The organism is Pseudomonas sp. FSL W5-0299 (genome assembly GCF_005930655.1).
Lineage (GTDB): Bacteria > Pseudomonadota > Gammaproteobacteria > Pseudomonadales > Pseudomonadaceae > Aquipseudomonas > Aquipseudomonas mandelii.
In genome coordinates, this window is the sequence record NZ_RXHX01000002.1 from 1 (window position 1) to 56,734 (window position 56,734).

The window sequence follows — 56,734 nt, forward strand, 5'->3', positions numbered from 1 at the left end:
GACCTGACCAACGTCATCACCTTGGCCAATACCGGCGTGGCCGACCTTGCCGGCAATACCGGCAGCGGCACCACCAACTCCGGCAATTACACGATCGACACCGTGCTGCCGACCGCCACCATCGTGGTCGCCGACAATGCGCTGAGAATCGGCGAAACATCCCTCGTGACCATCACCTTCTCCGAGGCGGTGACCGGTTTCAGCAACGCCGACCTGACGATTGCCAACGGCACGCTCAGCGCGGTGAGCAGCAGTGACGGCGGCATCACCTGGACGGCCACATTCACGCCGACCACCACCATCACCGATGCCACCAACCTGATCACGCTGGACAACAGCGGTGTGCAAAATGCCTCGGGCAACGTGGGCAGCGGCACCACTGATTCGAACAACTTCGCCATCGACACCGTGCGCCCGACGGCCACCATCGTGGTGGCGGACACCACGCTGGCGCTGGGCCAAACCTCGTTGGTCACCATCACGTTCAGCGAGGCGGTCAGCGGTTTCTCCAATGCCGACCTGACCATCGCCAACGGCACATTGAGTGCGGTGAGCAGCAGCGACGGCGGCATCACCTGGACGGCAACCTTCACGCCGACCGTCAGCGTCAACGATGCGACTAACCTCATCACGCTGGACAACACCGGCATCGTCGACCTGGCCGGTAACGCGGGCAGCGGCACCACCGACTCCAACAACTACGTGATCGACAGCCTGCGCCCGACCGCCACCATCGTCTTGAGTGATACGACTCTGAAACCGGGCGAAACCTCACTGGTGACCATCACCTTCAGCGAGGCGGTCAGCGGTTTCGACAACAGCGACTTGAGCATTGCCAACGGCACGTTGAGCGCCGTCAGCAGCAGCGATGGCGGGATCACCTGGACCGCGACTTTCACCCCGACCCTCGGCGTGACCGATGCGACCAACCTCATCACCCTGAACAACACCGGCATCGCAGACCAGGCCGGTAACGCCGGTACGGGCACCACCAACTCCGCCAACTACGTGGTGGAAACCCAAGTGCCGACCGCGACCATCGTGATCGCCGACAACGCCCTCAAGGCCGGCGAAACTTCAGGCGTGACCATCACCTTCAGCGAAGCGGTGAGTGGTTTCAGCAACGCTGACCTGACCATCGCCAACGGCACGCTGAGCAATGTCTCGTCCAGCGACGGCGGCGTCACCTGGACGGCGACCTTCACGCCAACGGTCGACGTGACGGACAGCAGCAACCTGATCAGCCTCGACAACAGCGGTGTGATCAATGCGTCAGGCAACAGCGGCGTGGGCGTGACCGATTCCAATAATTACGCCGTCGACACGGCGCGGCCGACCGCCACCATTGTGGTCGCGGACAATCGCCTCGGTATCGGCGAGACCACCACGGTGACCATCACCTTCAGCGAAGCGGTGTCCGGTTTCGACTTGTCGGACCTCAGCGTGGCCAACGGTGTGCTGTCCAACCTGGCCAGCAGCGACGGCGGCGTGACCTGGACCGCGACCCTGACGCCGACGGCGAACATCAACGACACCACCAACCTGATCCTGCTCGACACCGGCAACGTGGCTGACGCGGCAGGCAATGCCGGTGCCGCGATTGCCATTTCCAACAACTACGCCCTCGATGCCACGCGCCCGACCGCCACCATCGTGGTCGCCAATTCGCATTTGGGCATTGGCCAGACCACGCTCGTGACCTTCACCTTCAGTGAGGTGGTCAGCGACTTCGACTTGTCGGATTTGAGCGTGACCAACGGCGAGTTGAGCAACCTGGCCAGCAGTGACGGCGGCAAGACCTGGACCGCGACCTTCACGCCCACAGCAAATATGTCCGACCCGAGCAACTTCATCGCCCTCGACACCAGCAATGTCGCCGACCTGGCAGGCAACATCGGCAGCAGCTTCGCCGTGTCCAACAATTACGCCATCGACGGTGAACGGCCGACCGTCACCGTCGTGGTCGCCAACCCCAACATTGGCGTCGGACAGACGTCGCTGGTGACGATCACGTTCAACGAAGCAGTGAGCGGTTTCGACCTGTCCGACATCAATGTGGCCAACGGCACGTTGTCCGACCTGTCCAGCAGCGACGGCGGCACAACCTGGACCGCGATGCTGACGCCCACCAGCAATGTCAGCAACGGCAGCAACGTGATCAGCCTGAACATCGCGGGCGTCAGTGACGGTTCGGGCAATGCCGGCAGCGGCGCCAGCCAGTCGAATAACTTCGCGATCAACACCGTATCGACCCCAAGTGTGTTGGTGCCGGTCGATCCGGTGATCCCCGTCTCGCAACCCGTAACCGTTGCCGAGCAACCGAACGTGCCGCTGCAACCGATCATTTTCGCCGCGCCAACGGGCGCGCTGGGCTCGCCGCTGACCTTTACCCCGCTGTTCGAAGACCGGGTGATCGGCAACGGCATCCGGCCGCTGGGGGACATTTTCATCAACCGCGGCGCGCTGACCCGCAGCTTCATCGCCCAGGTATTCAGCAGCAGCGACAGTGGCGGCGATGGGTCAGGTCACGGTTTCCTTGGCTTTGGGGGTGGCGATGGCGGGGTATTCAGCACCAGTACGCTGTCGAGTCTGTTCAATCAGGACACCAGCAGTGAACGCGGCGAGCTGAACTCTTTCGGCAGTCATTCCATCAGTGGCGGGGATGTTTCCCAAGGACTGCGCGGCGTGTTTGGCGCGCTGACGCTGAACCAGCAATTGCAACAACTCAAAGACACCGAGCAACGGCAGGTCGACAGCCTGGCCGCAGCGTTGAAACAGGTCGGCATCAGCGAAATGCAGGCCTGAAATAACCATAAAACCAGTGCAGCACTCAGGGGCAGTCAAGGATGAATAGAAGTCACTCGTTGTTGTGCGCCAGCCTGCTGGCGCTTGCGATAAGCGGATGTGCCGTCAAAAGTGAACCGATCGAACGCAGCGTCAGCGAACAGCGCGCCAAGAGCGATCTGCAAAATATGTACACCGGCCAGGAGCCGTTCAGTGGTCCGCTGACCTTGCACCAGGCCATGGCCCGTGCGGTGAAATACAACCTTGAAGGCCGGCTCAAGATCATGGAAGAGGCATTGGCCAAGCGCCAACTCGACCTCGCCAGTTTCGACATGCTGCCGCGCATGGCCCTGGATGCAGGCTACGTCGGGCGTAGCAACGTTGGCGCCTCCAGCAGCCAGAGCGTACTGACCGGCACCCAGTCTTTGGAACCGTCGACCTCCCAGGACCGCGACCGCCGAGTGGCCGACCTGACCATGGTGTGGAATGTCCTCGACTTCGGCGTCAGCTACATCAGTGCCAAGCAACAAGGCGACCAGCGCCTGATTGTTCAGGAACGCCGGCGCAAGGTCATCAACACCATCGTCCAGGACGTGCGCTCGGCCTATTGGCGAGCGGTGGCCGCCGAACGTTTGCTCACGCAGATCGACAGCCTGATGGCGCGGGTCGATACGGCACGCGGCAACAGCCAAAGCATGAGCACCCAACGCATCGGCGATCCGATCCAGGCGCTGGGTTACCAGCGTTCGCTGATCGAGGCGACCCGCCAGTTGCAAGAGCAACGCCGGGCGCTGTCCCTGGCCAAAACCGAACTGGCGACCCTGATCAACCTGCCGATGGGCACCGATCTGAAATTGGCGACCCCGGACGACTACTCGATTCCGCAGTTGAAGGTCGGCATGGCCAGCCTGGAGCATGAAGCCCTGGCCAGCCGTCCGGAGCTGCGCGAACAGGATTACCAGACCCGCATCAGCACTGCCGAAACCCGTAAAGCCATGCTGCGGCTGTTGCCGGGGCTGGAGTTTTCGGCAGGTGGGCATTACGACAGCAACTCGTTTTTGGTCAACGACAAGTGGGCCGACTACGGGGTGAAATTGACCTGGAACCTGTTTAACGTGATTTCCGCACCGGCCGCGATCAACGTGGCCAAGGCCGGCGAAGAGGTCGCCAAGGCACGGCGCCAGGCCATGTCCATCGCGGTGCTGGCCCAGCTCTATGTGGCGAACGCCAACTACCAGGAAGCGCTGAATCAGTTCCAGACCAACCAGGAACTCTCGAGCATCGACGGGGAGATTCTGGGGCAATTGCGCAACCGTCATCAGGCGGCGGGACTTGGTGAACTGGACCTGATCCAGGGTGAACTGAACACGTTGCAGGCGGATTTGCGCCGGGACCTGTCCTATGCCGATCTGCGTAACGCCTACGGCCAGATCTTCGCCAGCGCCGGCCTCGACCCGATGCCGGACGAGGTGCAATCCACCGAAGTCCAATCCATCGCCACCGCCTTGGCCAACCGCGAAGCGGCGTGGGCGTCGGGCAATATCAGTGTGCCGGTGACCCATGCTCCGGTCCAATAACCTGCTGGCGCCGACCGCGAGCATCAATCGCGAACAACGGGAGACCCGCAATGGTCATCACGGCGCCGCGATCCTGCTGACCGGTTTGCCGGCGGCGGGTAAATCGACGCTGGCCCAGGCCCTGCACGCTGAGTTGTTCGAGCGCGGCGTGCAGAGCGTGGTGCTCGATGGCGACGGCTTGCGGGTCGGGCTCAATCGTGACCTGGGCTTTTCCGACAGCGATCGTCTGGAGAACATCCGCCGCGCCAGCGAACTCGCGGCGCTGTTGGTGGAGAACGGGCAGATCGTCATCCTCGCGATGATCGCGCCTCTGGTGGAGTTGCGTGAGGTGTTCGCTCGCCGTCTGGGTGAGGATTATCGCGAAGTCTGGTGCAGCGCTTCGTTGGCGGTGTGCGAGCAGCGTGATCCCAAAGGTCATTATGCGCGGGCGCGTCGTGGTGACCTGGCGGGGTTTACCGGGATTTCCGCGCCCTATGAACCGCCGCCGTCCGCCTCCCTGGTGCTCGACACCGGCGTGCAGTCGGTCGAAGCCTGCCTCGACCGCTTGCTGACCTGGCTCGGCGAGTGTGCGGTGCTGCCGAAACGATGAGCAGACCGGTATTTTCCCGCTTGCCGGTGGCGGTGGATTTACCGCTGTTGTTGCAGGCGCTGGCGGCGATTGGCGAGGACGCGTGGCATGCGCATTTCAACAGCGATTACTACGCCGGGGACTGGAGTGGTGTGGCGCTGGTGTCGGCGGCGGATGCCCTGACGGAACTGTCCCCGGGGCGTGGCGAACCGCTGTTGCGTGCGCCGTGGTTGCGGGATCCGCGATGGCAGCAGGGCTTGCGGGATCTGCCGGTGGAGGTCGTGTCGGCGCGCCTGTTGCGACTGGGGCCGGGCGGGCAGATTCATGAACATCGTGACTACGATCTTGGCGGACCAGCCGCCGATCTGCGTCTGCACATTCCGCTGCTCAGCCCGCCGAAAGTGGACTTCATGCTGGACGGTCAGCGCATGCCGATGACGGCGGGCGAGTGCTGGTTTCTCGACCTGTCGCGACCGCACCGTGTGGACAATCGGGATACTCAGGCGCGGGTTCATTTGGTGCTCGATTGCCGGCCGGGTGACTGGCTGGAGCAGTCGATTGTCGACGGTGTATCGACCACGCCGCAGCCGGGTTCGGGTGACGGCGCCTTGCTGCAATTCCAGCGTCTGGTGGCCAGTGATTTGCAGCTTTCGAAGACCTTGCAGGGCTTGCCGGACACCGAGGTGTTTATCACCCGCACCTTGGAGCTGGCGGCGGAGCGAGGCCTGGAATTTTCTCGGGAAGAACTGCGTGTCGCGATGCGTAGCGGTCGCCGCCGATGGAATGAACAATGGAGCGCCTGAATCTCGAAGGCTGGTTGCCGATTCGGATCTGGCAGCCGGCTGGCGAGTGGCAGGTCGATTGGTGCTGGTTCGGGGACACGCCGTTGCATCAGCCGTTTTTTCGCGATGCCGTGGAAGCTGCGCTGAGGTTACCGTTCAATCAGGCGTTTCGTCGGCAGACGCCGTTGGCTGTTCTCGGCGACTGGCAGGCGCAGAGTCCTGAGTTGGCGCCGAGTGCATTCATTTTTCACGCTTCGCGATGCGGCTCGACGCTTATCAGCCAGATGCTCGCGCAACTCACCAACCACATCGTCATCAGCGAACCGCCGCCGCTGGATGCGTTGTTGCGCAGTGGTTTGCCAGTCGTCGAACGGTGTGCCGCGATCAAAGGGTTGTTGTTCGCCTATGGTCAGCGTCGGCTCGGTACGGAGCAACGGCTGGTGATCAAGCTTGATGCCTGGAACATCACCGAATTGCCCCTGTTGCGCGAGTGCTTTCCCGACACGCCCTGGTTGTTTGTGTACCGCGATCCGCTGGAAATTGCTGTTTCCCATCTGCGTCGACCGGGCATGCACATGGTGCCGGGAATGATCGGGGCCAGTGGGCTGGATGACGAATGGCCGTTCGACAGTCGTGAGGATTTTATTGCGCGGCGGTTGGGGCGGTTGCTGGCATCGGGGTTGGCGCAATGCCAGGCGTTTGGTGGGTTGGCGGTGAATTACGGCGAGTTGCCGGGCGCAATGGCGGGGCGGTTGGCTGGATTTTTCGGGTTGGATGACGTGCAGAGGGAGCAAGTGTTTGCGGCGGTGGGGCGGCATGCCAAACAGCCTTCATCGGTGTTTGTCGGGGACTGTGATGACAAGCGGCGTGAGGCGTCGACGTTGTTGCGTGAGCGGGTGGAGCGTTGGGCGCGGGGGCCTTATGAGGCGCTGGTTGCCAAGTCATGCATTGACAGCACTGACGCCATCGCGAGCAGGCTCACTCCTACAGTTAATCTTCAGTGAACACAAATTATGTGTACGACGCAGATCCAATGTAGGAGCGAGCCTGCTCGCGATGGCGGCGGTCAATTCACCACTAATCTACCCGGCTAAACCTTGGCCTGAGCCTGCTGAATCTGCATCGCCTCCCAATGATCCATCGCCCGCTCTACGAGCAACTGCACGCCATCGGCCATGCGGCTGAGCGCCAAGGCAACCGAACGCCGCGTCCCGTCCACATCGTCCGCCAGATCGGCCGCAATGGCGCTGATGGACAGCAGGTCTTCGGAGGCATTGGCCAGCAGGGCTTCGGTATCGATGTCGGGGGAAACGGTGAAGAGATGGCCTTTGCGGCGTTTGGCTGGTTTTCCGTCAGTCGGGGGGAAGTAGTGGGCGAAGGCGCGGTCTGCGGCTTCCTTGAGTTTTTCGGCTTCGAGGGAATCGTCGGAATCGGTGCCAGGGTTACCTGGCGGATTCGGCGTAATTTTGTGCATATATAAAAATCCTAAACAGTAAGTAGGAGCCGTCACCGTTCGCTTGCACGCGAGTTGGGGTGGCGGCCGTGCGCAGGTGTGCAAGACCGGGACTGTTTAGGACACCCAGCAGATCCGAGGATCTCCTGCGCGCAGCCGCCATTAAGCAATGAGACATGGCAATTGCGACCTAAACAGTTTCGTCGGACTTGCACGTCCGTGTCACCGTTTATTCAGTGACAAACCCAGACTAGACCTGGGTTCAGGCCGGAACAAGTTCACCAACACCACTACAACTTGAAGGAAATCTCCGACGGAGTTACCAGACGTTGGTGTTTTCGCGGAAGGTCAGGATTTGGACGACAAATCCGCCATCCCCTTGAGCAATTCGATCGGCAGCGGGAAGACAATCGTCGCTGTCTTGTCCCCGGCAATCGAGCTCAGCGTCTGCATGTAGCGCAACTGCATGGCCCCCGGCTGACGCCCCAACATCTCGGCGGCTTGCATGAGTTTTTCCGAGGCCTGCAATTCGCCTTCGGCGTGAATCACCTTGGCCCGGCGTTCCCGCTCGGCTTCGGCCTGTTTGGCGATGGCGCGGACCATCGATTCGTTGAGGTCCACATGCTTGATCTCGACGTTCGCCACCTTGATACCCCAGGCATCGGTCTGGGCGTCGAGCACTTGCTGGATGTCGATGTTCAGCCGCTCCCGTTCGGCCAGCAGTTCATCGAGCTCATGTTTACCCAGCACTGCCCGCAACGTGGTTTGGGCCAGTTGGCTGGTGGCCATGAGGAAGTCTTCGACCTGGATGATGGCTTTCTGCGGGTCGAGCACGCGGAAATACAGCACGGCGTTGACCTTGACCGAGACATTGTCGCGGGTGATCACGTCTTGTGTCGGCACGTCGAGCACCACGGTGCGCAGGTCGACGCGAACCATTTGCTGGACCACCGGAATCAGCAGGATCAGGCCTGGCCCCTTGACTTGCCAGAAGCGCCCGAGCTGGAACACCACCCCGCGCTCGTATTCGCGCAGGATGCGGAAGGTCGACCCCGCCAGCGCGATCAGCAGTAACAGCAGCGCGGCAAAACCCAGTTGCAGGCCCATGGCTATTCTCCCTTCGACGCCGCGTCAGCCGCGGCCACTTTCAGCAGTAATCCCTTGCGTGCCACCACCCGGACCTTTTGCCCCGGTTGCAGCGGCGTGCTGCTGAGCACTTGCCACTGTTCGCCTTGCAGGTGCACCCAGCCGTTACAGGCGTTGTCGGCGTTCAACGAAATCACCGGCGTCACGCTGCCCACAAGTCCGGCATCGCCACTGACGTTGTGCCGCGGTCGGGTTTTCAGGGCGCGGATCAGCAGGAAGATCAACAAAAGCGCACTGATCAGTCCCAGGCCGATCATCAACGGCACCGGCACCTCGGTGTTGGTCAGAATCACCGCGCCGATGACGAACATCACAATGCCACCGAGCCCGATTACGCCGTAATTGGGCAGCGCCGCCTCGGCGATCAAAAAGGCGATGCCGAGCGTGATCAGCCAGATCCCCATGGGGTTGGGGGCCAGCAAGACAATGGTGTCCGACGCGAAGACCGATCCGCTCAAGGCCAACAGCAGCGCAACTGCACAGCAACGAATGTTCACGCGACCCTCCGGGAGAGTCATTGATGGTTCTTTATACAGTCTAGCTGAGCTGTGGGTTGTACGAATTTTGACCAGTTGTTGACCTTGGCCCGGCGGGCGGATTTCACTCCGGAATGCGCCAGCGGGCCTAGACTTTCAGTACGAAGAAAAGTGTTAACCATCGTCCGCCAAACAGTGTTTGCGGACACCGAGGTGCATCATGCGTATGGCAAGAACCCTGCAGAGCAGCCTGGACAAGGCGCACTGCGAATATGACATCGTGTCCCACCCGCACTCGGCCAGCAGCCTTGAAACCGCGCGACTCGCGGGCATTCCTGCCGAACGGGTGGCCAAGTCAGTTATCCTCGACGACCAACACGGGCATTTCCTGATGGCTGTGCTGCCCGCCAGCCGTCATCTGGACCTGAGCAAAGTTCGCAGCAGCGGCGAATGGCAGATCTCCCGGGAAAGCAACCTGCCGCACCTGTTCGATGATTGCGAACGCGGCGCTGTGCCCGCCCTGGGCGAAGCCTATGGCCTGGACGTGGTCATCGACCCGCTACTGACCCGGCAGAAAGACATCTATCTGGAAGCTGGCAACCACACCAATCTGTTGCGCATGGAAATGCCGCAGTTTCTGAAAATGGTGCCGCACGCCGAGGTGCGTGAATTGAGCCAATGAGTTTTGTGGAGTCAGTGACATCGCCTTCGCGGGCAAGCCTCGCTCCTACAGGATCACGCGGTCACCTGTAGGAGCGAGGCTTGCCCGCGAATGACTGCGCAGCAGTCACCCCATCATTTGCCATAAAAAGGAGCCCGACATGGAATCCCCAACCCACAACCTCCCCTCGCTGTTCAAGCAACTCGGCCTGCCGGACGACGCCGAAAGCATCGATAAATTCATCGCCACTCACTCACCGCTCAAGCCCGAATTGCATCTGGCCGATGCGTTTTTCTGGAACGAGAGCCAGGCTCAGTTATTGCGGGAGGAGATTCTGGATGATGCCGATTGGGCGGAGGTGGTGGATCAGCTGGATGTGCTGATGAGGAAGGGGCGGGGGGTGTAACCATCTGAGCGCAAGACCTTGTCACAGCTTTTCTGAAAGGTGTTACCTGAGCTGAAGTAGCTTTCATGGCGTTGAGTCCAGTCATGAGACCGAGTCATGCAGCGTGTTTTGGCAGAAAGAGTCATCAGCATCTCTGAACTCGCGAAAAACGCAGGAACTATAGTGCGTGAGGCGCAAGACAGGCCTGTGGCGGTGATTGAAAAAAATCAGATCAAGGCCTCTCTGGTTTCGGCAGAGCTTTTCGAAACGATGCTGGTGCGTCTGGGCGATTTCAACCAGGGGTCTGGTTGAATGTCGTAAAACGGTCCGTCCGGCTACAGAATTGTTTCAAAACTTGACCAACTTTCCCCTCCAATGCCATATTGATAGTTAGCAAACTAACAGTGTGCATTTCCCCTCGTGCCGAAAAACCTCGACGCTCTCCAGATGAACATCAGCAGCTCCATGGTGGTGGCCGCGCGGCATTGGCGGAAGATCTGCCAGACCACGCTGGTCAACTATGGGATTTCCGAAGCCTGCGCCGTCCCGTTGTTGATGATCGGGCGCCTGGGCGAGGGTGTGCGACAGGTTACGGTGGCGCAGGCGGCTGGGATGGAGAGTCCGTCGCTGGTGCGTCTGCTCGATCAGCTGTGTCACGCCGGTTACGTCTGTCGCACTGAGGACGTCCATGACCGCCGCGCCAAATGCCTGAGCCTCACCGAAACCGGTCGGGAGTTGGTGCAGGCTGTCGAAATCGAGCTGGTGCGTTTGCGCCATGAAGTGCTCGAAGGGATCGACCGCAGTGATCTGGAAGCGACGTTGCGGGTGCTGCGAGCCTTTGAAGCCGCGAACGCGCCATCGGTGGCCAACCCTTGAGCGGATTTTTCACCGGCGTTCCTCCGGCGCGGGACTGGTTCTACGGAGTGCGCACGTTCGCGGCGTCGATGATTGCGCTGTACATCGCCATGCTCATGCAAATGCCGCGTCCGTATTGGGCGATGGCCACGGTGTATATCGTTTCCAGCCCTTTTGTCGGCCCCACCAGTTCCAAGGCGTTGTACCGGGCGGTCGGCACCTTGCTCGGTGCGGCGGCCGCGGTTTTTTTCGTGCCGATGTTTGTCCAGAGCCCGTATGTGCTGGTGGTCGTGATCGCGCTGTGGACGGGGACGTTGCTGTTCCTGTCTTTGCATCTGCGCACGGCCAACAGTTATGCGCTGATGCTTGCCGGTTACACCCTGCCGCTGATCGCTCTGCCGGTTGTGGATAACCCGTTGGCGGTGTGGGATGTCGCGGAAGCGCGAACCGAAGAAATCTTTCTCGGCATCGCGGTGGCGGCCGTGGTCGGTGCCATGTTCTGGCCCCGGCGGCTGGCGCCGGTGTTCAACGATTCGGTGAACAAATGGTTCGCCGATGCCTCGACTTACAGCCTGCGTTTCCTCAGCCGCGACGTGCAACCTGATGAAGTCAGCGCCTTGCGCTCGGCGATGGTGGCGACGTTCAACAGCCTGGAATTGATGATCGGCCAGCTGCCCCACGAAGGCGCGCGGCCGCAGACGGTGCGTAATACCAAGGAACTGCGCGGCCGCATGATTCACCTGCTGCCCGTGATCGATGCCCTCGACGACGCGCTCTATGCCCTCGAACGCAGAACGCCCGAGCTTGTGGATAAGTTCGCGCCGCTGCTGACGGCGACCACCGAATGGCTGAATCACAAGGATGCCGACCTCGGCCGCTGGCAGGCGCTGAAAGATCAACTTGAGGCCTTGCAACCGTCCGCCGAAGCGCTGAATGACCGCAAGCAACTGCTGTTTTCCAACGCCCTGTATCGCCTCGGCGAGTGGATCGACTTGTGGCAAGACTGCCGCAGCCTGCAATACGCCATTCAATGCGAAAGCCAGGACAGCTGGCGCGCGGTGTATCGGCACTGGCGCCTGGGCCGCCTGTCGCCGTTTCTCGACCGGGGGCTGATGCTTTATTCGGCGGCGTCCACGGTGACCGCGATTATTGTCGCCTCGGTGCTATGGATCCTGCTCGGCTGGACCGATGGCGGCGCTGCGGTGATTCTGGCGGCGGTGGCGTGCAGCTTCTTCGCCTCGATGGACGACCCGGCGCCGCAGATTTTCCGGTTCTTTTTCTGGACCGCGATGTCGGTGTTGTTCGCCAGTCTTTATCTGTTCCTGGTCCTGCCTAACCTGCATGATTTTCCGATGCTGGTGCTGGCGTTTTCTGTGCCGTTCATTTGCATCGGCACCCTGACGGTCAAGCCGCAGTTTTACCTGGGCATGCTGCTGACGCTGGTCAACACCTCGTCGTTCATCAGCATTCAGGGCGCTTACGACGCGGATTTCCTCAGCTTCGCCAACTCCAACCTCGCCGGCCCCGTCGGCTTGCTGTTTGCCTTTGTCTGGACGCTGATCGCCCGGCCATTTGGTGCGGAACTGGCGGCCAAGCGCCTGACCCGTTTCAGCTGGCGCGACATCGTCAGCCTGACCGAGCCGGCCACGCTGGCCGAACACCGGCACTTGGGCGTGCAGATGCTCGATCGCCTGATGCAGCATCTGCCGCGCCTGGCCATGACCGGGCAAGACACCGGCATCGCGCTGCGGGAAGTGCGCGTAGCGCTGAACCTGCTCGACTTGCTGGCTTACACGCCGCGAGTGCTCGGCGCCCCGCAAGTGCTGCTGCATCAAGTGGTGGCCGAGGTTGGCGAGTATTTCAAGGCGTGCCTGAAGGCGGGCGAGCGATTGCCGGCACCGAGCCCGCTGCTGATGACCCTCGACCGCACCCGCCGCGCCCTCAACACCGAGTGCGATGACGGCGCGCGCCTGCACCTGTTGCATGCCCTGAGCGGCCTGCGCCTGTCGCTGCTGCCAGGGGTGGAATTCGTCGCCTTGGGCGAACTCGAAGAACCGCTTCCCCATGGCATCGATGGAGCGCCTTTATGATCGGTGATCTGGATATCAGCGGGGTCTTCCTGCCCACGTTGCTGGTGCTGATGGGCATTACGTATCTGTTGTTCCTGTTGGTGCACGGGCTGCTGACACGCCTGCACTTTTACCGTCTGGTCTGGCACCGGGCATTGTTTAACGTGGCTCTCTACGCCTTGCTGCTTGGCGCCGTGGACTCACTCAGTCGATACCTGATGACATGAAAAAACCTTTTTTGACCCTCGGTCGCGTGGTCCTGACCTTGCTGATCGTGACCTTCGCCGTCGTCGTGGTCTGGCGCATGGTGATGTATTACATGTTCGCGCCCTGGACCCGGGATGGGCACATCCGCGCCGACATCGTGCAGATCGCGCCGGACGTTTCCGGGCTGATCCAGCAAGTGCAGGTGCGTGACAACCAATTGGTGAAACGCGGCCAGGTGCTGTTCAGCATCGACCAGGACCGATTCAAACTGGCTTTGCGTCAGGCGAAAGCGGCGGTCGCCGACCGTCAGGAAACCCTGGCCCAGGCGCAACGGGAAGCCAAGCGTAATCGAGGCCTGGGCAATCTGGTGCCGGGCGAGCAACTGGAAGAAAGCCAGTCGCGGGTCGCTCGCGCCGAAGTGGCGTTGATGGAAGCCCAAGTGGCGGTGGACAGCGCCCAGCTCAACCTCGACCGCTCGACCATTCGCAGCCCGGTGGATGGCTATGTCAACGACCGCGCGCCGCGTGCGCAGGAATTCGTCACCGCCGGGCGTCCGGTGTTGTCGGTGGTGGACAGTAATTCGTTCCACATCGACGGTTATTTCGAAGAAACCAAACTCGACGGCATTCATGTCGGCCAGTCGGTCGACATCCGCGTGGTCGGCGACCGCGCGCGTTTGCGTGGCCACGTGGAAAGCATCGTCGCCGGCATCGAAGACCGCGACCGCAGCAGCGGCAGCAACCTGCTGCCCAACGTCAATCCGGCCTTCAGCTGGGTGCGCCTGGCCCAGCGGATTCCGGTGCGGATTGCCTTCGACGACGTGCCGGCGGATTTCCGCATGATCGCCGGGCGCACCGCCACGGTATCGATCATGGACGACCAGCCGCAGGAGCCCGCGAAATGAGCAGGGCCGCGGGTTTGGCTGTCGTCGGATTAGGCGTGTTGCTGTCGGCCTGTCAGGTGGTCGGGCCGGATTATCACCTGCCGGACGACGCGGCCATCCACCGTGAAGACTTGCAGGGTGAATTGGCGGTGAACGGTAAAAATGTCGTTTCGGCCCCGGTGCCCGCCGATTGGTGGCGCCTGTATCAGGATCCGCGCCTGGACCAATTGGTGCAGCAGGCTATGGTCACCAATACCGATTTGCGCGTGGCGGCGGCGAGCCTTTCCCGGGCCCGTGCTCAGGTTGACGAAGCGCAGGCGGCGGGCGGCTGGAGCGGCGGCGTGAAAATGGGCGCCCAGCGTTTGCAGGAGTCCGGCGAAGCCTTCTTGCTGGCGGATAAAGTGCCCGTGGCCAACGTTGGCGACATCGGCATTACGACCTCGTATCAGTTCGACCTGTTTGGCACCTTGCAGCGCGGCATCGAAGCGGCCAAGGCCAATGCCGACGCGACCCAGGCTGCCGCCGATACCGCACGCATCACCTTGGTGGCCGATGTGGTTCGGGCCTACACCCAAGTGTGTGCGGCCAATGAGGAGCAGGAAATCGCCCAGCATTCCCTCGACCTGCAAGCCCAAGGCACGACCCTGATCCAGCGTCTGCGCGACGCCGGGCGCGGCGATGAAACCCAGGTCACGCGCTCGCAAACCCAATTCAAATCCTTGCGCGCCGACATGCCGCGCTATGAAGCGGCGCGCCAGGCGGGTTTGTTCCGTTTGTCGATGCTATTGGCCAAACCGGTCGATCAGTTGCCGGCCGGGACCGCCACCTGCAACGAACTGCCGAAAATCACTCAATTATTGCCGGTCGGTGACGGCGCCACTTTGCTCAAGCGCCGGCCCGATGTGCGCCAGGCCGAGCGCCGATTGGCCGCCGCGACCGCTGGCATCGGCATCGCCACCGGCGAGTTGTACCCGGACATCAGCATCGGCGCGACCGTCGGCACCGTCGGCATCCTGGAAAACCTCGGCAAACCGGCGACCAACCGCTGGGGCTTTGGTCCGTTGTTGACCTGGACTGTGCCGTCCAATGGTTCCCGGGCGCGAATCCGTGAGGCAGAAGCGGCGACCCAAGGCACGCTTGCGCATTTCGACGGCGTGGTGCTCAACGCCATCCGCGAAACCCAGACCAGCCTGGCGCAATACTCCGCGCTGCTGCAACGCCGCGATGCGTTGGCCGATGCCGAACAATCGGCACAACTGGCCGCCGACCAGACCCACCGCTTCTTCCAGGCTGGCCGCGCATCGTTCCTGGCGGACCTGCAAGCCACCCGCACCTACACCGATGTACGGGCGCAATTGGCCTCCGCGAACACGCAAGTTGCCATGAGCCAGATCGATCTGTTCCTCGCGTTGGGCGGTGGCTGGGAAAGCGGACGAACGCAAGCGTCACAACCCGGCAAACCCTGAGGCCGTTGCTATGCTTTGATTTGATGACGTCGCGCGTCGATTTCATCGATCAAGGCTCGCGTTGGTCATGGGGATCTAATAATGAAAAACCCTTATGCTCCCGGCTTCTGGTGCGCTATTGCGGCATTGGTTCTGCTGTCGGCCACCTATTTCTACGGCATCATGCTGGCCCACCAGATCGACAAGGCTCTGGTGTTCCTCGACAGCGCAGCCGCGCTGATTGCCGTGATGGCAATCGTCGTAGTGGCCTGGGCCTCAGTCCAGGGCCAGCGCATCAAGAAAAGACAACTCGAACAAGGCAAGACCCGGGTGCTGATCTGGGACACCAAGGTGGCTTTGCGTCGGGTCGAAACGGTGTTTGACCGCTATTTCTGGGGCAGTTACTGGCAACCGGGGCGCACGTTCCAGGAAGTCATGGGCGAACTCACCGGCACGCCACTGGAAAAAAGCCTCGATACGTTGAAGAAACAATGCCTTGAACTGGACAAGCAAGTCTCCGAAGACGGCAGGCACTGGCTGAACAACGCCCGCGAACTCTCCGATGTCGCCGCCGCCATGGCCCGCGAACGCTATCAGCTGGACTTCTGCGATCCCCGTGCGGACGTGACGGGCGGGGCGGTAATCAATCGCGATTTTGAAGTGCTGGTGTATACGTGGACGGCGCGGCTCAAAAGCTTTGATCATCAGCTGGATGAGATGGAAGTTCAGTATTCCTGAATTGATGTTGTCGGTATTGACGCCTTCGCGGGCAAGCCTCGCTCCTACAAGGATCATGCGATACCTGTAGGAGCGAGGCTTGCCCGCGAATGCGATTTCATTACCGCCGAAACTCTCGGCCCGTGCACGCGGTCCATAGACACTCTTTAACCTTTAAACATTGGGCCACCCGGTGCGCCTGATGCTAATCTCCCTCGCACTTTCAGCGCAGTCGTGACCGCAACCCGTCAAGGGTTCAGGGAAGACGACCACATTTTCAACAACGGACATTGATCGGGTAATTCATGAATAAATCAGCAGGCGTGCTTCTTGGAATCGTCGTTGCCATCGGTGCAATCAGCGCCGGTGGTGCCTGGTACACCGGCACCAAAATCGAAGGCGTGCTGAATACCTCGATCGCTGACGCCAACAAAGAGCTGAAAGCCGCGCTGGTGGGTTCCAACGGCACGGCATCGCTGGAACTGGTCTCGCTGGAGCGCCACGTGTTCAGTAGCACCGCGCACTATCGCCTCAAGGGCGAAGGTGAAATGTTTGGCGAAGCGCCGGTCGAGTTGCTGTTCGTCGACCACATCGAACACGGACCGCTGCCGTTCTCGCGTCTGATGTCGCTGAAATGGCTGCCGGTCATGGCCACCAGTCACTACGAACTGGAAAGAACGCCAACCACCGAGAAATGGTTCGCCGCTGCCAAGGACCAGTCGCCTCTCAAGGGCCTGGTCAATATCGGGTACGACAATTCCACCAACGGTACGCTCGAATTTCTGCCGCTGGACGTGGCGCTGGACGCCACCTCCCACCTGAAGTTTTCCGGTCTGAACCTCGACGTCGCCGCCAGCGCCCAAGCCCAAAAGGTCAAGGCTGACGGCTACATGGACAGCCTGACGCTGACCACGGTGGCTGAAGACCAGACACCCGTGAAGGTCGAGCTGAACGGCCTGACCGTGGCCAGCAACCTGACCAAAAGCACCTACGGTTATTACGTCGGCGACAACACCCTGGAGGTGACCGACAGCAAAACCACCTTCGGCGCCAAACAGTCGGTACTGGGCTTCAAGAAATTTGAAATGAAAAACCACACCGAAGAGTCGGGCACCAGCGCTTCGGGGCGCGCCGATTACAAGGTGGGCGAGGTGTCGTTGAATGGCAAAACGTTCGGTTCTGCGCAGATGGCCATGAGCCTGAAAAACCTCGACATCCCGGCGACCATGTCGCTGATGCAGATCTACCAGACCAAATTGCAGCCCTACGAGAAGGCCGCCGCCGAAGCCGCTGCCGCCGGTGAACCGGCGCCAGAACTGGTGTTGACCCCGGAAGAAGAAGCACAGGTCAAAATCGGTCTGGAAAAACTGCTCGCGGCTGGCCCGCAGGTCGCCCTGGAGAATCTGTCGTTCAAATCCACCAACGGTGAAAGCCGCGCCAACCTGGTGCTCGACCTGACCAAACCGCAGTCCATGGACCTGCCGCCAGACCAGTTGACCCAACAACTGATTGCGCTGCTGGATTTCAATCTGAAAGTGTCCAAGCCAATGCTCGTTGACCTGTTCACTGTGCAATCGCAGATTGACGGTCAGACCGACGCCAAGCTCATCGCCGATCAGGCAACGGCGACTGCTGACATGTTCAGCAGCATGGCGGTCGGTACGCAACTGGCCAAGCTGGAGGGCAACGATGTCGTCGCCAAATTGCATTACGCCAACAATCAGGTGGAATTCAATGGCCAGAAAATGACCGTTGAACAATTTGTCGGCTTCGTGATGAGCAAACTCGGCGGCGTTGCACCGATTCAGTAATACCGCTCGCTTCATGGCAACGCCCGGTCTCTGCGAACGCAGGCACCGGGCGTTTTGCTGTCCGCTGGTTAAAACCTAATCCACATCCCGAATCAACAGCCACGCCTCATCCACCGGCAGCGGTTGCTTCATCCGCTCCGCGAGCATCGCCATCGCCCGCTCTTTGTCGCAGGCAACAGCCGCGGCCACCACGCCGTTCTTGCTGAACAGGCCGATAAAGGGTGGATGGTCAGGGTTGCCCTTGAATTCGACTTCGTCCCAGCTTTCAGCGTGGCCGAGGTAGTCGTAGTTTTTGCCGAAATGCCAGGTCCAGAAATACGGCACGTCGAGGTAGTGCTCGTCGCCGCCCAGCATGTTCGCCGCCGCGATCCGCGCCTGTTGCTGTGCCAGGCGCCAGTGCTCGATGCGCTGGGGCTGGCCGTTGAGCGGGAAGGTCGCGATATCACCCGCCGCCCAGAGCCCGTCGGCTACGCGCATGCCGCCGTCGACCTGCAGTGAACGGTCTTTTTCCTTTGTAAGGTCGGCAAACGGTTCCGTCGCCGGGCTGACGCCGATGCCGACGAGCACCAGATCGGCAGGCAAACGTTGACCGTTTTCCAGTTTCACCGCTTCGACCTTGCCCGTGCCTTCGATCTGCGCGGCTTCGCTGTCGCTATGAAACACAACGCCGTTGGCCACGTGCCGGGCACGAATCGCCTTGCCGACCGCTTCGCCAAACTGCTTGACGAACGGCACTGCGTGGCGCGCCAGTACGGTGACCTCCAGACCGTATTGGCGCAGGGCCGACGCGGACTCCAAGGCAATGAAGCTATCGCCGATGATCACCACCCGTTGGCCGGGTTTTGCCGCGTTCAGAATCCGCGTCGCCTGATCCTTGGAGCGCAGCAGGAAGACTTGTGGCAAGTCAGCACCTGGCAACGTGAGGGGGTTGGGTGTGCCGCCGGTCGCGAGCAGCGCAGCGTCATAGGTCAGTGACTGACCGTCGGCCAGTCGCAGTGTTTTGTTGGCCGTATCCAGGCTCGCCACTTCACCGTTTATTCGCTCGATGCGCTGCTCGCGGTAAAAGCGTTCATCCCGTAGCGGCGGGACTTCTTCGGGCGGCATTTCCCCGGCAATCACGAATTTGCTCAGCACTGTGCGGTCGTAACCGGCATCGGCTTCACGGTCGATCAGCACGACACGGCCACCAAAGCCTTTTTCGCGCAATGCCGCTGCTCCCGCCGTGCCGGCGGCTCCGGCTCCGATGATCACAAACGTGCGCTCATCATCGGCTGGCGGGGTGTGGGGATCCGATAGCGGCTGATCGTCGACCCAGACCTCGTCATCACGCATCTCCAGGGGATAGCGCTTGAGGCTGTCCAGAGACGGCGGATCACATAGCCCGCCATCCTCGATCCGATACGCGGCTTTGTGCCACGGACAGATCAGACGCCCATGGCACAGCGCACCCTCGGCCAGCGGCGCCCCGGCGTGGGGGCATTCACCTTGATAGGCGCGCAATTGATCGCCGACCCGTAGCAAAACTATCTTGGTGTCCGCGATCCGTACTTCCAGGCCTCGGTTTTCGGGCACATCGGCAAAACGGGCGACGCGGTGCAGGGCCATGATCATTCTCCAGGCGGGCGTTTCACTTAAGAGTTTGGCCTTAGTCCCGAGGTTCAGCCAATTCCCACTGCCACCGCACCAACGGTACGGCTATAGTTCGCAGGCCGACGAAGGCCCCATCCGCACAAGGTGCTCCGGAATGACCCGATTGACCTCTCTGAACCCTTGGCTGGCGGCCGTTGCAGTCGCCCTTTGCGTGCAGTTTCCGGCGCAGGCCCAGGAGCGTTTCACCGTCAGCATTCCCGGTGTTTCGGATAACCGCCTGTTCACCTCGGCGGCGGCCAGCGACGCCAGCGGCTGCGGCGGCAAGAATCAGTCCCCGGCCCTGAGCTGGAACGCCGGCCCCCAGGGCACCTTGAGCTACGCCATCGTCATGCACGACCCGGACGGCCAGAAAGGCCTTGGGGTCGATCACTGGATTCACTACGGCATCAAGGCCACGACCCGTCAGATCCCGGCCGGAGTGGGCGCCAAATCCGCGCTAGAAGGTATGGGCGGCAGCAACAGCAAAGGCACCACCGGCTACATCGGTCCTTGCCCACCCGTCGGCGACAGCTCCCACCACTACATTATCCAGCTCTACGCCCTGGACCTCGCTCCAGACGCCTTGCCCGCCGGCCTGACGCGTGCGCAGCTGCTGGAGAAAATCAAAGGCCATGTGCTGAAAAACAGCAGTGTGGTGCGGCGTTATCACCGCTGAGATTAATTTTTCAGCCGGCTTAACCCGAACCTGGACGGGGGCTCGTCTCAGAGGATGAATGGATCAATTTCCTCCTGAGGTCAGCCCCCATGTCCCTCCCTCTGCATTTCCTCCGCCCGGCCGCCCAGGGTTTCACCGTCGGGTTGCTGTTGGCCGTTGCCGGTTGCGGCGCTTCCTCTAAACCTGAGTCCGCCGCTGTGTCGCCACCGGCTCAAGGTGCACTGAAGACTGAGGCGCTGGTGCGCAGCGAGTCCGTTGCCGCAGATGCCTCGATGGCCAAACGCAGCGCCCGTCCAGCCCCCATGGCGAGCTTTGCGCCTGAGGTGGCTGCGCCGGGTTATCGGGATGAGCAGCGCGAGCAATATCAGGCATTGGCGGATAACCCGATTCACAGTGTGGCCGAGGCGCCGGTCTCGACCTTCAGCGCCGATGTCGATACCGGCGCTTACGCCAATGTCCGCCGCTTGCTGAATCAGGGGCGCCTGCCGCCCGAAGGCGCAGTGCGGCTGGAAGAACTGGTCAATTACTTTCCCTACGACTACGCGCTGCCCACGGACGGCTCGCCTTTTGGCGTGACCACTGAACTGGCGCCATCGCCATGGAATCCGCATACCCGTTTGCTGCGCATCGGTATCAAAGCCTCGGACCGCGCAGTCGCGGAACTGGCCCCGGCCAACCTGGTGTTTTTGGTGGACGTCTCCGGCTCGATGGACCGTCGCGAAGGTTTGCCACTGGTCAAAAGCACCCTGAAATTGCTGGTCGATCAACTGCGCGAGCAGGACCGGGTGTCTTTGGTGGTCTACGCCGGCGATTCGCGTGTGGTTCTAGAGCCGACTTCTGGACGGGAAAAAGCGAAGATTCGTACAGCGATTGATCAATTGACCGCCGGTGGCTCGACGGCGGGTGCCTCGGGCATCGAACTGGCCTATCAGATGGCGCAACAAGCCTTCATTCCCAAAGGCATCAACCGCATCCTGCTGGCCACGGACGGTGACTTCAACGTCGGCATCAGCGACTTCGACAGCCTCAAGCAAATGGCTGTGGATAAACGCAAGACGGGCGTTTCCCTGACCACCTTGGGTTTTGGTGTGGATAACTACAATGAACACCTGATGGAACAACTGGCCGACGCCGGCGATGGCAACTACGCCTACATCGACAACCTGCGCGAGGCGCGCAAAGTGCTGGTGGATCAACTCGGTTCAACCCTCGCGGTGGTGGCGAAAAACGTGAAGCTGCAAGTGGAGTTCAACCCGGCGCAGGTCAGCGAATATCGGCTGCTGGGGTATGAGAACCGGGCGTTGAAGCGTGAGGATTTCAGCAATGACAAAGTCGATGCCGGTGAAATCGGTGCAGGACACACGGTGACGGCGTTGTACGAAATCGTGCCCAAGGGCGAGAAGGGCTGGCTGGAGCCGTTGCGGTATGGCAAGGCTGAGCCGGTGGCTTCCGGTACAACTGGGGAGTTGGCGATGCTGCGTGTGCGATATCAGCTGCCGGAAGGTGGGAAAAGTCGCTTGATCGAACGGCCGATTGCGGGTGATTCGGTCGGCAAAGCCAGTGATGACCTGCGCTTTGCGTCGGCCGTGGCGGCCTTTTCCCAGCAGCTCAAGGACGGGCGTTACACCGGTGATTTCAACCTGAAGGACACCGAAGCCTTGGCGCGCGGTGCACGGGGCGACGACCCATTCGGTCTGCGCGCCGAGTTCGTGCAATTGGTTGAGTTGGCGCAGAGCCTGCGAACCACTACCACCGCCTCCAACACTGAGTCGCATAAAGGAGCTTATAACTGACATGTCCGCGCCTGAACCGAGCGACGAATCGCTACTGGCCCGGTACCGCACAGGCGACGGGCCAGCGTTCGAGATCTTGTACGCCCGTCATCGCCAGGGCCTCTACCGATTCCTCTTCGGTTTGAGCGGCAGGCCGGAACTGGCCGAAGAGGTTTACCAGGACACCTGGCTGAGCCTGATCCGCAGCACCAGTCAGCCACAAGGCCGGGCGAATTTTCGTACATGGCTCTATCAGATTGCCCGCAACCGATTGATCGATCACTGGCGCAAACATGGCATTCACAACCCTTTGCACGACAGCTACGACGAACAAACCCACGCCGTGATTGATGAGGCGACCGATCCCGAACAACTGCTGAGCCTGAGCCGCGACAGCCAACGCCTCGAAACCGCGTTGCACGACCTGCCCGCCGACCAGCGCGAAGTGTTCCTGCTCCGCGCCCACGGCGATCTCGACCTGCCGCAGATCGCCGCCCTCACCGAAACACCCCTGGAAACCGTCAAGAGTCGCTTGCGCTATGCCCAGCAAAAACTGCGTCGGCTGCTGGCCGAGGAGGTACTGACATGACTGACGCCCGTAAAACACCGGAAGACCAAGTGCTTCAGCATTACCGTGAACACGTGGCTGGCGAACCACCGGCTCATCTGGATGCATTCATCCTGGCTGCTGCACACCGTGAAACACCTGCGCACAAACCGAACCTGTGGCAACGCTGGGTCCAGGCTTGCCAGAAACCCCGATGGCAAGTCGCGTTCGCCAGCCTCGTTGGTGTGGCGCTGATGCTGGCGCTGGTGCAACGTACCCCTGAGCAAGTGCCAACTTTGGATTCCAGCCCTGCACCCAAAACCTCGTCTTTTGCGGTCAAGAAAGAAGCTGCAGAAGCGCCGGCATCGGTTGCCCGCTCAATGGCGGCCCCGGCCGGCGCGATGTCCGCGCCTGCGCCCGCAGCCGTAGCGCCAATGGCCGAGTTGGCTGCGCCGGCGCAGAGCGAATCGATCAGCGCTGACATGGTGGAAGAAGCAAAAGTGAGCAAACGCCCAGGGGAGGCTCCGGCGAAGTTTATCGACGACCAGTTACGTGAAGTGATTCGCTTGCAAAATGCCGGTCAGACCAAGGCGGCTGATGAGCTGATGGCGACCTTGCACAAACGCTTTCCCAAGGAAAATCTCGCGGCTCGGCTCAAGGAATTGCAGAAAAACTGAGCAGCAGGGCGGTCGTCCATTTGGCAACGAGCCCCGAAAGCGCGCACTATCGGCCTATAGCTGATGCGTTGGAGGATGCCGTGGCAAAAAAAATCGACCGCATCGCCCAAATGCTCAACTGCCCGGAAAAGGGTGAGGTATTGCGGCGCGCTGTGACGGAGAGTCGTAAGGAGTTTCTGCTGGCGAAGCAGGCAGAGGAAGCGCTGGAGGAAGACGTTCTTGACGATGAAGAGGTTGAGGACGAAGAGGATGATGAGTATGACGAGTTTGATTGGACGACGGAATGAAAGACCACATTATGCTCGTTTGTGAATCTGACACCTTGGTTGCTCAGCGCTCGTCCTACACGGAATCACAGCAGATGGCAGTTCGGTTACAAGCTAAGGCTATTGAAGCTAGCTGTAATGATCCGCGTCCAAATATCGCCGCCGAAACAGTGTTTGCGGAGCTTTATGTGCTCATTGATGACATTGAGGCTAAGCAAAGCAGGACGGGACACCGCCCACAAAAAAGCCCCAGTCCTTAAGGCCTGAGGCTTTCTCGTTTCTACTAGTATGGTGCACCAGGCGGGATTCGAACCCACGACCCCTGCCTTCGGAGGGCAGTACTCTATCCAGCTGAGCTACTGGTGCAAGCGGGCGCCATGATACTCATATGCACTGCGGGCGTCCATGCTGCTGAATCGACTGCGGTTTTCGCAAGCGTAACAACCGTTTGCTACGTTGATCAGAAAAAGTAGGCAAATGCGGCGTTTTCGTTCTTTTTTTCGAACAGACTATTGTCCTTTACCCCCTTTGATCCTAGGATTCGTTTGAGATTTCAAACGCTCTTGTCTGGGTGCTGAACCGCACGAGTTTCGAACAGTGCGCTATTTATGTGCTTCAGCCCGGTGAATGATTTCCCTGACGGCAGCCTACAAGGCGCCTTTCTACAATCATAATTCGCTCCGCGCTGGTCGCGGTGCTGTTAAGGAAAGCCGACATGCAGCTTAAAGACACCCAGTTGTTCCGCCAGCAAGCCTTTATCGATGGCGCTTGGGTTGATGCGGACAATGGTCTGACGATCAAGGTCAACAACCCGGCAACGGGCGAAATTCTGGGCACTGTGCCGAAAATGGGCGCTGCCGAAACCCGCCGTGCGATCGAAGCCGCTGACAAGGCGCTGCCGGCCTGGCGTGCACTGACCGCCAAGGACCGCGCGAACAAGCTGCGTCGCTGGTTCGAACTGATCATCGAAAACCAGGACGACCTGGCTCGACTGATGACCCTGGAACAGGGCAAGCCATTGGCTGAAGCCAAGGGCGAAATCGTTTACGCCGCTTCCTTTATCGAGTGGTTCGCCGAAGAAGCCAAGCGCATCTACGGTGACGTGATTCCGGGCCACCAGCCAGACAAGCGCCTGATCGTGATCAAGCAGCCGATCGGCGTGACCGCAGCCATCACCCCGTGGAACTTCCCGGCCGCGATGATCACCCGTAAAGCCGGCCCGGCCCTGGCCGCCGGTTGCACCATGGTGCTCAAGCCTGCTTCGCAAACCCCTTTCTCCGCATTCGCGTTGGCTGAACTGGCCCAGCGTGCCGGCATCCCTGCCGGTGTGTTTAGCGTGGTCACCGGCAGTGCCGGCGACATCGGCAGCGAGCTGACCAGCAACCCGATCGTGCGTAAATTGTCCTTCACTGGCTCGACCGAAATCGGTCGTCAGTTGATGGCTGAATGCGCCAAGGACATCAAGAAAGTGTCCCTGGAACTGGGCGGCAACGCGCCGTTCATCGTGTTCGACGACGCGGACCTGGATAAGGCCGTCGAAGGCGCAATCATTTCCAAGTACCGCAACAACGGCCAGACCTGCGTCTGCGCCAACCGTCTGTACATTCAGGATTCGGTCTACGACGCGTTTGCCGAGAAGCTGAAAGTGGCCGTGGCCAAACTCAAGATCGGCAACGGTCTGGAAGAAGGCACCACCACTGGCCCGCTGATCGACGAAAAAGCCGTGGCCAAGGTTCAAGAGCACATTGCTGACGCAATCAGCAAAGGCGCAACCGTTCTGGCGGGTGGCAAGGTCATGGAAGGCAACTTCTTCGAGCCGACTATCCTGACCAACGTGCCGAAAAACGCTGCCGTGGCCAAGGAAGAAACCTTCGGTCCATTGGCGCCACTGTTCCGCTTTAAAGACGAAGCCGAAGTGATCGCGATGTCCAACGACACCGAGTTCGGCCTGGCCTCGTATTTCTATGCTCGCGACCTGGGTCGTGTGTTCCGTGTGGCCGAAGCCCTGGAATACGGCATGGTCGGCGTCAACACCGGGTTGATCTCCAACGAAGTCGCGCCGTTCGGCGGCATCAAGGCGTCGGGCCTGGGCCGTGAAGGCTCCAAGTACGGCATCGAAGATTACCTGGAAATCAAATACCTCTGCCTGGGCATCTAAGCTCGGCAGACGGGAATGCAACAAGCGGAAAGGGCACGAGAGCGCTGTCCCTTTCTGCGCTTCAAACGGAATTTTCTCTGTGGCCGGGAAAGCTGTGGCAGTCGATCATCGCATGCTGCCGTAGTTGCCTCCCCGCCGCATTTTCCTTGAACCACGCCGCCCGATGAGCGGTGAATGAGGACTTTATGAGCAAGACTAACGCATCCCTGATGAAACGCCGCGAAGCCGCTGTACCGCGCGGTGTTGGCCAGATTCACCCGATCTTCGCCGACCACGCGAAGAACGCCACCGTGACCGACGTTGAAGGTCGCGAGTTCATCGACTTCGCCGGCGGTATCGCCGTGCTGAACACCGGTCACGTGCACCCGAAAATCATCGCCGCGGTGACCGAGCAGCTGAACAAGCTGACCCACACCTGCTTCCAGGTGCTGGCCTACGAACCGTACGTAGAGCTGTGCGAAAAAATCAACGCCAAGGTGCCAGGTGATTTCGCCAAGAAAACCCTGCTGGTCACCACCGGTTCCGAAGCCGTTGAAAACGCCGTGAAGATCGCCCGTGCCGCCACTGGCCGTGCCGGCGTGATCGCGTTCACCGGCGCTTACCACGGTCGCACCATGATGACCCTGGGCCTGACCGGTAAAGTCGTGCCTTACTCGGCCGGCATGGGCCTGATGCCAGGCGGCATCTTCCGCGCGCTGTACCCGAACGAACTGCACGGTGTGAGCGTCGACGACTCGATCGCCAGCATCGAACGCATCTTCAAGAACGACGCAGAGCCGCGTGACATCGCTGCCATCATCATTGAGCCGGTTCAGGGCGAAGGCGGTTTCTACGTCGCGCCTAAAGAGTTCATGAAGCGTCTGCGTGCCCTGTGCGACCAGCACGGTATCCTGCTGATCGCTGACGAAGTACAGACCGGCGCTGGCCGTACTGGTACGTTCTTCGCCATGGAACAGATGGGCGTTGCTGCCGATCTGACCACCTTCGCCAAATCCATCGCTGGCGGCTTCCCGTTGGCCGGTGTGTGCGGCAAGGCCGAGTACATGGACGCCATTGCTCCAGGCGGCCTGGGCGGTACTTACGCCGGTAGCCCGATTGCTTGCGCTGCGGCCCTGGCCGTGATGGAAGTGTTCGAAGAAGAGCACCTGCTGGATCGCTGCAAGGCAGTCGGCGAGCGTCTGGTCACTGGCCTGAAAGCCATCCAGGCCAAATACCCGGTCATCGGCGAAGTCCGTGCCTTGGGCGCGATGATCGCGGTCGAGCTGTTTGTCGACGGTGACAGCCACAAGCCGAACGCTGCCGCGGTGGCATCGGTGGTGGCCAAGGCTCGCGACAAAGGGCTGATCCTGCTGTCCTGCGGCACTTACGGCAACGTTCTGCGCGTCCTGGTTCCGCTGACCGCGCCGGATGAGCAATTGGACAAAGGTCTGGCAATTATCGAAGAGTGCTTCTCGGAACTCTGATCTAAAATGTTCATATGAATGTGTGAGCTGATCGACAAAAAACCCGCTTCGGCGGGTTTTTTTGTCCCCGGGACAAACTGCACCGTCCATGATCAGCATTGACTAAGGTACAAGCATCGCAAAGGGAGCGTGCAGATGACCGCTGTGGTTTTACCGGCTGTACCGCGTGTGTTGGTTGCCGAGGCTGACCCTTGGTCTCGTGACCTGATCAAACAAGTGCTGTTGAGCGTGCGCTGCGACGCACGGCTGGATCTGTGTGCCGATGGTCAGGAAGCGTTGCGGCTGTTGGCGGAAAATCCGTATGACCTGGTGATCGTCGACGGGGAGCTGCCCGGCGTCGACGGTCTGAATGTCTTGCGCAACGTCCGTCAGCGCAAACGCAATCCGCCACTGCCTTTCATCCTGATGAGCAGCCGCAACGACAGCGCCAGTGTGCGCGAAGCCTTGCCCCTGGCGCCTACGGCGTACCTGACCAAGCCCCTGAACATGGAAAGCCTGACCCAGCGTCTGCAGGATCTGCTGCTGAACGCCGGTGAAGAGGTTTTCTGTGAAATGCCGACACTGGCGGCCGGCATGACCTTGTCGGTGTATCTGCAGCGCCGTCGCGAACTGGCGGAGGGTGCGCCATTGATGGCCGATGTGCAGATGGCGGTCAACGCCAGCCTGAACACCCGCGGTCTTGACCTGGTGCGGCTGGAAGAGGAAATCCGCACCGACCCGCACATCACCGCCGTGCTCATCGCGGCGGCTAACAGCGCGGCGCTGCACGTTGGCGATGCGGTCCAGACCTTGTCTCAGGCGCTGCACCGCTTGGGCTCCGCGCAAAGCATGAACCTGATCCTCGGGTTGGCACTCAAGCACAGTGCCCGGCTCAGCGATCCGTTCCTGGCGGACTATGCCGAGCGTTTCTGGGACTTGTCTCTGCACACTGCCGAATACGCCCGCACGCTGGCGCGGTTGCTGGATCTGGATCAAGAGCGTTGTTATTGCGCAGGCATTCTGCATTGCCTCGGCGACCTTGCGTTGCTGAGGTGTTTGCAGGAATGGAAGCAGGCCGGTGGCGAGCTGGATGAACGGGAGGAGGTCGGCAATGCCTTGGCCGAGTTCGGCGCAGCCTACGGTTCGTCGCTGCGGACTCGCTGGCGGCTGCCGCTGGAGTTGCGGGAGTTGATTGCAGCGGCCTATCAGCTCGGTGGCGGCGTTTATTCTCGCGAAGCGTTGGTGATGAACATGGCCGCGCAACTGGCGCGCCTGACCGAGCATGAGGGCATTGAGGCCTTGGCGAAGAGCCGGACTGCGCGGTTGCTCAAGATCGGCTTGCCGGAGTTGATGCGGCTGCGCAAAAAGTAAACTTCACACAAAAACCTGTGGGAGCGAGCCTGCTCGCTCCCACAGGAGTTGTGTTGGATTTTGGATGGGTGTCACCCTGAAATGATGCGGTTTTTTCCCTGGCGCTTGGCTTCATACATGGCGGCATCCGCGCGGGCGAACACGCTGTCGAGGGAGTCGTCCTCCGGCGTCAGGCTGGTCAAGCCCTGGCTGACGGTGATGCCGAACGTCTGGTCATCATGGCTGAAGCTCAGTTGCTGAATCTGCCATTGCAGGCGCTCGGCGACTTGCATGGCCATGTCGGGTGCACAGCCGGGAAACACCGCTGCGAATTCCTCGCCTCCGATCCGCCCGAATACATCTCCCCGGCGTAATGCGGCTCGACCGCTCTCGGCGATTCGTTGCAGTACGTTGTCGCCCGCTTGATGACCGTAAGTGTCGTTGACCCCTTTGAAGTCATCGATGTCCAGCAACAGGAACGCCATCGGTGCGCCTTGCTTGCGCGCCTGAGCAAACTCGCGTTGGGCGCATTCGAAGAAGTGTCGGCGATTGCTGCTTTGCGTCAGCACATCGGTGGTCGCCAGGCGCTGCAACTCGGCTTCCATCCGTTTCTTTTCGGTGATGTCTTCGGCAATGCCGACGATGATCACCGGTTGGCCCGGCTCGGCCTGGCGGTTGATGAAGCATTTGTCGCTGAGCCAGCGCACCTGGCCGTCGGCGGCGATGATGCGGTATTCGCGGTCTTCAACGGCGCCTTTGACCAGCACTTCGGCGAGGCTGCGCTCGGCGTAGTCGAGGTCATCGGGGTAAATGCTGTCGCGCCATTCGTTGTAGTCGGACAGCAAGCTGCCAGCCGATCGGCCAAAAATCCGTTCATACGCCGGACTGACGTAGAGCACCTGACGGGTTTCCCAGTTGAAGGCCCAAAGCACCGCGTTGACGCTCACCAGCAGGGAGCTGAACAGCTGTTCGCGTTCGCTCAGGCGCGCGACTTCGCTCTGGGCGTGCATTAGCGCCATCAGGGTTTGAGCAGTGTCGGGCGATTGAGCGAAGGATGCGTCTTGCAGGTTTTTTGGGACCATTGGGACAACTCTCAAAGGGCGTGCGCCGCTTGAGGTTCGAAAGCAGCAACAACGAAGCCCGCCGGGGTATGGCGAAGTGTCTTTGAGATAGGGGATTTGGAGATTGGTTCCCGCACTACGTGGCGAGGAGGCTTGCTCCCGCCGGGCGGTATCTGAGGCGCGTTTTTTCAGTTAAAACGCGTCGTCAGATTTTGCGGCGACGTCGTCGCCGCACGGGGGCAAGCCCCCTCGCCACAGGGAAGAGCTTCGGCAGGGTCAGACAGCGGCAGGGCGCAGGGAGTAGGTTTTCAGCTGGTCGGCGAAGTCGCGCAGGGATTGAATCCCGCTGGCTTCCGCTTCGTGTACCCAATCCTTGATGGCAGCCAGCATGTCGTGACCATTTGAGCTGGTCTTGACCCAGATCTGCTGCAAGGCCAGGCGTTTCTCGTAAATTACCTTCAGCGCCTGGCTGTGCTCGAGCATGGTCTGGATGCGCAGGTGGTGCTTATCGTCCAGCAGACTGGTTTCCCGCGAAAGCAGACGCTTGGCCCGGTGGAACTGGTGACGGACCGAGTGATCGACCTTTTCCAGCTCTTGCTTGACCAGCGGCGCGATGACCAATTTGCGGTATTGGGCCATGATCTGGAAGCGGTTGTTGAGGATCGCCATGGCGGTGTCCATGTCCAGGCTGCCTTTGCCTTCGACGCGGTGGGCGATCGGTGCAACCCGCTGGACCTTGGCCAGGCGGAAGAAACTGAAGACCTGGATCCAGGCCCAACCGAGGTCGAACTCCCACTTCTTCACCGACAGTTTTGCCGAGTTAGGGTAGGTGTGATGGTTGTTGTGCAGTTCTTCGCCGCCGATCAGGATGCCCCAAGGCACCAGGTTGGTCGCCGCGTCGCGGCATTCGAAGTTGCGGTAGCCGATGGCATGGCCCAGGCCATTGACCACGCCGGCGGCCCACACCGGGATCCACATCATCTGGATCGCCCAGATGGTGATGCCGATGGTGCCAAACAGCAGCAGGTCGATGACGCCCATGATCGCCACACCCAGCAGCGGGAAACGGCTGTAGAGGTTGCGCTCGATCCAGTCTTCAGGGCAGTTCTTGCCGTAGATGCGCAGGGTCTCCGGGTTCTCCGCTTCGGCGCGGTACAGCTCGGCACCTTTGCGCAGAACGGTGGACAGGCCCTTGATGACCGGGCTGTGCGGGTCATCGACGGTTTCGCATTTGGCGTGATGCTTGCGGTGGATAGCGGTCCACTCGCGGGTGTTCTGCGCCGTGGTCAGCCACAGCCAGAAACGGAAGAAATGTTTCAGGCCAGCATTGAGCTCAAGCGAGCGATGGGCTGAATAACGGTGCAGATAGACCGTGACGCCGATGATCGTCACGTGGGTCATCAGCAGGGTGACTGCCACCAGTGACCAGGGCGACAAGCCGAGAAAACCTTCGTACCACATAGGCTATAGGGCCCTCGATAAAGAAAAAAACAGCCGTTGCATTATCACTAAGCCCACAGATAAAACCAGTCACCCTTTCAGATAAGAGTGGCTGGATGTTTCTTTAACCTATAATCCCATCCTTTTCGCAGGGACAAGGACGGCTAATGTCTGCCACCTATCGCGACGCGTCGCGAGCAGCGCTGCTCTATCTATTGATTTCCATCGTCTGGTTGCAGCTCAGCGGCTATTTATTGAACAGTTTCTTCGATGGCTCCGACGAGCTGGTACGTTGGCAACTGATCAACGGTTATGCCTGGATCCTGCTGAGCACCGGCCTGATCTTCGTTGCCAGAGCGCGATTGCTCCGTTGCCTGGGGATCGGCAACACATTGAGTGAGCGTCATGAAGAGCGCGAGCGTTTGCGCCAGGCGGCTGCGGTGTTCGATTGCACGCGTGAAGGTGTGCTGGTCACCGATAGCAACGGGCTGATCGTCCACGTTAACCGGGCGTTCATGGAAATCACCGGCTACTCGCAGGCGGAAGTGCTGGGTCAGCGACCGAGCCTGTTCAAATCGGGCCATCACCCCGCGGATTTTTACCAGACGATGTTCGTGACACTCAAGAGCCTCGGCGAGTGGAGCGGGGAGATCTGGAACCGCCGCAAAAGCGGTGAGATCTACCCGCAATGGCAGACGATCCGCGTCATTCGCGACGATCAGGGCCAGCTCAGCCATTACGTCGCGGTGTTTTCCGACATTAGCGCAATCAAGAATTCCGAACATGAGCTCAAGCATCTGGCTCATCACGATCCGCTGACGGATCTGCCTAACCGTTTGCTGTTCACCGACCGTACCGAGCAGGCGCTGACGTCAGCGCAACTGCACAAGCGTGGCTGTGCATTACTGATGATCGACCTGGATCATTTCAAAATGATCAACGACAGCCTTGGGCACACCATCGGTGACGAACTGCTCAAGGCCGTGGCCGAGCGATTGCAGGCCATGCTCGGGCCGGAGCTCACGCTGGCACGGCTCGGTGGCGATGAGTTCGCGGTGCTCGCCGAAAGCTGTCCGCAGTTGATGCAGGCGGCGGCGCTCGCGCAACGGATCATTGATGCTCTCAAAGAGCCGTTCCAGATCGGCGGGCATCAACTGTTCATCAATACCAGCATCGGTATCAGTCTGTTCCCCGGCGATGCCTTGAGCGCCGAACAATTATTGCGTAACGCTGACTCGGCGCTGTTCAAGGCCAAAAGCGCCGGTCGCGATGGCTACGCCTTGTACACCGAAGAGCTGACCGCCCATGCCCAGAATCGGGTCGAGACGGCTGTTGAACTGCGCCGAGCGCTGGAGCACCAGGAGCTGCGCGTTTATTACCAGCCGGTTCACGACCTCAGGACCCGTCGCCTGGTGGGCGCCGAGGCGCTGGTGCGCTGGGAGCATCCGCAACGAGGGCTGGTGCCGCCGGCAGAATTCATTCCCATCGCCGAACGCACCGGGTTGATCGCGGAGATCGATGCGTGGGTGATGCGCCAGGCTTGTCAGCAAATGTGCTCGTGGCAGCAGGCCGGTGTGGCGTTGTCGTTTATCGCGGTAAACGTCTCGTCTCGACTGTTCGCTCGCCGTGAGCTCTTTCAGCAAGTGGCGAAAGTACTTCACGAAACCGGGCTCGACCCAGCGTTTCTGGAACTGGAAGTCACCGAGAGCGCGGTCATGGAAGACCCGGAAGTGGCCTTGGAGCAGATGCATCGACTGCGCGAGTTGGGTGTGCGGCTGGCCATCGATGATTTCGGCACCGGCTATTCGTCGCTGCTGCGGCTCAAGCGTTTGCCGGTGCAGAAGCTCAAGATCGATCAGGGCTTCGTCGCAGGATTGCCGTGGGATGAGGACGACGTGGCGATCGTGCGGGTGATTATCGCGCTGGCGCAAAGCATGGGGATGCAGGTGCACGCCGAAGGGATCGAGCAGGTCGAGCAGGCGCGTTTCCTGCTCGAACACGATTGCGATCTGGGCCAGGGCTACTGGTTTGGGCGACCGGTTCCGGCCGAGCAGCTCGATTGGGCGCATGCGCCGGAAATTCGCTAAGCGCAAGGTCCCCCTTAATCCGTGACGCAAAGCGTCACCGGATACTTCCCCTCTTCGCGCATAGCGCCGAAGCGATCTGCTTTCTGGTTATATAAACATTCTTAAATAGTCTTTTTAAGAATATCTACGCGTCTCTAGTATTGCTCTCACGCCGCAAGCAGTGCCGCCACTGCCAGGCAATCTCTCAGTTGAAGGAGCAGCACCATGAGCGCATCCCTACGTAGCGTTGAGGGTCAAGACGAAGCCACCATCTTGCGTGAGATCCAGAGCGCACTGCGCGACCTGCGTTTTGGCGCAGTCGAGATCACCGTGCACAACGCCCAGGTGGTCCAGATCGAACGCAAAGAAAAATTCCGTCTGCAAAGCCCGAGCAACAAACCGAGCTGAAAAAAACCGGCAGCCCGCGCTTCCAGCACTCCATAAAAAAAGCCAACACATCCAAGAATTCCAGGAGCTTTCACCATGTCGTCGATTCGTCATTTCGCTTTGGCCGCCCTGGCCAGTGCATTTTTTGCTGGTTCTGCGGTTGCCAAGGATTACGAGTTGCTCAACGTGTCGTATGACCCGACTCGCGAGCTGTATCAGGATTACAACGCCGAGTTCGTCAACTTCTGGAAGAAGGACCACGCTGGCGATAACGTGAAAATCCAGCAGTCCCACGGTGGTTCCGGCAAACAAGGCCGTGCCGTGATCGATGGTCTGCGCGCCGACGTGGTGACCCTGGCCCTGGCTGGGGACATCGACGAGATCGCCAAGCTCGGCAAGACCCTGCCGGCCGACTGGCAGAAGCGTCTTCCCGAGGCGAGCACGCCTTACACCTCGACCATTGTGTTCCTGGTACGCAAGGGCAACCCTAAAGGCATCAAGGACTGGGGCGACCTGGTCAAAAACGACGTGTCGGTCATCACTCCTAATCCGAAAACCTCCGGCGGTGCGCGCTGGAACTTCCTCGCGGCCTGGGCCTACGGCCTGAAAGCCAACGGAGGTGACGAAGCCAAGGCCAAGGAATACGTGCAGACCCTGTTCAAGCATGTGCCGGTCTTGGACACGGGCGCTCGCGGTTCGACCATTACCTTCGTCAACAACGGTCAGGGTGATGTGTTGCTTGCCTGGGAAAACGAAGCGTTCCTGGCTTTGAAAGAAGACGGCGGCGCGGACAAGTTCGAAATCGTTGTGCCTTCGCTGTCGATCCTCGCCGAACCACCGGTGGCTGTGGTCGACAAGAACGCTGAGAAAAAAGGCAACGCCGAGATCGCCGAGGCGTACCTCAAGCACCTGTACAGCCCTGCCGGCCAGGAAATTGCGGCGAAAAACTTCTATCGTCCACGTGACAAGGATGTGGCCGCCAAGTACAGCAAGCAGTTCCCGACCCTGGATCTGGTGACCATCGACAAGGATTTCGGCGGCTGGAAAAGCGCTCAGCCGAAATTTTTCAATGATGGCGGTGTGTTCGACCAGATCTACCAGGCGCAGTAGTTTTAAATAGCCATCAACGAGCCCCGGATTTAAGTTCGGGGCTTTGCGCGTTCTCAACCAAGGACTTTTATGTCGCGTCGTATCTCCCCCGTCATACCCGGCTTCGGGCTGACGCTGGGCTACACCTTGGTGTACCTCAGCCTGATTGTGCTCATTCCACTGGCGGCGATGTTCGTGCATGCCGCTCAACTCACCTGGGATCAGTTCTGGGCGATTATCTCGGCGCCACGGGTGCTGGCGGCGTTGAAGCTGAGCTTCGGCACCGCGCTCTATGCCGCGATCATCAACGGCATCATCGGCACACTGCTGGCCTGGGTGCTGGTGCGCTATACCTTCCCAGGACGCAAAGTCATCGATGCGATGATCGACTTACCCTTCGCTTTGCCCACCGCCGTGGCCGGTATCGCGCTGACTGCGCTATACGCGCCCAATGGTTGGGTGGGTCAGTTTGCAGCGGACCTGGGTTTCAAGATCGCGTATACCCCCCTCGGCATCACCCTCGCCCTCACTTTTGTGACACTTCCATTCGTAGTACGTACCGTACAGCCAGTATTGGCTGATATCCCGCGTGAAGTGGAAGAAGCGGCAGCGTGCCTGGGTGCAAAACCGCTACAGGTTTTCCGCCATATTCTGGTGCCCGCGCTGCTGCCAGCCTGGCTGACCGGTTTCGCGTTGGCCTTTGCCCGCGGGGTCGGCGAGTACGGTTCGGTGATTTTCATCGCCGGCAATATGCCGATGAAAACCGAGATCCTGCCGCTGCTGATCATGGTCAAACTCGACCAGTACGATTACACCGGCGCCACGTCCATTGGTGTACTGATGCTGGTGGTTTCCTTCGTCCTGTTGCTGCTGATTAACTTGCTGCAGCGGCGCATCGAAACCCCATAAGGAGGCGCAGAAATGTCCCAATCGTCTATTGCTGCTGCTTCCTCGAACGCTGCCCGTCGTGGCAGCGCTTCGTCGCGGCGAATCCTCATCGGCCTTGGCTGGCTGGTGTTCGTCCTGTTCCTGTTGCTGCCGCTGGTGATCGTGGTGTCTCAGGGCCTGAAGCTCGGAATTGGTGCGTTCTTCACCGCGATCTTCGAACCCGACGCGCTGTCGGCCCTGAAACTCACGGTGATCGCCGTGCTGATATCAGTGCCGCTGAACCTGGTGTTCGGTGTCAGCGCTGCATGGTGCGTGAGCAAATACTCGTTCCGTGGCAAAAGTATGCTGGTCACGCTGATCGACCTGCCGTTCTCTGTATCGCCGGTTATCGCCGGTCTGGTCTACGTGCTGATGTTTGGCGCCCAGGGCCTGTTCGGGCCGTGGTTGCAGGATCACGACATCCAGATCGTCTTCGCCTTGCCGGGCATCGTGCTGGCGACGATTTTCGTCACCGTGCCGTTCGTGGCGCGTGAACTGATCCCGCTGATGCAGGAACAAGGCACCCAGGAAGAAGAGGCTGCGCGCTTGCTCGGGGCCAATGGCTGGCAGATGTTCTGGCACGTCACCGTTCCCAATATCAAATGGGGCCTGATCTACGGCGTGGTGTTGTGTACCGCGCGGGCCATGGGTGAATTCGGTGCGGTGTCGGTGGTTTCCGGGCACATTCGCGGGGTGACCAACACCCTGCCGCTGCACGTCGAGATCCTCTACAACGAATACAACCACGTGGCCGCGTTCGCTGTGGCGAGCCTGTTGCTGATCCTGGCGCTCTGCATCCTGCTGCTCAAGCAGTGGAGCGAAAACCGTATTAACCGCCTGCGCGCCAGCGCCGCGGAGGAATAAGTCATGTCGATCGAAGTGCGTAACGTCAGCAAGAATTTCAATGCGTTCAAGGCGCTGGACAACATCAGCCTGGACATCCAAAGCGGCGAACTCGTGGCCCTGCTCGGCCCTTCGGGTTGCGGCAAGACCACGCTGCTGCGGATCATCGCCGGCCTGGAAACCCCGGATCAGGGCAACATTGTGTTCCACGGTGAAGACGTCTCCGGCCACGACGTGCGTGATCGCAATGTCGGCTTCGTGTTCCAGCACTACGCGCTGTTCCGTCACATGACGGTGTTCGACAACGTCGCGTTCGGCCTGCGCATGAAACCGAAAAACCAGCGCCCAAGCGAAAGCCAGATCGCGGTGAAGGTTCATGAACTGCTGAACATGGTGCAACTGGATTGGCTGTCGGATCGCTACCCGGAGCAACTCTCCGGCGGGCAGCGTCAGCGTATCGCGTTGGCCCGTGCCTTGGCGGTGGAGCCGAAAGTCCTGCTCCTCGATGAACCGTTCGGGGCGCTCGACGCCAAGGTCCGCAAGGAGCTGCGTCGCTGGCTCGCACGGCTGCACGAAGACATCAACCTGACCTCGGTGTTCGTGACCCACGACCAGGAAGAGGCCATGGAAGTCGCCGACCGTATCGTGGTGATGAACAAAGGCGTGATCGAACAGATCGGCTCACCGGGCGACGTCTACGAAAACCCGGCCAGCGATTTCGTTTATCACTTCCTCGGTGATTCGAACCGCCTGCATCTGGGCGAAGACAACCATGTGCTGTTCCGCCCGCATGAAGTGTCGCTGTCGCGGCATGAGCTGGAAGACCATCACGCGGCGCAAGTGCGGGATATCCGTCCGCTGGGCGCGACCACTCGGGTGACGTTGAAGGTCGAAGGCCAGAGCGAGTTGATCGAAGCTGAAGTGGTGAAGGATCACGACAGCCTGATCGACCTGGCGAAGGGCGATACGCTGTTCTTCAAGCCCAAGGTCTGGCAGAAACTCGCCAACATCTAAGGCAAAAGCTTCGCGGGCAAGCCTCGCTCCTACAGGGGATCTATGGCGTACATAGATCCCCTTTAGGAGCGAGGCTTGCCCGCGAAAGCAATCTACGCAGCAGCGCGCTTCGGATTGACCCGCACCCCACCCACCCGCGCCTCGATCTGCTCTTTCAAATCCCGCCGCATCCCTAGCAAAAACGCCAGTTCAACCACCACAAACAGTGGCCCGACAATCAACCCCGTCACATCATCGACAAACGCCGGTTTGCGTCCTTCATAGTGATGACCGACAAACTGAATCGCCCAGCCCACCACAAACATCCCGATCCCGCTCGAGAGCCACACCAGCGTACTTTGCTGCGCGAGAACCTGACCCGCCCAGACGCACAGCCCCAGCAGCACCGTCATCAACACCCCGAGGCGTACCTCCAGGCGCAGGTAAAACCACGCCGAGGCCAGTGCCAGCAGCACCGCCGGCGACACCCAGCCTCCAACCCATTGCGGCCGCGACAGCAGCACCGCCACCGCCACCACAATCAGCGGAATCCCGATAAAGTGGCTGGCGATATTGCGCGGGTCACGGTGGTAAGCGGCGTATTGACTGAGATGGTCAACGAGGCTTTTCATTGTTATTCCTCCTGTAGGGTGATTGATCATGCCTCGGGTTCACCTTTCGCTCTGTCAGGCAGGCGACAATCTCCAGGAGTTTTCATGAGCATGCAGGTTTGGCGTTCGCGCCTGGAGTCGGGGCAGTGGTTCAGTCATTTACCGGTTCCCTTACAGGATAGTCTGCTGGCTGCGGCCCGGGTGCGACGGTTGTCGACCGGGCAGCTGTTGTTCAAACGCGGTGATCCGCCGTGCGGGTTGTATGCGGTGATCGAAGGCGCGGTACGCATCGGCGCGGTCAGCGAGCAGGGCAAGGAAGCGCTGCTGAGCCTGGTGGAGTCGCCCCATTGGTTCGGCGAAATCTGCCTGTTCGACGGCCAGCCACGCACCCACGATGCGTTCGGCGTGGGCCAGTGCACCCTGTTGCACATCCCGCAGGCGGCATTGCTGGCGTTGCTCGACGAACAGCCGGTGTATTGGCGGCAGCTGGCATTGCTGATGAGCCACAAACTGCGCCTGACCTTCATCAACCTCGAACAGCTGAGCCTGATGCCCGCCCCGGCACGCCTGGCTCACCGCCTGCTGATGATCGCTGAGGGCTACGGCGAATACGATCCGCCGCGCCGCGTGCTGCAACTGCCGCAGGAGCAACTGGCGTCAATGCTGTCGCTGTCGCGCCAGACCACCAACCAGATCCTCAAGGACTTGCAGGGGCAGGGCATTCTGAATTTGAAGTATGGCGAGATCGAAATCCTCAACGCCGAGGGCTTGCGGGCATTGGCGATTTTCTGAAACTCAGCGTTTTTGATGGGCTTTGCCCGCGAACGCGCCTAGCCTGTGATGACGACAATCGAGGTGTGCCATGCGTGTGCTGCTAGTAGAAGACGAATCGGAGATCGCCAAACGCCTGGCCAACGGCCTGAACGAGGCGAGTTATTCAGTCGATGTGGCGCTCAACGGTATGGACGGGCGTCGCTTTATCGAGTCCGGCGAATACGATCTGATCATCCTCGACGTGATGCTGCCGGGGCTCAACGGCTGGCAGTTGCTGCAACAGATCCGCAAGCTCGGCGACACGCCGGTGCTGTTGCTGACCACCAAGGACGGCATCGAAGATCGCCTGCGTGGGTTGGAGCTGCATGAAGATGATTACCTGCTCAAGCCGTTTGCCGTGAGCGAACTGGTGACGCGGGTGCGCAAGTTGTTGCGGCGGGATCGGGGGCGTTAGGGCGTTAGGGCGTTACTGCGGTGTCTGGCCTGGCCCCTTCGCGGGCAAGACTTGCTCCTACAGGTTTTTCGATTTGCCGCGATATTGTGGTCCATATGGAACCACTGTAGGAGCGAGGCTTGCCCGCGAAGAGGCCGGTTCTGGCAAACCATCTTTCCGATGTTTCACCGCAACCCATCCCGAAACTGCCCCGGTGTCATCCCGGTCCAGCGCTTGAACGCGCGGCTGAAGCTGCTGGTATCGGCGAACCCCAGCATATAACTGACTTCACTCAACGAGCATTGCGGGTCACGCAGGTGCAGCAGCGCAAGGTTTTCGCGGCTTTCATTGAGCAACGCGTCGAATCGACAACCTTCGTCCGCCAGATGCCGTTGCAGGCTGCGCAAGCTCAGGTGCAGGGCCTTGGCGATGTGTTCGGCGCTCGGTTCGCCTTCGGGCAATTGTTCTTCAATGGCATCGCGGACCTTGCGTTCCCATGTCAGCGGCTTGAGTTGCGCCAAAGTACGCTTGAGCACCGCTTCGTTGTGTTCGGCCAGTTCCGGGTTGGCATCGTCCAGGTGACTGTCGAAGTCCACGAGGGCAAACTCCAGTCGGTCCTCGTCGGCGGCGAAGTGCACCGGCGAACGAAAGACTTTGTGCCATTGATGCGGGTCGGCCGGTTCCGGGCGGCGCAGATACACCGCCAGCGGGGCATATTCGCGGCCCAGGCGATTGCGGCAGGTGCGCACGTAAATCGCGGCAAACGCGTCGATGGCCTCCAGCGCCGGTGCGGGATTGCCTTGCGGAATTTTCAGACGGAAGCGGTAGCGATCTTCAGCGCGGGTCAGTTCCAGTTCCAGCGCATCGCTGACCACCTGGTGATAACGCACGATGCGCTCGAACACTTCGCGCAGACTGCCGCTGGCCACCAGCGCATAACCGAGCGCATGGAACGTGGTCGGGCTGACAAAGCGCGACACCCGCAAGCCAATCGCCGGGTCGCCGCTGACCTGCACCGCGATTTCCCACAGGCGCGTGGTGCCCGACAACGGGTAACGGGCGTTCGGGTCGTCCATCAACTGCGGGTCGAGCCCCGCCTGCTGGCACAGAGCGGTGCTGTCGAGGCCCAGCGCATCGAGTTGCTTGCGCAGGGCGCGGGTCCAGCTGGCGAGGGAGGTCGGTTCAGTCATGCTGATTGGCGCTTCCGGTCAACAGGTTGGCGTTCACGGCTACCACGGTGTGAGGGTTCACAAGGCAGGATGCGAACATCAATAACCAGAGGATGGAAGCATGGACGGTACTTCTGCAAGTCCCCAGCGACTGAATGCAGCCCAACGATCAGCGCATATTCGCGAAGTGGTGCTGGCCAGAGGGGTCGAACTGCGCAAACGCTACCCGATTCTCAACCATCAGGACGCCTTGGGCGCGGGCATTCTGGCCTTCGCGCTGGCCGGAATGATCGGTTCAGCGGCGCTCTACCTGACCGGGCACCTGGCCTGGTGGGCGTGCCTGTTGCTCAACGCGTTTTTCGCCTCGTTGACTCACGAGCTGGAACACGACCTGATTCATAGCATGTACTTCCGCAAGCAGCGCGTGCTGCACAACCTGATGATGGGCCTGGTGTGGCTGGCGCGCCCGAGCACGATCAATCCATGGATTCGCCGGCATCTGCACCTCAATCACCACAAGGTGTCCGGTACGGAAGCCGACATGGAAGAGCGCGCGATCACCAACGGCGAGCCCTGGGGAATCGCGCGGCTTTTGATGGTCGGCGACAACGTGATGTCGGCGTTCATTCGCATGCTGCGCGCCAAGACCTGGGCGCATAAATTCAGCATCATCAAACGCACGTTGAAGGTCTACGCGCCGCTGGCGCTGGTGCATTGGGGCGCCTGGTACATGTTCCTCGGTTTCCATGCGGCGAATGGCATTGCCTACCTGATGGGGTCACCCATCGAATGGTCGGCGACCACGCTGTCGGTGATGACGGTCATCGACATCGCGGCGGTGGTGATCATCGGCCCGAACGTGTTGCGCACGTTTTGCCTGCATTTTGTCAGCTCCAACATGCATTACTACGGGGATGTGGAGCCGGGGAATGTGATTCAGCAAACCCAAGTGCTGAACCCTTGGTGGATGTGGCCGATGCAAGCGTTCTGCTTCAACTTCGGCAGTAGCCACGGGATTCATCACTTCGTGGTGAAGGAACCGTTTTACATCCGCCAGATGACCGTGCCGGTAGCGCATAAGGTAATGCGCGAGATGGGCGTGCGGTTCAATGATTTCGGGACGTTTGGGCGGGCGAACCGGTTTGTGCGCGAGGAAACAGCAGAGGCGCAGGAGGTGCGTGCCGCTCAGGCTTGATCGATGCTCTCGGAAACTCAACACGGCAAAAGCGCCCGTCATCAATCTGACCCAAAGGGGCGGTACGTTATGACCCAAACAGGATGACTTGGTAGTTGCTGTATCGCGATCCACTTATGCGTTTCGAATCTATTAAAGTAATTAAATATTCCTTTATTGGATAAGTATTTAAGTTAATCATCGCATCCAGTGATGTTGATTAGCGCTGGCAGATTTTGAGTTTCCGGGGCCGTCTCCTTGGCAGGGTGCGGTCCCTTTTTTTGTCTTTTCAAAACCACCGCATATTCCTTATAGGTCTTAATAAATAGCTTCTTATTCCTTAACGAACATAGCTCTCCTCCCTATACTCGACCGGGAACAGACACGCAGCAGGAGAGCTCCCCCATGCGCAACGAATCAATTCGCTACCTGATTGTGCCGGGCTGGCAAGGATCGCCGGAAGATCATTGGCAAAGTCACTGGCAGAACAGCCTGCCCAATAGCGCTCGGGTGGAGCAGGCCGACTGGCTGACGCCGCGTCGTGAAGACTGGGTTGCCGCGCTGGCAGAAGCGATTGCTGCCGACAGCACGCCGGTGATCTTGATTGCGCACAGTCTGGGTTGCATTACGGTCGCCCATTGGGCGGCCACGGCATCGCTGCATTTTTTGCGACAGGTTCGCGGTGCCTTGCTGGTCGCGCCGGCGGACGTTGAACGTCCGGCATGTGCTCCGGCCTTGCGCAACTTCGCACCGATTCCCACAACCCTTTTGCCCTTCCCGAGCCAGGTCGTCAGCTCCGACAACGACAGCGCCGTGAGTGCACCGCGAGCCCTGGAGCTGGCTCGCAACTGGGGCGCCGAGGCGGGGATTCTGCCGGGTGCCGGACACATCAACGTGAAGTCCGGTCACCAGCGCTGGGAGCAGGGATTTGCCTATCTCTACCGCCTGCAAAATCGAATGGAACACCACGCCCTGCGACGTGCTTGAACCTTTTTCTTTTTTAGAACGCCAACCCGTCTCCCGGCGGTTTAGGGCGGGAGTCTGCCATGAGTTTCGAAGCCTTCGGTCAGCCACTGCTGACCTTTCCCGACGCAGAAAAAAGTCCCCTGAGTATTCGCGCCAAGGCGCTGGTGTTTGTCGATCCACGTTCCCGGCAGTTGCGCCAGGAGCTGGAACAACTGGCGCCGCGCTCGGTCTCGGTGTTGATCCGTGGTGAAACCGGCAGCGGCAAGGAATTGCTTGCGCGGCACATCCATCGTGCCAGTGATCGCGGCGGGTTATTCGTCTCGGTCAACTGCGGCGCCATCAGCCCGACCTATGCTGACGCCGAACTGTTCGGCTATGCCGCCGGCAGTTACAGCGGATCGGCCAGCAGCCGCGCGGGGTGGTTCGGTTCGGCCAATGGCGGCACGCTCTACCTGGATGAGATCGGCGACTTGCCGCTGCCGATCCAGATCAAATTGCTCGCCGCCCTGGAAAACCACGAAGTCACCCGCGTTGGCGCTCAGCAACCGAGCCCGGTGGACGTGCGCCTGGTGGCGGCCACCAGTATCGATCTGGCTCAGGCGGTGGCGGCCGGGAAATTCCATGAGCGGCTTTATCACTACCTCAGCGAAGGTCAACTCGAACTGCCGGCATTGCGTGACAGGGTCGGGGATATTTTGTCACTGTCAGAATATTTCCTCGGCATCTACAGTCAGCGCCTCGACCTGCCGGTGCCGCTGATCAGTGAGGCCGCGCAGTTGGTGCTGGAGCGGCACAGTTGGCCGGGCAATACCCGGGAGCTGGAGAATGTCATTCACTTTGCGCTGCTGGTCAGTACCGGCGACGAGATTTTGCCGGAGCATTTGAATTTGCCTGAAGTGCCTGTGTCGTTGGTGCAGATTGAGCAGCAGATCGCGCAAGTGAGCAAAAACGGCACGGCTGACGAGCGTTCGGCGCTAAAGGATCTGCTCGAAAGCTTTAGCCGAATGCTTTAACCCGTGTGGGTTAGAGCTGTATGAACAAAATGGAATATGAGAGTGAATAAAAGATATTGTTCGGGAATAAAAAATCCCGGTATTGTCCGTTTCACGCCAGCGATAGCACTTCACTGGCACACGTACTATTTAGCCGTCGTCACTGACGACCGTGATTTTCGATAAGGACACTGCATGAAAAAGGTTCTGTTGTTCACCGCACTGGCGGCTGCCCTGACCGCGGGCCTGGCCCAGGCTGGCGAGAAACTGGTGGTGGCGGCGACCCCGGTTCCACACGCCGAGATTCTGGAACTGATCAAGCCAACCCTCGCCAAAGAAGGCGTGGACCTGGAAATCAAAGTGTTCACCGACTACGTTCAGCCGAACGTACAGGTCGATCAGAAGCGTCTGGACGCCAACTACTTCCAGACCCTGCCGTACCTGAAAAGCTTCAACGAAGGCAAAGGCACTAATCTGGTAACCGTGATCGGCGTGCACGTCGAACCATTCGGCGGCTACTCGAAGAAAGTCAAAACCCTGGCTGAGCTGAAAGACGGCGCGACCATCGCCATCCCGAACGAAGGCAGCAACAGCGGCCGTGCCCTGATCCTGCTGCAGAAGGCTGGCCTGATCGAGTTGAAAGACCCGAAAAACGCTCTGGCTACGCCGAAAGACATCGCCAAGAACCCGCACAACTTCAAGTTCAAGGAACTGGAATCGGCCATGCTGCCGCGTGTGCTGGATCAGGTCGACCTGGACATGATCAACACCAACTACGCGCTGGAAGCAGGTCTGAACCCGGCTAAAGATGCGCTGGTGATCGAAGGTGCCGATTCGCCTTACGTGAACTTCCTGGTGGCTCGTCCGGACAACAAGGACAGCGTTGCCATCCAGAAACTGGCCAAAGCCCTGACCAGCCCGGAAGTGAAAGCATTCATCGAGAAGAAGTACAGCGGCGCGGTACTGCCGGCGTTCTGATTCTCGAGGTAAACCCCTTCAAGGTTTCGAACGCCGACGGCTGGTAAAGCGTCGGCGTTTTTTTTGCCTGCGAGAAACCTGTGGCGAGGGAGCTTGCTCCCGCTGGGTTGCGACCCTAAATCCTGCACATGCGCTTCTTCAGGCACACCGTTTCGACTGATTTTGCGACTGCTGCGCAGTCGAGCGGGACGGTGCGGCGGTCCGACAAGCTCCCTCGCCACAAAAGCGCCCGCGCATTCAGGCTACCCTGGCCTCCAGCGCCCGGCGCAACGCCACCAATAACTTCACGATTTCTTGCGGATCCAACCGCTGTGGCACTTTCATCTCAGCCATTTTTCTCTTCCTTGTGAGGGTTCAGCCAGGGAGTCTGGCCAAAAGCTGTGCGTCCTTGGAGGGGCTTTTTGAAAAAAAGATCCCTCCTACAGCTGCAAGGAAAATAGTCGTCTTCTTTCGCCGCGACAAATCCGCGGGATAGTTTTTTGCGTGATGCGACAAGGTCGACGTGAAGCTGGCCAACACGACCGTCATCCGAACCTCAGGCTGGCTCTCAGTGGGCTCCGCCGCGTGCTACAAGATTTGTGACTTGATGGCTTTATTTGAGGGCGTCAGGTGCACCCATGGAACCCTGTTCTAAGCTCACAGTCGTATCGCCATTGGCACGTCCGTACAACGCAAAGGAGTCTGCATGGCTGGTCCCGGATTGAAAATAGCGGTTGGTCTGAGCCTCCTTGCACTACTGACCGCGTGTGGCGATAAAAAACCGGTCGAGAAGGACCGTCCACGGGTCTTCGTCCAGGAGGTCAAACCCTTGGATTACGCCGCGTCGGTGACGCTCACCGGCGATGTTCAGGCCCGGGTCCAGACTGAGTTGTCGTTCCGCGTGGGCGGCAAGATCATTCAGCGCATGGTCGATGTCGGTGACCGAGTGTCGGCCAAACAAGTGCTGGCCAGACTCGATCCCAAAGACCTGCAGACCAGCGTCGATTCGGCCCAGGCCCAAGTCACCGCCGAGCAGGCCCGGGTCAAACAGACCGCCGCCGCGTTTGTCCGCCAGCAAAAACTCCTGCCCAAGGGCTACACCAGCCAAAGCGAATACGATTCCGCACAAGCTGCCTTGCGCAGCAGTCAGAGTGCGTTGGCCGCTGCCCAGGCGCAATTTGCCAACGCCCGTGAACAACTCGGCTACACCGCGCTGATTGCCGAGGCGCCAGGCGTGATAACGGCGCGTCAGGCCGAGGTCGGCCAGGTGGTGCAGGCGACGGTGCCGATTTTCAGCCTGGCGCGCGATGGTGAGCGTGACGCGGTGTTCAACGTCTACGAATCGCTGCTGGCCGAGGCGCCGGAGGATAAAACCATCGTGGTCAGCCTGCTCGACAACCCGTCGATCAAAACCACTGGCACCGTGCGGGAGATCACCCCGGCGGTGTCCGCGCAGACCGGCACCGTGCAAGTCAAAGTCACCCTCGACAGCCTGCCCGAGGGCATGCAACTGGGCTCGGTGGTAAGCGCCACGGCCAAGACACCGGGCAAGTCCGCCGTGGAATTGCCGTGGTCGGCCCTGACCAAAAACCTCAGCGATCCGGCGGTATGGCTGGTGGATGGCGAGGGCAAGGCGCAACTGCACAATGTCACGGTCGGTCGTTACTTGACCGGCAAAGTGATCATCAGCGCCGGCCTGCAGAGCGGCGAAAAAGTCGTCATCGCGGGCGGTCAGTTGCTGCACCCCGGCGTGAAAGTTGAAATCGCCGAAAACACCTACAAGGATCTTGCTGTGGAAGCCCAGCCATGAAGCGTCTGTTACTGGTGTGCACGGCGATGATGCTGGCGGCTTGCTCGAAAGAGGAACCGCCGCCGGAGCCGATACGTCCGGTGCTGTCGGTCAAGGTCGAATCGCTGGACGAGGAACATCTCGGCCGCTTCGCCGGCAGCATCCAGGCCCGCTATGAAAGCAATGTCGGGTTCCGCGTGCCGGGGCGCATTGCCAGCCGTAACGTCGATGTCGGTGCCGAAGTGGAAAAGGGCGCGCTGCTCGCCACCCTGGACCCTACCGATCAGCAGAATCAGCTGCGTTCCGCCCAGGGCGATCTGGCCAGCGTCCAGGCGCAATACATCAACGCCCAGGCCAGCGCCCGGCGGCAGCAGGAACTGTTCGATCGCGGCGTCGGCGCCCAGGCGCAACTCGATGTCGCGCAGACCGACCTGAAGACCACCCAGGCCTCTCTCGATCAAGCGAAGGCGGCGGTCGATCAGGCCAAGGATCAGCTCAACTATGTCGAATTGCGCTCGGACCACAAAGCCATCGTCACCGCGTGGAATGCCGAAGCCGGGCAAGTCGTCACCGCCGGCCAGCAAGTGGTGACCCTGGCGCAGCCGGACATCAAGGAAGCGGTGATCGACCTGCCGGACACCCTGGTCGACCAACTCCCGAGCGACGTCGTCTTTCAAGTCGCGGCGCAACTGGACCCGAGTATCAACACGACGGCCACTGTTCGTGAAATCGAGCCCCAGGCCCAGAGTGCGACCCGTACCCGTCGAGCCCGCCTGACCCTGACAGACACACCGCCCGGTTTTCGCCTGGGCACCGCGATCAGCGTCACCCTCAGCTCCGCGATCAAACCCCGCATCGAACTGCCCTTGAGTGCGCTACAGGAGGTCGGTGGGCAATCGCGCATCTGGGTCGTCGATACGCAGACCCAGACCGTTGCCCCACGGGACGTCAACCTTCTCAGCCGCACCGATTCGACCATGGTCCTGGCCAACGGTGTGAAGTCGGGTGAGCGGGTGGTCAGCGCGGGTGTGAACAGCCTGAAACCCGGACAGAAAGTGAAAATCGACGAGGACAGCCCCCAATGAAAGGGAGTTTCAACTTATCCGAATGGGCTCTCAAGCATCAGTCGTTTGTCTGGTATTTGATGTTCGTCGCGCTGCTGATGGGCGTGTTCTCGTACATGAACCTGGGGCGCGAGGAAGACCCGTCGTTCACCATCAAAACCATGGTCATCCAGACCCGCTGGCCGGGCGCGACCCAGGAAGAAACCCTCAAGCAGGTCACGGATCGCATCGAGAAAAAACTCGAAGAGCTCGACTCCCTCGATTACGTCAAAAGCTATACCCGGCCCGGCGAGTCCACGGTGTTCGTCAACCTGCGCGACACCACCAGTGCCAAGGACATCCCGGAAATCTGGTACCAGGTGCGCAAGAAGATCAACGACATTCGCGGTGACTTCCCCCAAGGCCTGCAAGGGCCGGGATTTAACGACGAATTCGGTGATGTGTTCGGTTCGGTCTACGCCTTTACCGCCGACGGCTTGTCGATGCGCCAGTTGCGCGATTACGTGGAACAGGTTCGCGCTGAAATTCGTGAAGTGCCGGGGCTGGGCAAGGTCGAGATGGTCGGTGAGCAGGACGAAGTCCTCTACCTGAATTTCTCTACCCGTAAACTGGCGGCGCTGGGTATCGATCAACGCCAGGTGGTGCAAAGCCTGCAAACCCAGAACTCGGTGACCCCGGCCGGTGTGATCGAGTCCGGCCCGGAGCGCATCTCGGTGCGCACCTCCGGGCAGTTCGCTTCCGAGAAAGACCTGGCCAACGTCAACCTGCGGCTCAATGACCGCTTCTACCGCCTGGCCGACATCGCCGACATCAGCCGTGGCTACGTTGACCCGGCGACCCCGGAGTTCCGTTTCAACGGTCACCCGGCCATCGGCCTTGCCATCGCCATGAAGAAGGGCGGCAACATCCAGGAGTTCGGCAAGGCGTTGCACCAGCGCATGACTGACCTGACCGCAGACTTGCCGGTGGGCGTTGGTGTGCACACTGTGTCCGATCAGGCCGAAGTGGTGGAAAAAGCCGTCGGCGGCTTCACCAGTGCCTTGTTCGAAGCGGTGGTGATCGTGCTGATCGTCAGCTTCGTCAGCCTCGGTGTGCGCGCCGGGCTGGTGGTGGCGTGCTCGATCCCGCTGGTGCTGGCCATGGTGTTCATCTTCATGGAATACAGCGGCATCACCATGCAGCGGATTTCCCTCGGCGCATTGATCATCGCCCTCGGCTTGCTGGTGGACGACGCAATGATCACGGTCGAAATGATGGTCACACGCCTGGAAATGGGCGAGACCAAGGAGCAGGCGGCGACGTTTGCCTACACCTCCACGGCGTTCCCGATGCTCACCGGTACGTTGGTGACTGTCGCCGGTTTCGTGCCCATCGGGTTGAACGCCAGCTCGGCGGGCGAGTACACCTTCACCCTGTTTGCCGTTATCGCGGTGGCGATGCTGGTGTCGTGGATTGTCGCTGTGTTGTTTGCCCCGGTGATCGGCGTGCACATTCTCAGCGCCAAGGTGAAACCCCATGACGCCGAGCCCGGGCGCATCGGCCGTGCATTCAACTACGGGATGTTTTGGGCCATGCGCAATCGCTGGTGGGCGATCGGTATCACCATTGCGCTGTTCGTGGCCTCGGTGTTTTCCATGCAGTTTGTGCAGAACCAGTTCTTCCCGTCGTCGGACCGCCCGGAAATCCTCGTCGACCTGAACCTGCCGCAAAACGCCTCGATGGCCGAAACCCGCAAGGCGGTGGACAAGCTCGAAGCGACGCTCAAGGATGACCCGGACATCGTGCGCTGGAGCACTTACATCGGCGAGGGAGCGATCCGTTTCTACCTGCCCCTCGACCAGCAATTACAGAACCCGTACTACGCGCAACTGGTGATCGTCAGCAAAGGCCTGGAATCGCGCAACGCCCTCAGTCAGCGCTTGCGCGAACGGCTGCGCAAGGATTTCGTCGGGATCGGCAGCTACGTCCAGGCGCTGGAAATGGGCCCGCCGGTGGGTCGCCCGATTCAGTACCGGGTCAGCGGCAAGGACATCGATCAGGTGCGCAAGCACGCCATCGCCCTGGCCACCGAACTGGACAAGAACTCGCACATCGGCGAGATCATTTACGACTGGAACGAACCGGGCAAAGTCCTGCGCATCGAGATCGCCCAGGACAAGGCGCGGCAACTGGGGCTGTCGTCGGAAGACGTGGCCAACCTGATGAACAGCATTGTGGTTGGTTCGCCGGTGACTCAGGTCGATGACGATATCTACCTGATCAACGTCGTGGGGCGCGCGGTGGACGCGGAACGTGGCACGCCGGAAACCCTGCAAAACTTGCAGATCGTGACCCCGAGCGGCACGTCGATTCCGCTGCTGGCGTTCGCCACGGTGCGCTATGAACTCGAGCAACCGCTGGTCTGGCGCCGTGACCGTAAACCGACCATCACCATCAAGGCGGCGGTGCGTGATGAGATTCAGCCGACTGACCTGGTGAAACAGCTCAACCCCGCCATCGATAAATTCGCCGCCGGTTTGCCGGTGGGTTACTCGGTCGCCACGGGCGGCACGGTGGAGGAAAGCGGCAAGGCCCAGGGGCCGATTGCCAAGGTGGTGCCGCTGATGCTGTTTCTGATGGCGACCTTCCTCATGATCCAGCTGCACAGCGTGCAGAAGCTGTTCCTGGTGGCGAGTGTCGCGCCGCTCGGGCTGATCGGCGTGGTGCTGGCGTTGATCCCGACGGGCACGCCAATGGGCTTTGTGGCGATCCTGGGGATTCTGGCGTTGATCGGCATCATCATCCGCAACTCGGTGATCCTGGTGACCCAGATCGATGCCTTGGAGAAAGAAGGCGTTTCACCTTGGGATGCCGTGGCGCAGGCCACGGAGCATCGACGCCGACCGATTCTGTTGACCGCTGCGGCGGCCAGCCTGGGGATGATCCCGATTGCCCGGGAAGTGTTCTGGGGGCCGATGGCTTACGCCATGATTGGCGGGATCATTATTGCGACGTTGCTGACGCTGCTGTTTTTGCCAGCGCTTTATATCGCCTGGTACAAAATCCGCGAGCCGCAGAAAGAGGTGCAGTAAGGCGAGCGCTACGCGCTCATCGCGAGCAGGCTCGCTCCTACAGGGGGACCGCGTCCGTCTGGACAACTCGGTCAACTGTAGGAGCGAGCCTGCTCGCGATGGCGTCCTGTCAGGCTACACCGGCTTGCGCCACACACTCGCCAACCAAGGCTGCTGCTCCCGCGGCAGCCCGGCCGGCCGGTAGTAATGCTCCAGCTCCACAAACCCCGCCTCAGTCAGTAATTGCTGCCACGCCGCAAGATCGTGGTAAGCCCCATAACGCGGCCCATTCCACCCTTCCTGATTCTCGCCGCGAGGATTGGAACTGAACAACACGCCACCTGGCTTCAACGCCCTGCGCAACTCCTTCAACACCCGAGGCAATTCCTGGCGCGGGATATGAAACAACACCGCATTGGCAAAAATCCCGTCGAAGCGTCCATCCGGCAGGTCCAGCTTCAGAAAGTCCTGCTGCCATACTTCGCATCCACTGTCCTCACGCGCCATCTGCGCAAACTTTTCCGAACCATCGAGCCCGACAGCCGTGTGGCCCATGCGCGTGAACGTCTGCAAATCCCGCCCCGGCCCACAGCCGAAATCGAGAATGTCGAACGGCGCCTCGCCCTGAATATGCCGCAGCAGGGCATCGATGTTCTGGCTGACATCATGATCGCGAGTCCCCTCGCGAAAACCTTCGGCCACCGAGTTGTAATGGTCCAGGGTGGTGGCGGTGATCTTCTGGAGGTCGTCGGGGGTTTGCTTCATGGTCGGCTGCGCAGGCAATGGGGATATGGCCGAATATACGCCATCAGACGTGGGGCTGCTTCGCAGCCATTCGCGGGCAAGCCTCGCTCCTACAGTTGATCGAGTTGTTTCGACAGACGCGTACTCCTGTAGGAGCGAGGCTTGCCCGCGAAGGCGATTTCACTGCCGACCGATGTCAGCCCTGCTTCATCCCCAAACAATCAATGGAGCGATCAACCATGGCTTTGGCAATCTCCAGCAAATGCCAAACGGAAAACACCATGGCTCGATCCGCCCCCTTGAGGTGATCGCCACACTGATACGCGGTGACTGAAGCGCAGCGCAGCAAGTCCGCAACATAGAGTTGGGTGTCTTCAAAGCTCACGTCTTCACTGACGTTGTAGAACCGCAGTTCATCGGGGGCCGAAGGCTGTTCTCCGGTGAGGTAGAAATCGATCGCACGATAAAGGGCGGAACGATCTCTGAGTGGATCGTCGGTGGGTTTGTCTTGGGTGGATGTTTCGGGAGGTGGATCGGGGACAGATCTTTTCATTGGCGTTGCTCCTATTGCTGCAGGGGAGCCGACACCTTCGCCTACTAAGCGGTGGGTGGCAGCTGTACGCAGGTAGTAGGCCGGTCAATAGGAAAACCGGTGCACCCGAGAGTGCCCCACGTACAGCCACCATTTTCTGCACGCGGCAAGCAACACCGGGCATGAGCATGGAACCGCCATACGCCTATTGTTCCGGGCTACTAAACCCGATCACTGATGAGCAGTGACGGACCGAGACTAGCCACCGAATTTGGCAGGCGCAAGCGAGCGGAATGATCTAGGAAATGTCCTGCAAATGAAAGGGACCAGGCCTGTAGGCACACTGATTTTCCTGTGGGAAATGTTCCCCCTGTTGCGAGGGAAATTGCCCGTGTCGAGGACACTTTTGTGGCGAGGGAGCTTGCTCCCGCTGGGCTGCGAAGCAGCCCCCAGCCATTCAATGAGGTGTGTCAGATAAACCCGGTCTAAAGATCTTGCGAGTGCTGCGCAATCGAGCGGGAGCAAGCTCCCTCGCCACAAAAGCGCTACAACCTTGACCGTGTTCAGCGCTTGTTGAGCCCCCGAGCCAAGCGATCCCCACCCAGCTGGATAATCGCCACCAACACCACCAGCAACACAATCACCGTCAGCATGATCTGGCTGTCAAACCGCTGATACCCATACCGATACGCAATGTCCCCCAACCCCCCCGCACCAATGGCCCCGGCCATGGCCGACGAGTTGATCATGGTCACCAACGTGATGGTGAAACCACCGACAATCCCCGGCAGCGCCTCGGGCAACAGCACATGCCAGACGATGTGCCAGCGCCGGCAACCCATCGCTTGGGCCGCTTCGATCAAGCCGTGATCCACCTCGCGCAAACTGACTTCGGCTATGCGCGCAAAGAACGGCGTGGCTGCAATCGTCAGCGGCACCACCGCGGCCCAGACCCCGTAAGTGGTGCCGACGATCAACCGGGTGAACGGAATCAGCGCCACCATCAGAATCAGAAACGGAATCGAGCGAAACAGGTTCACGAAGGCGCCCAGTGCACGGTTCAGCGCCGGTGCTTCGTAGATGCCGCCTTTGGTGCTGGTGACCAGGATGACCGCCAGCGGAATCCCCGCCAGCAGCGCAATCAGCGACGACACGCCCACCATCAGAAACGTGTCGATGAAGCCTTGCAACAAACGATCAAACCACATAACCGAGCACCTCCACCTGTTGCGCCCAGTGGCCGGCGCGCTGACGCAGTTGCTCGGCGCCCAAGGACGACCCCGTCACCGCCAGCAGTAATTGCCCCAGCGCATGGCCCTGAATGCGTTCCACGCCACCTTGCAGCAACCTCACGCGACCGCCGAGGGCGCTGAACAGCGCTGCCAGATCCGGTTCGTCTGTGGCGCTGCCGGTGAAGCGCAAACGCAACACAACCGCCGCGTCCGAGGACTGAGGTTGTGGACGCAAACCACTTTGCAGTTCTTCCGGCAGAGCGTGTTGCAGCGGCGCGAGCAGGGTCTTGCTGACTTCATGCTGCGGGTCGCCAAAGACTTTCCAGACCGGCCCTTGCTCGACGACTTTTCCGTGTTCCAGCACCACCACCCGATCACAGATATCGCGGATCACCGCCATCTCGTGGGTGATCAGTACGATGGTCAAACCCAGCCGCTGATTGATCTCGCGCAGCAGGCCGAGGATCGATTGCGTGGTCTCCGGGTCCAGTGCCGATGTGGCTTCGTCACACAGCAGGATCTCCGGGTCATGCACCAACGCGCGGGCGATGCCGACACGCTGTTTCTGTCCGCCGGACAGCTGCGCCGGATAGGCCTTGTGCTTGCCTTGCAGGCCGACCAACTCCAGCAGTTCGCGGACTTTCTGATCGCGTTTTTCCTTGGGCACACCGGCGACTTTCAGTGGCAATTCGACGTTCTGCCAAACGGTCTTGGCCGACATCAGGTTGAAGTGCTGGAAGATCATGCCGATCCGTCGGCGCAGCGCGACCAGGCGGTCTTCATCGAACTCGCCGATGTCCACTTGATCGATCAGCACCCGGCCGCTGCTCGGTTGTTCGAGACGGTTGATGGTGCGGATCAGCGACGACTTGCCGGCGCCGCTGCGACCGATGATGCCGAACACTTCACCGCGCTGGATCGCCAGGTCGATGCCGTGCAACGCCGCCACTGGACCCTGCTGACCGGTGTAGGTTTTGCCCAGGTCGATGAAGCGCACATGGGCGCGGTTCAGGTCCGGGTGCAGTTCAGTCTGTTCGGCTTTATGTGGCTCTGGAATCTCCAGTCGCCGTTGGATCGCGGCCGTCATCCTCAGCTTTCCCAGCCGGCTTGATAGAGCTTGCCGTGGGCTTTATCCAAGGCTGCACGAACAGCCGGCGAGTGCTGGTAGATATCGACAAACTTGATCAGGCGCGGATCGGTTTTGCTCTTGGGCTGGATCACGAACTGAATCACGTATTCCTTGTGATCGAGACCGTCGAACAGCAAGGCCGAACCGGCATCGAAAGTCTTCGACAGACGTATATACGCCGGGTAGCCCTGCACCAGATCGGCATCGTCATAGGCGCGCACCAGCTGTACCGCTTCAACCTGGAGGATTTTGATGTTCTTCGGGTTGGCGATGATGTCTTCTTCGGTGGCCTTGTAGCCGACACCCGGTTTTAGGGTGATCAGGCCGGCCTTGGCCAGCAATTGAAGACCGCGACCGCTGTTGATCGGGTCGTTGGCGATGGCGACGCTGGCGCCTTGTGGCAGTTCGTCGAAGCTTTTGTATTGCTTCGAGTAGAGGCCGACGTTGTTGATGATCCCCGGCGCAAACGGCACCAGGTCAAAACCGGCGGCAGCCTTGGCGTTTTCCAGGAACGGGACGTGCTGGAAATAGTTCACGTCGATGTCGCCGGCCGCGAGGCTGACGTTGGGGGCGATCCAGTCGCTGAACTCCACGAGGTCGACTTGCAGGCCTTGTTTTTTGGCTTCCTCGACGGCGGCTTCCAGCGGGATGGCGAAGGCCGCGGTGGTGCCGACTTTCAGCGGCGCGTCGGCGGCGAAGGTGACAGAACTGAAGAGGCCGAGGGCCAGGGCCAGTGCTTTGACTGGGTGGGAGGGGCAGGTCTTTTTCATGATGGGGTTTCCAGTCAGTGCATAAATTTTGGGTGTTTGGGCGGGCCTCTTCGCGGGCAAGCCTCGCTCCTACAGGTTCAGCGCCGTACCGGACATTTGTGAACGACCAATACCTGTAGGAGCGAGGCTTGCCCGCGAAGCTTTTAGCGCCGAAACGCCGAGCCCGTATGTTGCTCAGGCAAATGCGCTTCGCCGTGAAACAGCTTTTCCCGCAGGCTGCCGTTGTCATAAGCCGTTTTGTACGACCCACGCCGCTGCAGCTCCGGAATCACTAGCTCAATGAAATCCACATAGCTTTCCGGCGTGACAATCCGTGTCAGGTTGAAGCCATCCAGCCCGGTCTCGGCGATCCACGATTCCAGTTCGTCCGCCACTTGCTCAGGCGAACCCACCACCGTGATGTAGCGGCCGCCGAGGGCGTGTTGCTCGAGCAATTTGCGCCGGGTCCAGTCGTTGTTTTGCAGGTTTTTGGTCGCCGACTGGATCGCATTGCTCTTCACGTACTGGATCGGCTCGTCGATCTCGTAGTCGGAGAAGTCGATGCCGGTCGACGCCGAAAAATGCGCCACGCCGGCCTCCGCGCTGGCATAACTCAGGTATTCGGCGTGCTTGGCCCAGGCCAGCTCCTCGGTGGCGCCGACAATCACGTTCAAGCCCATGAACACCTTGATGTCTTCGGGATTGCGCCCGGCTTCAACCGCGCTGGCGCGAACCTTATCCACCTGAACCTTGGTCGACGGTTTGTTCTGCCCGCTGATGAACACGCACTCGGCATGACGCCCGGCGAACAGCAAACCGCGATCGGAACTGCCGGCCTGGAACAACACCGGCGTGCGCTGCGGCGATGGCTCGCAGAGGTGATAACCCTCGACCTGATAGAACTCACCCTTGTGTTCGACCTTGTGCACTTTTTCCGGTTGGGCGTAGATCCGCTGTTGCGGGTCATTCAACACCGCTCCGTTTTCCCAGCTGCCTTCCCAGAGTTTGTAGAGCACTTCGAGGTATTCATCGGCCTGGTCGTAACGGCGGTCGTGTTCGACCTGTTCGCTGAGGCCCATGGCCTTGGCGGCGCTGTCGAGGTAACCGGTGACGATGTTCCAGCCGACCCGGCCGCGACTCAGGTGATCGAGCGTCGACAGGCGGCGGGCGAACAGGTACGGCGGTTCGTAAGTCAGGTTGGCGGTGAGGCCGAAACCGAGGTTTTTCGTCACCGCCGCCATGGCTGAAACCAGCAGCAGTGGGTCGTTGACTGGCAGCTGGATCGATTCTTTCAGAGGCACGTCCACGGAGTTCTGGTAGACGTCGTACACGCCGACGATATCGGCGATGAACAGACCGTCGAACAAGCCGCGTTCCAGCAACTGCGCCAGTTCGGTCCAGTATTCAATCGTTTTGTACTGGGTGGAGGTGTCCCGTGGATGCGTCCACAAGCCGTGGTTGATGTGCCCGATGCAGTTCATGTTGAACGCGTTGAGCAGGATCTTCTTTCTCGCCTCGGCCATCAGATGGTCCCTCGCAACGGAGGGTTTTCATCGTTGAGGTAGTAGTTGCCGACGGCGTGATACTTCCAGCGCACCGGGTCGTGCAGGGTATGCACCCGCGCGTTGCGCCAGTGGCGATCGAGGCCGTGTTCGATCAGCGTTGCCTGGCTGCCGGCCAGTTCAAACAACGTGCTGCCGGCGGCGAGGGAAATGTCGGTGCTGATGGCGCGGGCTTCGGCAACGGCAATCGAGGCCGCAGCGACGGTCTCGGCGTTGGTGTTGGCCTGGGCTTTGTCGAGGAATTCGCCGGAGCGTTCCAGCAAGGCTTCGGCGGCGTGCAGGCGAATGCTCAGGTGGCCGAAACTCTTGAGGGTGAGCGGGTCGTCAGTGGCTTTTTCATGGGTGGCGTCGATCCACGGTCGGGTTTTGGTGCGCACGAAGTGCAGGGCGTCTTCATAGGCGGCGCGGGCGATGCCGGTGTCGATGGCGGCGTGAAGAATCTGTGCCAGCGGGCCAACGGTGGTCGGGCGCTCGAACGCACTTTGAAACGGGATGACGTCTTCGGCGGCGACGTAGACGTCTTCGAACACCACCGAACCGCTGCCGGTGGTGCGCTGGCCGAAACCGCTCCAGTCGTCGATGACGGTCAGGCCTTTGCTGTTGTGGGGGACGAACGCCAGTTGCTGCACGCCGTTTTCATCCACCACCGACGTCGGAATGCGTTG

54 protein-coding genes and 1 tRNA gene (1 of these 55 cut by a window edge) are annotated in these 56,734 nt (G+C 60.3%); 39 read left to right on the top strand and 16 right to left on the bottom strand.

The genetic code is table 11. The features are described from left to right. From FHL16_RS03610 to FHL16_RS03630, 5 genes are all read left to right on the top strand, one after another. Positions 1 to 2,805, top strand: a 2,805-nt coding sequence (locus FHL16_RS03610) for an Ig-like domain-containing protein (RefSeq protein ID WP_238706149.1), incomplete at its 5' end; no start/stop codon positions are given. Positions 2,806 to 2,846: 41 nt separating this feature from the next. Beyond that, positions 2,847 to 4,361: a TolC family protein gene (locus tag FHL16_RS03615; protein WP_077747459.1), complete on the top strand. Its 1,515-nt coding sequence runs from the start codon at positions 2,847 to 2,849 to the stop codon at positions 4,359 to 4,361. After that, a complete protein-coding gene (gene cysC / locus FHL16_RS03620) occupies positions 4,345 to 4,950 on the top strand; it encodes an adenylyl-sulfate kinase (protein WP_077747460.1) in 606 nt (201 codons plus the stop codon). The genes FHL16_RS03615 and cysC overlap by 17 nt, the downstream gene beginning before the upstream one ends. Next, on the top strand, positions 4,947 to 5,732 hold the full coding sequence (locus FHL16_RS03625) for an aspartyl/asparaginyl beta-hydroxylase domain-containing protein (protein WP_077747461.1): 786 nt from the start codon (positions 4,947 to 4,949) through the stop codon (positions 5,730 to 5,732). Before cysC ends, FHL16_RS03625 begins: the two co-directional genes overlap by 4 nt. Beyond that, positions 5,720 to 6,715 carry a sulfotransferase family protein gene (locus FHL16_RS03630; protein ID WP_077747462.1) on the top strand — a complete coding sequence of 332 codons (996 nt, stop codon included), beginning with the start codon at positions 5,720 to 5,722 and terminating at the stop codon, positions 6,713 to 6,715. The genes FHL16_RS03625 and FHL16_RS03630 overlap by 13 nt, the downstream gene beginning before the upstream one ends. Positions 6,716 to 6,801: 86 nt before the next feature. Here FHL16_RS03630 and FHL16_RS03635 read toward each other — a convergent pair whose 3' ends face one another. From FHL16_RS03635 to FHL16_RS03645, 3 genes are all read right to left on the bottom strand, one after another. Beyond that, on the bottom strand, positions 6,802 to 7,185 hold the full coding sequence (locus FHL16_RS03635; RefSeq protein WP_077747463.1) for a DUF6124 family protein: 384 nt from the start codon (positions 7,183 to 7,185) through the stop codon (positions 6,802 to 6,804). A 327-nt stretch (positions 7,186 to 7,512) separates the two neighbouring features. Next, a complete protein-coding gene (locus FHL16_RS03640; RefSeq protein ID WP_010464903.1) occupies positions 7,513 to 8,271 on the bottom strand; it encodes a slipin family protein in 759 nt (252 codons plus the stop codon). Between the two features lie 2 nt (positions 8,272 to 8,273). Next, on the bottom strand, positions 8,274 to 8,807 hold the full coding sequence (locus tag FHL16_RS03645; protein ID WP_010464902.1) for an NfeD family protein: 534 nt from the start codon (positions 8,805 to 8,807) through the stop codon (positions 8,274 to 8,276). A gap of 199 nt (positions 8,808 to 9,006) precedes the next feature. On the opposite strand from FHL16_RS03645, the gene FHL16_RS03650 reads away from it, so the two are divergent. From FHL16_RS03650 to FHL16_RS03695, 10 genes are all read left to right on the top strand, one after another. Continuing rightward, positions 9,007 to 9,468 (top strand): aminoacyl-tRNA deacylase, encoded by a 462-nt coding sequence (locus FHL16_RS03650; protein WP_010464901.1) that lies wholly within the window; start codon positions 9,007 to 9,009, stop codon positions 9,466 to 9,468. Positions 9,469 to 9,607: 139 nt separating this feature from the next. Then, positions 9,608 to 9,853: a DUF2789 domain-containing protein gene (locus tag FHL16_RS03655; RefSeq protein WP_010464900.1), complete on the top strand. Its 246-nt coding sequence runs from the start codon at positions 9,608 to 9,610 to the stop codon at positions 9,851 to 9,853. 96 nt (positions 9,854 to 9,949) lie between these two features. Further along, complete coding sequence (locus FHL16_RS03660) at positions 9,950 to 10,144, top strand: prevent-host-death family protein (protein WP_010464899.1); 195 nt, start codon at positions 9,950 to 9,952, stop codon at positions 10,142 to 10,144. 135 nt (positions 10,145 to 10,279) lie between these two features. Continuing rightward, positions 10,280 to 10,708, top strand: a complete 429-nt coding sequence (locus FHL16_RS03665; protein ID WP_010464897.1) for a MarR family winged helix-turn-helix transcriptional regulator — start codon at positions 10,280 to 10,282, stop codon at positions 10,706 to 10,708. Beyond that, entirely contained in the window at positions 10,705 to 12,777 is a 2,073-nt protein-coding gene (locus FHL16_RS03670; protein WP_077747464.1) for an FUSC family protein, read from the top strand. Before FHL16_RS03665 ends, FHL16_RS03670 begins: the two co-directional genes overlap by 4 nt. After that, positions 12,774 to 12,983 carry a DUF1656 domain-containing protein gene (locus FHL16_RS03675; protein WP_010464893.1) on the top strand — a complete coding sequence of 70 codons (210 nt, stop codon included), beginning with the start codon at positions 12,774 to 12,776 and terminating at the stop codon, positions 12,981 to 12,983. The genes FHL16_RS03670 and FHL16_RS03675 overlap by 4 nt, the downstream gene beginning before the upstream one ends. Beyond that, on the top strand, positions 12,980 to 13,867 hold the full coding sequence (locus FHL16_RS03680; protein WP_077747465.1) for an efflux RND transporter periplasmic adaptor subunit: 888 nt from the start codon (positions 12,980 to 12,982) through the stop codon (positions 13,865 to 13,867). Before FHL16_RS03675 ends, FHL16_RS03680 begins: the two co-directional genes overlap by 4 nt. Next, a complete protein-coding gene (locus FHL16_RS03685) occupies positions 13,864 to 15,312 on the top strand; it encodes an efflux transporter outer membrane subunit (protein ID WP_077747466.1) in 1,449 nt (482 codons plus the stop codon). The genes FHL16_RS03680 and FHL16_RS03685 overlap by 4 nt, the downstream gene beginning before the upstream one ends. Positions 15,313 to 15,393: 81 nt before the next feature. Continuing rightward, positions 15,394 to 16,029 (top strand): hypothetical protein, encoded by a 636-nt coding sequence (locus tag FHL16_RS03690; protein ID WP_010464887.1) that lies wholly within the window; start codon positions 15,394 to 15,396, stop codon positions 16,027 to 16,029. A gap of 284 nt (positions 16,030 to 16,313) precedes the next feature. Continuing rightward, entirely contained in the window at positions 16,314 to 17,819 is a 1,506-nt protein-coding gene (locus FHL16_RS03695; RefSeq protein WP_077747467.1) for a YdgA family protein, read from the top strand. 75 nt (positions 17,820 to 17,894) lie between these two features. On the opposite strand, the gene FHL16_RS03700 is transcribed toward FHL16_RS03695, so the two are convergent. Beyond that, the gene (locus FHL16_RS03700; RefSeq protein WP_077747468.1) at positions 17,895 to 19,424 is read right to left on the bottom strand and encodes an apoptosis inducing factor family protein; all 1,530 of its coding nucleotides are present in this window, start codon (positions 19,422 to 19,424) and stop codon (positions 17,895 to 17,897) included. 139 nt (positions 19,425 to 19,563) lie between these two features. Between FHL16_RS03700 and FHL16_RS03705 the strand changes: the two genes are divergently transcribed. The 6 genes from FHL16_RS03705 to FHL16_RS03730 all read left to right on the top strand — a co-directional run bounded on the left by FHL16_RS03705 (position 19,564) and on the right by FHL16_RS03730 (position 23,646). Continuing rightward, complete coding sequence (locus FHL16_RS03705; protein WP_010464881.1) at positions 19,564 to 20,124, top strand: YbhB/YbcL family Raf kinase inhibitor-like protein; 561 nt, start codon at positions 19,564 to 19,566, stop codon at positions 20,122 to 20,124. 89 nt (positions 20,125 to 20,213) lie between these two features. After that, positions 20,214 to 21,917 carry a vWA domain-containing protein gene (locus tag FHL16_RS03710; protein WP_077747469.1) on the top strand — a complete coding sequence of 568 codons (1,704 nt, stop codon included), beginning with the start codon at positions 20,214 to 20,216 and terminating at the stop codon, positions 21,915 to 21,917. A 1-nt stretch (position 21,918) separates the two neighbouring features. Continuing rightward, entirely contained in the window at positions 21,919 to 22,485 is a 567-nt protein-coding gene (locus tag FHL16_RS03715) for an RNA polymerase sigma factor (protein ID WP_077747470.1), read from the top strand. Continuing rightward, positions 22,482 to 23,120 carry a hypothetical protein gene (locus FHL16_RS03720; protein ID WP_077747471.1) on the top strand — a complete coding sequence of 213 codons (639 nt, stop codon included), beginning with the start codon at positions 22,482 to 22,484 and terminating at the stop codon, positions 23,118 to 23,120. The genes FHL16_RS03715 and FHL16_RS03720 overlap by 4 nt, the downstream gene beginning before the upstream one ends. A gap of 20 nt (positions 23,121 to 23,140) precedes the next feature. Further along, positions 23,141 to 23,407 (top strand): hypothetical protein, encoded by a 267-nt coding sequence (locus FHL16_RS03725; protein ID WP_154502514.1) that lies wholly within the window; start codon positions 23,141 to 23,143, stop codon positions 23,405 to 23,407. Continuing rightward, complete coding sequence (locus FHL16_RS03730; RefSeq protein WP_077747473.1) at positions 23,404 to 23,646, top strand: hypothetical protein; 243 nt, start codon at positions 23,404 to 23,406, stop codon at positions 23,644 to 23,646. Before FHL16_RS03725 ends, FHL16_RS03730 begins: the two co-directional genes overlap by 4 nt. Positions 23,647 to 23,675: 29 nt before the next feature. Here the strand turns inward: FHL16_RS03730 and FHL16_RS03735 are convergent. Beyond that, positions 23,676 to 23,752, bottom strand: a tRNA-Arg gene (locus FHL16_RS03735). 349 nt (positions 23,753 to 24,101) lie between these two features. Here FHL16_RS03735 and gabD point away from each other — a divergent pair. From gabD to FHL16_RS03750, 3 genes are all read left to right on the top strand, one after another. Next, a complete protein-coding gene (gene gabD / locus FHL16_RS03740) occupies positions 24,102 to 25,544 on the top strand; it encodes an NADP-dependent succinate-semialdehyde dehydrogenase (RefSeq protein WP_010464868.1) in 1,443 nt (480 codons plus the stop codon). Positions 25,545 to 25,729: 185 nt separating this feature from the next. Then, positions 25,730 to 27,007, top strand: a complete 1,278-nt coding sequence (gene gabT / locus FHL16_RS03745; protein WP_077747474.1) for a 4-aminobutyrate--2-oxoglutarate transaminase — start codon at positions 25,730 to 25,732, stop codon at positions 27,005 to 27,007. A 135-nt stretch (positions 27,008 to 27,142) separates the two neighbouring features. Beyond that, the gene (locus FHL16_RS03750; protein ID WP_077747475.1) at positions 27,143 to 28,357 is read left to right on the top strand and encodes a response regulator; all 1,215 of its coding nucleotides are present in this window, start codon (positions 27,143 to 27,145) and stop codon (positions 28,355 to 28,357) included. 71 nt (positions 28,358 to 28,428) lie between these two features. On the opposite strand, the gene FHL16_RS03755 is transcribed toward FHL16_RS03750, so the two are convergent. Then, positions 28,429 to 29,418, bottom strand: coding sequence for a GGDEF domain-containing protein (locus FHL16_RS03755; RefSeq protein WP_010464862.1), 990 nt, complete (start codon positions 29,416 to 29,418; stop codon positions 28,429 to 28,431). Between the two features lie 255 nt (positions 29,419 to 29,673). After that, positions 29,674 to 30,858: a delta-9 fatty acid desaturase DesA gene (desA, locus tag FHL16_RS03760; RefSeq protein WP_077747476.1), complete on the bottom strand. Its 1,185-nt coding sequence runs from the start codon at positions 30,856 to 30,858 to the stop codon at positions 29,674 to 29,676. A 146-nt stretch (positions 30,859 to 31,004) separates the two neighbouring features. On the opposite strand from desA, the gene dibA reads away from it, so the two are divergent. The 6 genes from dibA to FHL16_RS03790 all read left to right on the top strand — a co-directional run bounded on the left by dibA (position 31,005) and on the right by FHL16_RS03790 (position 37,163). Further along, the gene (dibA, locus tag FHL16_RS03765) at positions 31,005 to 32,924 is read left to right on the top strand and encodes a phosphodiesterase DibA (RefSeq protein WP_077747477.1); all 1,920 of its coding nucleotides are present in this window, start codon (positions 31,005 to 31,007) and stop codon (positions 32,922 to 32,924) included. A gap of 204 nt (positions 32,925 to 33,128) precedes the next feature. Then, a complete protein-coding gene (gene oscA, locus FHL16_RS03770; protein WP_010464855.1) occupies positions 33,129 to 33,311 on the top strand; it encodes a sulfur starvation response protein OscA in 183 nt (60 codons plus the stop codon). A gap of 75 nt (positions 33,312 to 33,386) precedes the next feature. Beyond that, complete coding sequence (locus tag FHL16_RS03775) at positions 33,387 to 34,400, top strand: sulfate ABC transporter substrate-binding protein (RefSeq protein ID WP_077747478.1); 1,014 nt, start codon at positions 33,387 to 33,389, stop codon at positions 34,398 to 34,400. 69 nt (positions 34,401 to 34,469) lie between these two features. Then, positions 34,470 to 35,288, top strand: coding sequence for a sulfate ABC transporter permease subunit CysT (gene cysT, locus FHL16_RS03780; RefSeq protein WP_007899634.1), 819 nt, complete (start codon positions 34,470 to 34,472; stop codon positions 35,286 to 35,288). A gap of 12 nt (positions 35,289 to 35,300) precedes the next feature. Continuing rightward, a complete protein-coding gene (cysW, locus tag FHL16_RS03785; protein WP_010464848.1) occupies positions 35,301 to 36,170 on the top strand; it encodes a sulfate ABC transporter permease subunit CysW in 870 nt (289 codons plus the stop codon). A gap of 3 nt (positions 36,171 to 36,173) precedes the next feature. Then, positions 36,174 to 37,163 carry a sulfate/molybdate ABC transporter ATP-binding protein gene (locus tag FHL16_RS03790; RefSeq protein ID WP_010464846.1) on the top strand — a complete coding sequence of 330 codons (990 nt, stop codon included), beginning with the start codon at positions 36,174 to 36,176 and terminating at the stop codon, positions 37,161 to 37,163. A 92-nt stretch (positions 37,164 to 37,255) separates the two neighbouring features. Here FHL16_RS03790 and FHL16_RS03795 read toward each other — a convergent pair whose 3' ends face one another. Next, positions 37,256 to 37,774 (bottom strand): Mpo1 family 2-hydroxy fatty acid dioxygenase, encoded by a 519-nt coding sequence (locus FHL16_RS03795; protein WP_010464844.1) that lies wholly within the window; start codon positions 37,772 to 37,774, stop codon positions 37,256 to 37,258. Between the two features lie 84 nt (positions 37,775 to 37,858). Between FHL16_RS03795 and FHL16_RS03800 the strand changes: the two genes are divergently transcribed. Together FHL16_RS03800 and FHL16_RS03805 are read left to right on the top strand one after the other, a co-directional pair. Further along, positions 37,859 to 38,545, top strand: a complete 687-nt coding sequence (locus tag FHL16_RS03800) for a Crp/Fnr family transcriptional regulator (RefSeq protein ID WP_077747479.1) — start codon at positions 37,859 to 37,861, stop codon at positions 38,543 to 38,545. Between the two features lie 70 nt (positions 38,546 to 38,615). Then, positions 38,616 to 38,981: a response regulator gene (locus tag FHL16_RS03805; RefSeq protein WP_077747480.1), complete on the top strand. Its 366-nt coding sequence runs from the start codon at positions 38,616 to 38,618 to the stop codon at positions 38,979 to 38,981. A 164-nt stretch (positions 38,982 to 39,145) separates the two neighbouring features. Here the strand turns inward: FHL16_RS03805 and FHL16_RS03810 are convergent, their stop codons facing one another. Beyond that, complete coding sequence (locus FHL16_RS03810; protein WP_010464838.1) at positions 39,146 to 40,150, bottom strand: AraC family transcriptional regulator; 1,005 nt, start codon at positions 40,148 to 40,150, stop codon at positions 39,146 to 39,148. Positions 40,151 to 40,250: 100 nt separating this feature from the next. On the opposite strand from FHL16_RS03810, the gene FHL16_RS03815 reads away from it, so the two are divergent. From FHL16_RS03815 to FHL16_RS03845, 7 genes are all read left to right on the top strand, one after another. After that, on the top strand, positions 40,251 to 41,324 hold the full coding sequence (locus FHL16_RS03815; RefSeq protein WP_077747481.1) for a fatty acid desaturase: 1,074 nt from the start codon (positions 40,251 to 40,253) through the stop codon (positions 41,322 to 41,324). A gap of 384 nt (positions 41,325 to 41,708) precedes the next feature. After that, positions 41,709 to 42,290, top strand: coding sequence for an alpha/beta hydrolase (locus tag FHL16_RS03820; RefSeq protein ID WP_010464834.1), 582 nt, complete (start codon positions 41,709 to 41,711; stop codon positions 42,288 to 42,290). Positions 42,291 to 42,349: 59 nt separating this feature from the next. Next, positions 42,350 to 43,282: a sigma 54-interacting transcriptional regulator gene (locus FHL16_RS03825; protein WP_077747482.1), complete on the top strand. Its 933-nt coding sequence runs from the start codon at positions 42,350 to 42,352 to the stop codon at positions 43,280 to 43,282. 174 nt (positions 43,283 to 43,456) lie between these two features. Further along, entirely contained in the window at positions 43,457 to 44,239 is a 783-nt protein-coding gene (locus tag FHL16_RS03830; protein ID WP_010464830.1) for a MetQ/NlpA family ABC transporter substrate-binding protein, read from the top strand. A 685-nt stretch (positions 44,240 to 44,924) separates the two neighbouring features. Then, entirely contained in the window at positions 44,925 to 46,028 is a 1,104-nt protein-coding gene (locus tag FHL16_RS03835) for an efflux RND transporter periplasmic adaptor subunit (protein ID WP_077747483.1), read from the top strand. Further along, entirely contained in the window at positions 46,025 to 47,092 is a 1,068-nt protein-coding gene (locus FHL16_RS03840) for an efflux RND transporter periplasmic adaptor subunit (RefSeq protein ID WP_010464827.1), read from the top strand. The genes FHL16_RS03835 and FHL16_RS03840 overlap by 4 nt, the downstream gene beginning before the upstream one ends. After that, positions 47,089 to 50,142 carry an efflux RND transporter permease subunit gene (locus FHL16_RS03845; RefSeq protein ID WP_077747484.1) on the top strand — a complete coding sequence of 1,018 codons (3,054 nt, stop codon included), beginning with the start codon at positions 47,089 to 47,091 and terminating at the stop codon, positions 50,140 to 50,142. The genes FHL16_RS03840 and FHL16_RS03845 overlap by 4 nt, the downstream gene beginning before the upstream one ends. Positions 50,143 to 50,256: 114 nt before the next feature. Here FHL16_RS03845 and FHL16_RS03850 read toward each other — a convergent pair whose 3' ends face one another. From FHL16_RS03850 to FHL16_RS03885, 7 genes are all read right to left on the bottom strand, one after another. After that, positions 50,257 to 50,886, bottom strand: a complete 630-nt coding sequence (locus tag FHL16_RS03850; protein ID WP_077747485.1) for a class I SAM-dependent methyltransferase — start codon at positions 50,884 to 50,886, stop codon at positions 50,257 to 50,259. 175 nt (positions 50,887 to 51,061) lie between these two features. After that, positions 51,062 to 51,418, bottom strand: a complete 357-nt coding sequence (locus FHL16_RS03855; protein WP_010464820.1) for a DUF6124 family protein — start codon at positions 51,416 to 51,418, stop codon at positions 51,062 to 51,064. Between the two features lie 542 nt (positions 51,419 to 51,960). Next, positions 51,961 to 52,605: a methionine ABC transporter permease gene (locus FHL16_RS03865; RefSeq protein WP_077747487.1), complete on the bottom strand. Its 645-nt coding sequence runs from the start codon at positions 52,603 to 52,605 to the stop codon at positions 51,961 to 51,963. Then, positions 52,595 to 53,716: a methionine ABC transporter ATP-binding protein gene (locus FHL16_RS03870; RefSeq protein WP_077747488.1), complete on the bottom strand. Its 1,122-nt coding sequence runs from the start codon at positions 53,714 to 53,716 to the stop codon at positions 52,595 to 52,597. The genes FHL16_RS03865 and FHL16_RS03870 overlap by 11 nt, the downstream gene beginning before the upstream one ends. A 2-nt stretch (positions 53,717 to 53,718) precedes the next feature. Continuing rightward, on the bottom strand, positions 53,719 to 54,528 hold the full coding sequence (locus FHL16_RS03875) for a MetQ/NlpA family ABC transporter substrate-binding protein (RefSeq protein WP_077747489.1): 810 nt from the start codon (positions 54,526 to 54,528) through the stop codon (positions 53,719 to 53,721). Between the two features lie 143 nt (positions 54,529 to 54,671). Beyond that, positions 54,672 to 56,030: an LLM class flavin-dependent oxidoreductase gene (locus FHL16_RS03880; protein WP_077747490.1), complete on the bottom strand. Its 1,359-nt coding sequence runs from the start codon at positions 56,028 to 56,030 to the stop codon at positions 54,672 to 54,674. Continuing rightward, positions 56,030 to 56,734 carry the 3' portion of an SfnB family sulfur acquisition oxidoreductase gene (locus FHL16_RS03885; RefSeq protein ID WP_077747491.1) on the bottom strand. The gene runs 489 nt beyond the window's last position, so only the last 705 of its 1,194 coding nucleotides appear in the window; the start codon falls outside the window, past its right edge; the stop codon is at positions 56,030 to 56,032. The genes FHL16_RS03880 and FHL16_RS03885 overlap by 1 nt, the downstream gene beginning before the upstream one ends.

Coding starts and splice junctions, on each gene's coding strand:
- FHL16_RS03805 (WP_077747480.1), top strand. CDS start 38,616: ATGCGTGTGCTGCTAGTAGAAGACGAATCGGAGATCGCCAAACGCCTG.
- FHL16_RS03695 (WP_077747467.1), top strand. CDS start 16,314: ATGAATAAATCAGCAGGCGTGCTTCTTGGAATCGTCGTTGCCATCGGT.
- FHL16_RS03820 (WP_010464834.1), top strand. CDS start 41,709: ATGCGCAACGAATCAATTCGCTACCTGATTGTGCCGGGCTGGCAAGGA.
- FHL16_RS03825 (WP_077747482.1), top strand. CDS start 42,350: ATGAGTTTCGAAGCCTTCGGTCAGCCACTGCTGACCTTTCCCGACGCA.
- FHL16_RS03625 (WP_077747461.1), top strand. CDS start 4,947: ATGAGCAGACCGGTATTTTCCCGCTTGCCGGTGGCGGTGGATTTACCG.
- oscA (WP_010464855.1), top strand. CDS start 33,129: ATGAGCGCATCCCTACGTAGCGTTGAGGGTCAAGACGAAGCCACCATC.
- FHL16_RS03715 (WP_077747470.1), top strand. CDS start 21,919: ATGTCCGCGCCTGAACCGAGCGACGAATCGCTACTGGCCCGGTACCGC.
- FHL16_RS03775 (WP_077747478.1), top strand. CDS start 33,387: ATGTCGTCGATTCGTCATTTCGCTTTGGCCGCCCTGGCCAGTGCATTT.
- FHL16_RS03690 (WP_010464887.1), top strand. CDS start 15,394: ATGAAAAACCCTTATGCTCCCGGCTTCTGGTGCGCTATTGCGGCATTG.
- FHL16_RS03640 (WP_010464903.1), bottom strand. CDS start 8,271: ATGGGCCTGCAACTGGGTTTTGCCGCGCTGCTGTTACTGCTGATCGCG.
- FHL16_RS03635 (WP_077747463.1), bottom strand. CDS start 7,185: ATGCACAAAATTACGCCGAATCCGCCAGGTAACCCTGGCACCGATTCC.
- FHL16_RS03865 (WP_077747487.1), bottom strand. CDS start 52,605: ATGTGGTTTGATCGTTTGTTGCAAGGCTTCATCGACACGTTTCTGATG.
- FHL16_RS03660 (WP_010464899.1), top strand. CDS start 9,950: ATGCAGCGTGTTTTGGCAGAAAGAGTCATCAGCATCTCTGAACTCGCG.
- FHL16_RS03710 (WP_077747469.1), top strand. CDS start 20,214: ATGTCCCTCCCTCTGCATTTCCTCCGCCCGGCCGCCCAGGGTTTCACC.
- FHL16_RS03720 (WP_077747471.1), top strand. CDS start 22,482: ATGACTGACGCCCGTAAAACACCGGAAGACCAAGTGCTTCAGCATTAC.
- FHL16_RS03850 (WP_077747485.1), bottom strand. CDS start 50,886: ATGAAGCAAACCCCCGACGACCTCCAGAAGATCACCGCCACCACCCTG.
- desA (WP_077747476.1), bottom strand. CDS start 30,858: ATGTGGTACGAAGGTTTTCTCGGCTTGTCGCCCTGGTCACTGGTGGCA.
- FHL16_RS03630 (WP_077747462.1), top strand. CDS start 5,720: ATGGAGCGCCTGAATCTCGAAGGCTGGTTGCCGATTCGGATCTGGCAG.
- FHL16_RS03650 (WP_010464901.1), top strand. CDS start 9,007: ATGCGTATGGCAAGAACCCTGCAGAGCAGCCTGGACAAGGCGCACTGC.
- FHL16_RS03870 (WP_077747488.1), bottom strand. CDS start 53,716: ATGACGGCCGCGATCCAACGGCGACTGGAGATTCCAGAGCCACATAAA.
- FHL16_RS03810 (WP_010464838.1), bottom strand. CDS start 40,150: ATGACTGAACCGACCTCCCTCGCCAGCTGGACCCGCGCCCTGCGCAAG.
- FHL16_RS03835 (WP_077747483.1), top strand. CDS start 44,925: ATGGCTGGTCCCGGATTGAAAATAGCGGTTGGTCTGAGCCTCCTTGCA.
- FHL16_RS03855 (WP_010464820.1), bottom strand. CDS start 51,418: ATGAAAAGATCTGTCCCCGATCCACCTCCCGAAACATCCACCCAAGAC.
- FHL16_RS03880 (WP_077747490.1), bottom strand. CDS start 56,030: ATGGCCGAGGCGAGAAAGAAGATCCTGCTCAACGCGTTCAACATGAAC.
- cysT (WP_007899634.1), top strand. CDS start 34,470: ATGTCGCGTCGTATCTCCCCCGTCATACCCGGCTTCGGGCTGACGCTG.
- FHL16_RS03680 (WP_077747465.1), top strand. CDS start 12,980: ATGAAAAAACCTTTTTTGACCCTCGGTCGCGTGGTCCTGACCTTGCTG.
- FHL16_RS03830 (WP_010464830.1), top strand. CDS start 43,457: ATGAAAAAGGTTCTGTTGTTCACCGCACTGGCGGCTGCCCTGACCGCG.
- FHL16_RS03840 (WP_010464827.1), top strand. CDS start 46,025: ATGAAGCGTCTGTTACTGGTGTGCACGGCGATGATGCTGGCGGCTTGC.
- cysC (WP_077747460.1), top strand. CDS start 4,345: ATGCTCCGGTCCAATAACCTGCTGGCGCCGACCGCGAGCATCAATCGC.
- FHL16_RS03675 (WP_010464893.1), top strand. CDS start 12,774: ATGATCGGTGATCTGGATATCAGCGGGGTCTTCCTGCCCACGTTGCTG.
- FHL16_RS03795 (WP_010464844.1), bottom strand. CDS start 37,774: ATGAAAAGCCTCGTTGACCATCTCAGTCAATACGCCGCTTACCACCGT.
- FHL16_RS03755 (WP_010464862.1), bottom strand. CDS start 29,418: ATGGTCCCAAAAAACCTGCAAGACGCATCCTTCGCTCAATCGCCCGAC.
- gabD (WP_010464868.1), top strand. CDS start 24,102: ATGCAGCTTAAAGACACCCAGTTGTTCCGCCAGCAAGCCTTTATCGAT.
- FHL16_RS03705 (WP_010464881.1), top strand. CDS start 19,564: ATGACCCGATTGACCTCTCTGAACCCTTGGCTGGCGGCCGTTGCAGTC.
- FHL16_RS03750 (WP_077747475.1), top strand. CDS start 27,143: ATGACCGCTGTGGTTTTACCGGCTGTACCGCGTGTGTTGGTTGCCGAG.
- FHL16_RS03815 (WP_077747481.1), top strand. CDS start 40,251: ATGGACGGTACTTCTGCAAGTCCCCAGCGACTGAATGCAGCCCAACGA.
- FHL16_RS03700 (WP_077747468.1), bottom strand. CDS start 19,424: ATGGCCCTGCACCGCGTCGCCCGTTTTGCCGATGTGCCCGAAAACCGA.
- FHL16_RS03615 (WP_077747459.1), top strand. CDS start 2,847: ATGAATAGAAGTCACTCGTTGTTGTGCGCCAGCCTGCTGGCGCTTGCG.
- FHL16_RS03845 (WP_077747484.1), top strand. CDS start 47,089: ATGAAAGGGAGTTTCAACTTATCCGAATGGGCTCTCAAGCATCAGTCG.
- FHL16_RS03730 (WP_077747473.1), top strand. CDS start 23,404: ATGAAAGACCACATTATGCTCGTTTGTGAATCTGACACCTTGGTTGCT.
- FHL16_RS03665 (WP_010464897.1), top strand. CDS start 10,280: ATGAACATCAGCAGCTCCATGGTGGTGGCCGCGCGGCATTGGCGGAAG.
- FHL16_RS03800 (WP_077747479.1), top strand. CDS start 37,859: ATGAGCATGCAGGTTTGGCGTTCGCGCCTGGAGTCGGGGCAGTGGTTC.
- FHL16_RS03875 (WP_077747489.1), bottom strand. CDS start 54,528: ATGAAAAAGACCTGCCCCTCCCACCCAGTCAAAGCACTGGCCCTGGCC.
- cysW (WP_010464848.1), top strand. CDS start 35,301: ATGTCCCAATCGTCTATTGCTGCTGCTTCCTCGAACGCTGCCCGTCGT.
- FHL16_RS03655 (WP_010464900.1), top strand. CDS start 9,608: ATGGAATCCCCAACCCACAACCTCCCCTCGCTGTTCAAGCAACTCGGC.
- gabT (WP_077747474.1), top strand. CDS start 25,730: ATGAGCAAGACTAACGCATCCCTGATGAAACGCCGCGAAGCCGCTGTA.
- dibA (WP_077747477.1), top strand. CDS start 31,005: ATGTCTGCCACCTATCGCGACGCGTCGCGAGCAGCGCTGCTCTATCTA.
- FHL16_RS03790 (WP_010464846.1), top strand. CDS start 36,174: ATGTCGATCGAAGTGCGTAACGTCAGCAAGAATTTCAATGCGTTCAAG.
- FHL16_RS03685 (WP_077747466.1), top strand. CDS start 13,864: ATGAGCAGGGCCGCGGGTTTGGCTGTCGTCGGATTAGGCGTGTTGCTG.